Raw genomic sequence first — 48,605 nt, 5'->3', positions numbered from 1 at the left:
GCACGCCGCCAGCGTTCGTCCTGAGCCAGGATCAAACTCTCCATTAAAGACCAACCGAAGTCGGTTTATAGAAAGAGCGATTAGCTCATGTTGAAACTGACGAGATAAAATATCTCATTTTCGTTTCCATTTCATACAGCCAGATGGCATGTACCAAAATTTCAACGTTGGATTTTGTAAACAAAATCCGTACTCACTCGTTGTTCAGTTTTCAAAGATCAAATCAACAGCCGTCTAACTGGCTGGATATATAATTTATCACGTGTATACCCAACAAACAAGTTGTAATATTTACCAGTAAATGAGTTGTGTTTCTACACGGTGTAATTTTTTACTGAACCACGCCTACACATAGTGCTTTGTCTATAACAACCGAAGATATAAACGTTATAAATTATAAAAGCAGTAGCTCTTTATTGATGGAGCTGCTGCTTTCGCTTTTTTATATGAAATCCTGAAATGAACGCTTAGCTTAAAGCTGTAGCTAGATCTTCTATTAAAAGTTCAGCAGGTTCATGCCCCACAGCCAAGCGAATTAGCGATTCGGGCATGTGTTGTTTTTTTAGACTCTGCTTATTGAAACCGTAGTTCGGTGAGATCACCTGGCTCTCCATAGAACCCCACGATACACCGATCCGAATCAGTCGCAGTTTATTGATCACTCTGCATATATCCTCATAACCCGAGTCTTTTAGTTCAAAACTGAATAGTCCGGCATACCCTTTAAGCTGTCTACATGCCAGCTCATGCTGTGGGTGAGAAGGAAGTCCAGGATGATTTACTTTAGAAATGGCCGGATGATCTGATAGAAAACGGGCAACCAACAGAGCATTCCTTTGATGGGCTTCCATACGAAGCGGGAGTGTTCTTAGACCCCTAATGAGTAGCCAGGCTTCAAAAGGGGCTAACGAACCGCCAATTAACTCATATTCTTCAGCATACATACGATTTATTATCTCTTTAGAAGCGATTACTGCCCCTGCAATTAAATCATTATGCCCCCCCAAGTACTTGGATGCGGAGTGAACGACGATATCAACGCCCCATTCTAATGGTTTTTGGAAAAGGGGTGTAGCCCATGAATTATCTATAATTGTGCGGATACCCTTAGCTTTGGAAAGCGCAGCTACTTCCTGAATATTTACCATATCGAATGTAAACGAGGTAGGAGACTCCATAAGAATAGCACGGGTCTGCGGTTGGATGGCATTAGCAACTGCTTCCGTAGAAGTCGAATGTACAATGGTATAGTTTATATCGAACTTCGTTAAGTATTTGGCTAGGCTGACGGAAGTTTCATATATGTGTCCGACCAGAATCAGATGATCCCCTGCGGATAAGCTACACATTAGAGCGGCACTGATAGCAGCCATTCCGGAGGCAAAGCACTTGCAGTCCTCCCCACCTTCCAGCGCAGCAATCATTTGTTCTGCAATCCGAACGGTAGGATTGGTTCCTCTCGAATAGACATAATGCTCCTTTTCATGATTAGCTGCTTCAGCATAATCTTCGTAGGTATCAAAGAAAAATGGAGCAGTCTCATAAATAGGAGGAACAGCAGCCTTAGCAAAATACCCTAGTTTGTCCTCAAACCCAAAACAGATGAGCTGATCATCTGAGAAACTCAAACCTGATCACCACTTTCTGAAAAATTCCAAACCCATGAAGGTAGTCTCCTCAATCAAGGACTCAAATATTCTATAAGTCAAATTGCTTTGGACCTGTGCTGTTTAATTTTCGAAACTGATCAGGCTTCCACATGTCTTTCACTAAGTATCCAATTCATAAAAATAGCGTATATTTTTGGATTACAAGGAAAAGATATGCTTTATCAAAAAAGAGGGGGTTCACTTGTGTTAACACGTTGGATTAGAAGTGTTCTGAAGCCTGGAAAAAGGTACTCACAGGATATCGAAAAATCCAAACAGCAAACCGCTACCGAGACAATCCATTCATCATTATCCCATACTCTGTCTTTACTTAAATTAAAACTCGGGCAAGGTCCCGATTTTGTCATTCGTGATTTTTCCGAAAGTCCTGTACATGCTGGCCATCTCGCCGTTTGTTATATTGAAGGACTGATTGACCAAAACTTGCTTTCCGATTTAATGGAGAGCTTGATTACAGAGATGGGCTCCGCAGATACTTTTATGTTTAAGGAAAATACTGCAGCTTCTTTGTTAAAAAACACAATTCCGTCTGGAAATATTCAAATGATACATTCGCAAAATGAAGTATATCAAGCCATCCTCTCCGGGAATGCTGTCATTGTCATCGACGGAAACAACTATGCATTGGTAGTTTCCATCGCAGGCGGAGTAAGACGGGCTATTCAGGAACCCAGTACTCAGACCGTAGTACGGGGTCCTAAAGAAGGATTTACGGAGGATATCTCAACCAACATTACACTGATCAGAAGAAAATTGCGGACACCTGACCTTAAATTTGAAAGTCACGTTATTGGGCGATATACACAAACCAAAGTCATGTTAGCTTACATTGAAAATGTCGCTAATCCAGAAGTCATACAGGAAATTACAAAACGGCTTCAATCCATTGATACAGACAGCATACTTGAAAGTGGCTACATCGAAGAATTTATACAGGATGAACCACTTAGTCTCTTTCCCACCATGCTAAACTCAGAGCGTCCGGATACAATCGCAGGTAGCCTTTTAGACGGACAAGTAGCTGTCCTGGTTGATGGGACGCCATTCGCTCTGATTGCACCTGTAACCTTCTTTAATTTCTTTCAAACGGCGGAAGACTACTACCAGAGATATGACATTTCAACTTTTTTAAGGGCTCTTCGTGTAGTATCTTTTCTAGTCTCATTGTTGCTTCCCTCTCTATTTATAGCCCTGACGACCTTCCAACAGGAAATGATTCCCACCACGCTGTTAATTACGCTGATGGCTCAACGGGAAGGAACTCCTTTTCCTGCATTATTGGAAGCTTTAATGATGGAATTAATGTTTGAAGTGATTCGTGAAGCAGGTGTGCGAATGCCACGGGTCATCGGACCAGCCGTTTCCATTGTAGGAGCTCTGGTTATCGGACAGGCGGCGGTGCAAGCCGGACTGGTCTCAGGTGCAATGGTGATCGTTGTTGCCTTCACAGCTATATCGAACTTTGTCATCCCGTATTTTGCTATGGCTTCAGCGGTCAGGTTATTGCGTTTTGCACTTATGCTACTGGCGGGGGCTCTAGGCTTATTTGGTATTCTGATAGGAATTATCCCCCTTCTAGTTCACCTTGTATCTCTCAAGTCATTCGGAGTTGATTATTTTGTGCCCTATAGCCCCACCTTTAAAACTAATATGAAGGACCTTATCATCAGAGTTCCGTGGTGGGCTATGAAAACCAGACCTAGCGAAAAATCAGGCCATAACCAGACAAGACAGGCAGCTCACCAATACCCTGCTAGTTCGGATGATACTGAAGGTGGTCATAAGCCTGATACCCAAAAATAGGAGAGATCAATGGTGCGGCAATTAAGAGTTAGTTATGTTCTGTTTATTGCAGGGTTATTACTTACAGGGTGCGTAGATCGAACAGAATTGAACGAATTAGCCATCACAACAGCAACTGGAATTGATGGACATAAGGGCGACTGGATCAATACTTATCAAATCATCATTCCATCAGCCATGACGACTGGCTCAGGTGGTACTTCCTCGGGGGCATCGCAAAGCGCTGTACATACCTTTTCTACACATGGAAAAACATTGAGAGAGACCGTTACGAAGAGTAGCCTGGAATACCCACGCAAACTATATTTTGCCCAAAATAATATACTCGTTATTGGAAAAAAAGCAGCAGAACAAGGCATTGAAGAGATTATTGATATTTACCTCCGCAACCTTGATTCACGAGAAACTGTAAAAGTATTCATTGCCAACGGAGAGGCTCGTAATTTTTTAAAAAAGCTTGTACCACCAGAGAAAATTCCTGGTCAAGCTTTAGAAAAGATTATAGAAAGAGATAGCAAATTAGGATCAATTTACCCTGCAATATCCATGTATGAATTTATTTCGAAAATTAGCTCCGATAGTGCAGCCGGAGTTCCAGAAATATCTCTTGAGGGTTCCGAGCCGGAGAAACTAGAATCTGTTGATGTTTTCAAGGAAACCTCCGCCAAAAATAAACTCAAGTTATCGGGCTTAAGCATTTTTCAGAAAGACAAGAGAGTCGGCTTCCTAAATGAAAAGGAAAGTATAGGGGTTTCATGGTTAAACAACCAGATTAAAAACACTACTATAAACTATGTGGATGGGAATGTTACGTCCGCTTTCCTCATCCGGAAAGCTAAGGTTAAGGTTACGCCAATCAAGAATTTAAATCATTATTACCTCAACGTTGACGTTAAAGCTACCGGGGATCTTCTGTCAGCCTCTTCGCAAAGAGAAATGAAAGATATGCAAAGTATAGGTCAATTGCAGATGCAAGCAGCAGAAATGATCAAACTGCAAATTCAGGAAGGCTGGAAAGCCTTACAGCAAAAGAATATCGACCTTATTGGTGTTGGAAATAAAATTCATCACAAGTACCCAAAAGACTGGAAAAAAATAAAAGAGACATGGCCTGAAGAGTTCGCAAACATGGATATAAAAATAGGTGTAAAAATGAAGCTTGCACGTCCAGGGTTATTCGAAAAATCTTTTAACGAACTGTTGAAATGAAATAAACAGGGAGAGGTGAAATGAAGCAATGCGTCAAAATACAATCCGAGTATCCGAGCTGATCATTTGTATGTCTTTATTTGAAGTTGGAAGTACAACTTTGTTTTTAATGGGGGCTGAAGCAAAGCAAGATGCTTGGCTAGTCATGTTGATAGGAGCATTAGCAGGACTTCTTCTGCTAATGCTCCATCTTGCTATTCACCATCAAGATCCTGAATTAGATTTGTTCATGTTGTTTCGCCGTTACACAGGGAAATATGTGGGTACACTCATCAATTTACTTTTTGTGATGTATTTTACATATGAAGCTTCTCGGAACATACGCGATTTAGGCGAGGTGACCGTAATGACTCTGCTCCGCCAAACCCCTTTGTGGATCATCATCTTGATCACAATCGTGGTTGTATCCAACACGGTTCGTTACGGCTACAAAGCATTGTTCTTATTTTGCTTGTTCCTTTTCCCTTTTTTTGTACTTGGATACGCCATAATTAGTATATTAATTCCGGCAACTGGTCTCTTTCACTTGGAAAATTCCCTTCCGGTTTTAGAGGAAGGATGGAAACCGATATTTAAAGCCGCTATTCCTGAGCTTATCTCCTTTCCATTCGGACAAACTTTGTTATTTCTTGTATTTTATCCGCTTGTACATAAAGGCCGGAATCTCACAAAACCCGTTTCCTTTGCCTATATAATGACCGCACTTGCTCTAACATTTGTTAATCAATTGGATATTTTTGTTCTCGGACCCAAGATCGCTGCAAATAGCACACTTCCTCTTTTGGAAGCCGTTCAGTTGATTGAATTAGCAGATCTGTTCGAACGAATGGATGCCCTTTTCACCTTGCTTCTTTTTCTTGGCTTGATCATCAAAATGTCTTTATTTTTTAATGGTGCTGTGATAGGACTTGAAAAAATAACCGGAGTCGGATTTAAAAAATGGATTCTTCCCCTTGCAGCACTTATTTATGGACTTTCTTTTTTGTCGCCCAACTATATTCATCACATGGTAATCGGTCGAAAATTTGTTCTTAATTCCTGGTTTCCTATTTTTCAAATTTTTCTACCTTTGTTACTATTTGTATTTATTGTTATTAAAAAAAGAAAAAAGACAAATAAACAGTCCTCTTCATGAGGAGATGATCATTCATTTAAATAGATCCACCACTTTTTTGATTTTTATTCTCTTTCATCGGCACTATATGGAGCGTTCCATCCTCGCTAAGCTCTGCATAGGCAATCTCATTGATGCTGTCATATCCCTGCTCTCGCGCCTTCGCTTTTATCAGCTCTACATCAATTGTTTTCCCGCGCATAGATTCATTTAGCAACCTTCCCTTATCAATGACAGTAACAGAAAAAAGATCAGGCTGTGCATCTATTCCCATATCCTGAGCAGCGGGTGGCTCATATTCGGGTTTGCGCATGACTGACAATGAGCCGTTCGTCTCTAACGTAGCGTACAAGACCTCACGCAGAGAAAAAATATTTTGCTGGCGTAGCATGGAGAGTAACTGTGTAAATTCTATATCATATTTCTCCAGCAATTCTTGATTAACCTGCCCTTTATCCACGAGCAGCACTGTTCGACCTTCTGCCATGTATCCAAATTTCACAAAATGGGTCGTCGCTTTTTCGAAAAAGTAGGCCAGCGCGCACCATAGTGCCAAAGCAAATAAAAGATGCCAAATGGTCACCTTATCGTCATATAACGTATTCCCCACAATTTCGCTCAATACCAATGATGTCAGAAAATCGAGCGGTGTTAACTGACTGAGTGTTTTCCGACCTGTAATAAAAGTAATAAGCCATAGGCCAAAAAAGCTGATGATCAATTTGACACCAATCGTGACAAATACCTCCATACCTATGCCCTCCGAAAGAAGTTATTTTTCTTATGGGTTATTTACACTCCTATACTTCTGTATAAACAGAGGCTTATTCCATTCCTAAAGTTGTCCGAAAAAAAGCCCGCTACCAACTAGGGCAGCGAACCTTTTTAATTCGGCTATTATTTAATCTTAGTCTTTCGTGTATTCACTATAAATTATCTACTTTTCACCAGCAACTGAATTGCCTCTTTAACCAGCTTATCCGTATCTCCTCCAGCTTCTTGCTCTTCCAATATGCAGCGTTGCAGATTTTCTGCTACAATCTGGGCGATTGCTTTATCTGATGCATTGCGTACAGCTGATAGCTGGCTGACTACATCCTTGCACGACTTGCCCTCATCCATTAAACGAAGTACTCCACGTACCTGGCCCTCAATCCTTCTCAAGCGCGTTTTCAGTTCATCACTGTAATTGTAATCCATAAGCAATGCACTCCTTTTTTGACTTACCATATACATGTATAGGTATATTATAAACCAAAAAAGTAAATAGGATACCCTAAATAAATAGATTCACCTGTCCTTGCGATGCATCTCCCAAGTAGGCAGCTACTCCAGCATATTCCACACCATCTATTAGCTCTTCTTGTTGAAGTCCTAACAAATCCATGGTCATGGTGCAAGCGACGAGCTTGATCTTCTGCTCTTGTGCTAACTCTATAAGCTCTGGAAGAGAGAGCGCATTATGCTTTTTCATGACATGCTTGATCATCTGTGGTCCCAGTCCGACGAAATTCATTTTGGAGAGTGCTAACTTTCTCGGTCCACGAGGCATGATCCAGCCAAAGGCTTTTTCGAGCATTCCCTTATGGGTGCGCATGAGTTCATCCTTACGCAGTATATTTAGTCCCCAAAATGTAAAGAAAATAGTTACTTCATGATCATATGCTGCCGCTCCATTCGCAATAATGAATGCAGCAAGCGCTTTATCCAGCTCACCGCTGAATAAAATAATCGTTGTTTTGGGCTGAGCCTGCTTTTGATTCTCTGCATAAGTTCTTGCTGCTGTACTCATATAGAATCGTACCCCATCATTTCTCCTGCCCAGCCGGACATGCCTGAAAGCACAGATTTGACGTTTTTAGCGCCTTTGTCTGCCAATAACCGGCAAGCCCTTTCACTGCGTGCTCCAGCTTGGCAGATCACTGCGATTTCATCTTCCAGATTTAGCTCAGCGAGTCTGTTCTCCAGTTCTCCGAGGGGGATGTGCTTAGATCCTGGGATGTGTTGAAGAGCAAATTCGGCGGGTTCACGAACATCCAGCAAAATGAAGTTCTCCTTTGCAGACCATTTTGCTTGCAGCTCTTTATGACTTATCGTGGAAGGAAATGCTTGCTCCTCTTTCACATCAGTCGGATTTGCTTTGCGTAGATAATGTCGCATGACAACTCCTTCTTGAAAAGTACCCAAATACTGATGTCCGGTGCCTTGGGCCCAGCTCTGAAAATCTGCTAACGAACCTTTGTCAGTCACTTGAACCTCCATAATCTGCCCGGCAAGAAGCTCATCCATAGCTTTTTTTGTTTTTACAATTGGCATAGGACAAGCAAGCCCTTTGCAATCAAGAATCTGATCTGCTTCGATATGACTAGTTGATGACATAGTGGTACCTCCGCCTTTTTTTTGTGGGGTTTAGTTTAGTTTTAATTTCTTAATACATATACCCCTATAGGTATAAGAATAGCGAGGCCCACTTCTCTTGTCAACTTAGTTAGTCATTTTCATTCAAACTAATAATTCATGTCTTGTACAATTAAAAGCAAACAAAAAAGCCGCGTAAAAGCGCGGCTCTACTGCATACATACCAATTAATCGTCTGTTTTCATCAGTTCTGGCAGATCCAGCGACATCGAAATATTACATAGCATTCCTCTGGCGAGAAAAAGCATTGTTCTTTCCAAGGCTTGTTCAATACCAGCCTGACGGAAAGCGTCATAAACTGTCGTATGGATCTCACATAATCCCTGCTGCATCACGGTTACAACCACATCCTCACGGATTGTCTGTGCCTGCATTTGCAAAAGTATTTCATTTCGATATTCCGTCATAATCTGCGAATAGGCTGCAATCAGTTCTTGCTCTAACTGTTCCGACGAAGCCGATTGAATGACCCGGTGAAAAGAGTCTATGATACGTGCAAATGATACCTTTAAGGCTTCAATAAGCAAGGCTTCTTTAGTAGCGAAAAAGCGAAAAACATAGGGCTGAGAAATATTAGCCCGTTCCGCAACTTTGGCCGTCGTAGCTCGATAGTAGCCCATCTCCGCAAAGACTTCAATAGCAGCAGATATGATTTCCTTTTGGCGATTTATTGATGTTGATGTTGCTTTAGCCATATTTTCTCATCCTTTTGTTTATTACAAATTTCCTGATTAGTGATTAATCAATCACTTAACATTATAAATGTCATCCTCTAAAAATGCAATGAACCGAAAAAGTCGCCTCCATCATTGTGATGGAAACGACTCTCTTTTTTATACATCTAATTATGGCGTCATCGAGTTAAAATATAATCGAACATAACTGACCTTTTGCGTTTTGGTTTGATAGGAAAATACTAAATAATAACTAAGACCTGATGTGTTGTTGATTTTATAATTAGCTTCTGCTGTGCCGGATATGTCTCTAGAGGTGTCAACTGTTTCTGTGGGCTGGCCCAGTTCGTCAATAACTTGTTTGATAAGCAACTTCTTATATTTTGAATCGGAAGAAGTAATTTCTGTAACTTTATCATTTCCATCCAGTACGAGATCTGTATGATATTTAGCGTAACTTCTCATTGGGCCTGTAGAACCAGAATCGGATTTCCCCCAAAGCTCAAACAAAAGATCGCTGCTAGTTCCCAAACCAAGACCTTTAGGCAGATTGGGTAACGTCCCCTGCTTGGCTGCACTCAATATAGCAGTTGCAGAGCTGTGTTTACTGTCAGGTGAGGCTGTACTACTAGCGGGTTCCTGGTGTATTGAGGTTGAGCCTTGACCAGACTCTTTTCCAGGCTTCTCGGAATTTCCTCCATCCGTACTAGGCTTACTGCTATCTGTACTCGTCTTGTTATTGTGGGTATCTTGCTCATTTGTATTGATGTCTGTGTTCTGATCTGTTGAATTACTGGCAGATGGTGTGGCTGATTTTGTTGTAGAGGGAGCAGTTGAGTTTGCTTCTCCGCTATTGCCGCATCCTGTCATTACAGCAAAACCTATAGCCAATAAAGCGCTGGTGGTGACCAGCTTGCAAGCTAACTTTTTACGATTACGAGATTGATGTGTAGGTTTCATTATAAGATCACTCTTTCCTTGTTCTTGGGTACAAACCAAGTGTAACCGAACCTCGTTTCGAGAATACCTCTACTTGTATCCAACTTGTAAACAAGCACATTTGTGATTTTCTAACATACCCTACCTGCGATCATAAATTCCTAGCTGTTGTTTAGAAAAGGCGTAAGGGGAGTCACTCTTCTTCAACCATATATTCCCTTTGATAATGAAGATGTATACAGCAAAAACAAAGTAGATTGTGCCTGCAATCCAGTCTATTGCCGTTGGGATATCTCTCTTTACGATTTCATGAATATACCAGATTCCTATAGGGACATGCAGGAGAAGTGCCGTACACAAACCAGGGTTATATACCGTTTTTGCTTTGAGATTGACAACAATACCGTGCCAGACGACCTGGAAGAATCCCATCAAAACTGGTGCGAGTCCGAGCCAGATTACGTGGGGGAACCATACGGGGAGCAGATAAAATACATAGGCAATTGCCACATTAATGATCATCGCTGAATTAGGGTTCAAGGGGTAATGATCTGGGGCTTCACTTTTAAACAAAATATTGTTAAATAAACCCGCAAAATATCCAGGCCAGCGGTATTCCTCAAATTGGTGAAACAATATATTCACAAAGCTCAACCATAATATTCCTGATATATCAGAAAACATGGCGGGATTCAAAAACAAAACAATACATACAGCCACTCCAATGATGGCTCCTGCATCTTGCCAATATTTTCTCAAAAATTCCATGGTATTCACCCCTGAGATTTATTTTTGATCGAAATATCTTTCAAATAGCAGGTTTAATTGTTCCTCTATTGTGGGCATTTCCACAACTGCTCCAGACTCAAGAATCGGACTCATCAGTGCAGGCAGAAAAATAGCTCCGAATATTTGCAGCATCATTGCTAACAACCGCTCCGGCTGTTGCTCGCCTGTCAGCTCCTTGATCGTGTTCTGGACCTTTGGAAACCCCATCATGTTTAAAAATCTTCCATATTCGTGTTGAGATGTAAAGGGTGTGCTGCCCATCACAATAATTCGTGACAGAAGTTCTGGATATTGGCGAATGACCTGTAAATAGTTAAGTAAGAATTGTTTCAGTCTATCTCGCGGGGGCATCGCTGTATTGTCCAAAACAGAAAATGTGTGCTGAAAGCTGTTTAGGATCACTTCAATAGCTTCACTGAGCAAATTTTCCTTAGAGCCAAAATAATAATTAACTAGAGAAATATTAGTACCAGACAGGTCAGCAATTTTTCTGATTGTAACCGCCTCGAAGCCTTCCCTTTGAATAAATTCCAGCGTAGACTGTAGAATTTTTTCTTTGGTCTGTTGTTTTTTGTCTGGGTGACTCATCTTTTTCCTCCTCCTGTTTAGTTTAATCCTAACGGACAAATGAAACGGACTACTTTAAGCAAAATAACAATCCAAACAAAAACTTAAACAAAGTTTAAAACATTGTTTAAATTGTTATTTGAACAAAGTTTAGCACTTTACATTTCACAAAACAAGTAAAGATATGAGAATTAGGCTATAAAAAACCCGCAAAACGAATCAGCTCGTTTGCGGGTTGATTGAATAGAGATTAAGAAAAGGCTAAACTAAATAGCCCAATTTCCTTTGCGGAACACAGCCTCTTTGCTTCCGTCTTGCAGTTCACCGTCAATATCCAGCTCAGCTGAGCCGATCATGAAGTCAACATGAGTCAGGCTGACATTGGCACCGTTCTGGAGTAGTTCCTCCCGGTTCATTTGTGTCCCATTTTCTATGTTAAATGGATACGCACTGCCTAAAGCCAGGTGGCAGGAAGCATTTTCGTCGATACCTGTATTATAAAAGATGCGATTGAGATTGGAAATCGGCGAATCGTGCGGTACCAGGGCAACTTCTCCCAGATAGCAGGCCCCTTCATCCGTAGCGAGCAAATGAGTCAGATGCTGCTCGCCGGATTCTGCTGTATATTCGGTAACTTTACCGTCCTTAAAGGTAAACGTAATGCGATCTACCAGTTGCCCATTTAAATTAAGCGGCATGGTACTTGTGATGTGACCATTGACACCTGTACGCTTAGGCATCGTGAATACTTCTTCTGTCGGCATATTCGCAACAAAATAATCACCGCGCTCGTTTTCACCACCACCGCTGCGCCAAATATGTCCGTCGGCCAACTCAATTTTCAAATCTGTTCCGGGCGCGCGGTAGTGCAAGCTTTTATATTTTTTTTGATTCAGCTTGTCTTGTACCTGTTCAAGGTTTTTCAAATGATTGTGCCAATTCTGAATTGGGTCAGAGCCGTCTACACGATTCATTTGAAAGATCGTATCCCACATGACACGAACCCGATCTTCTTCTACTACATCAGCAAATACTTTATCAGCCCAAGCCTTCGTCGGCGCTTTAATCAGGCACCAGCTAATCTTAGCATTCCGCGTATAGTGAGCATAGCCTTCTCTCGCCGTAGCCGCCGCCTTTGTTGCGCGTGAAACGTGTTCCGGGTCAATACCTTGATATAAATCCGGGTTCGGCACTTTAATCGTTAGCGTAGCTCCACCCTCTTCGGCGAATTTCTCCATCATCTCTGCTTTCCAAGCAGGGTAGTAATCAAAGCTGGCTTCGTCACCATGTTCAAAACGACTGCGTGTAATGGAATCGTCCTCAAACTCTACCTGTACATATTTAGCGCCTGCTTCATAGGCTTTGCTGACAATCAGGCGTGTAAACTCAACAGTTTCCAGTGGTGCAGTTACCAACAACGCCTGTCCTGGCTGAATGTTGACCCCTACTCTTACGACCAGTTCTGCGTATTGCTCCAACAATGATTCAAATGTACTCATTTTTCCACGCTCCTGTTTCGTTTTAATAATATTGAATGGCTTCATCACTACAGTGCAGATTGCTCCTCCAAATCACGCAGCTCCACTCTCCGTATTTTTCCTGAGCTGGTTTTAGGGAGTTCCTGAATAAATTCTATTTTTCGTGGATATTTGTAAGGTGCCGTCCATGTTTTCACATGATGTTGCAGTTCCTTTACTAACTCCGGTGATCCTTCCACCCCGGCTTTGAGCACGATGAAAGCTTTCACAACATGTCCACGGATTTCATCCGGGCTGGCTACCGCTGCACATTCCTGCACAGAATCATGCTTCATCAGCGCTTCTTCTACTTCAAAAGGACCGATGGTATAGCCAGAACTGATAATGATATCATCGCCGCGTCCTTCAAACCAAAAATATCCATCCTCGTCCTTTCGAGCCCGGTCTCCTGTAACAAAATAATCTCCATGCACACTAGCTAATTTGCGTTCTGGATCATGATAATACGTATGAAACAATGCCGGCAGATCAGCACGCACTGCAATATCGCCCACTTGCCCTGGAGCCAGCGGAATACCATCCTCGTCTACGACCTCAACAAGTCCCGGTGCAATGGATTTGCCCATCGAGCCTGTGCGCAGAGGTGTGTCTCTTAGATTTCCAATAATTAACGTACTCTCGGTTTGGCCGTAGCCATCACGAATCGTAATGTTGAACTGCTCCTGAAACTTGTTGATAACCTCCTGATTGAGCGGCTCCCCCGCAGAAACTGCGCTGCGCAATTGGGATAGATCGTATTGATCCAAACCATCCATTTTTGCCATAATTCGATATTCAGTTGGCGTACAACATAACACTTGGACTCCGTATTGCTGCAGCAACTGCAAATAACGACCCGGACGGAACGAACCATTATATACGAATCCAGTCGCCCCATTTCCCAGTACCGATAAAAACGGACTCCAAATCCATTTTTGCCAGCCAGGTGCGGCTGTGGCCCATACTATGTCTGAAGCTTGAATGTCCAACCATGGTGATGTTATCCGCAGATGGGCATATCCCCAGCCATGGCTATGTACAACAGCTTTAGGATTTCCTGTGGTACCCGAAGTATAGGCCAGAATGGCCATGTCGTCACGGTGTGTCTTCACAGCTTCAAAAATATCTTCTTGTCCTTCCATCAGCTCATCCAGCACAAGCCAACCAGGTGCATTTGCTGTGTGGTCCCCGGGGACTACAATGCGGTGAGCCAACGCAGGCAAATCATCACTTATTTTATCTACTTCACCTGTTACTCCGGTCCAGGCAATGACTGCACGCGCTTCCGAATGGCGAAGGCGATATGCAATATCCTTGGCCCGCAGCATTTCTGAAGATGGGATGACAGCAAGCCCTAGCTTCAAGCATGCCAGATAAATGACATATGCAATAATACGCCGTGGTACTACGACCAGAACTCTATCTCCTTTGTTAAATCCCAGACTTGCAAGTCCACCAGCCAGCCGATTTGCCTTTTTCAACAGCTCTCCGTAGGTGATTTCTTCGTATTCCCCTGTCTCACTTAACCACTTGAGTGCGGTCTTACCAGCCTCATGGTGTTCCATCTCCGAAGTCATATTGTAATATTCAGGCGCAAGCCATTGTTGCTGATCAGTCAAGTTATACCTTCCCCTTTATACATAAGATAAGAGCAACTTCCTTTATGTAGTATAACACGTCTTAGTACCAGGTTCTAATACCAGAATTAATTTATTTGGAAAAAAATAAAATTTGTAAAACAAACGACAAAAAGAAAGAGCCTGAATACAGACTCTTTTCTTTACTATTATTGTAATCTACAACTCAATGTCTACCACTGTAGAAGCCGCTTCCTGCCCGTTTACGAGCAGCACAATTCGGTGCGCTCCCGCATAATGACGACGAGTTGTCAGGTCTGCGAACCGGTGTGTTCGTGTACCCGTTAGACGGGTTCCTCCAGGGACCGTTTTGTCAGAAAGCAAAAATAGTTTGCGTGAAACTTGTCCTCTCGCCTTTACAAAGTCGATGCCATATTCGATGCGAACTCGTACAGGTTCACCTTCTCGAAGCTGAAGCACATAGCTCAGTTCACTGTGATCCCCGATCTTTAATACGGCAGGGTCTGTGGTGAAAGAGGCTGCTGTGACCAGCGGCACCCCATCCGTATCATCCGCATAGCCGAACATGGCCATCACTTCAGGGATGGATTTGCGAATCAGGGATCGACAGCCATGACGCACAATCCAGTCGGTATCAGGATGTGCGCCCTTCCACCGTTGAGCCGTTGCGATGACAATATCGGGATGATCCTTGGCAATATCGTTCAGGTTGTTGGCTACACTTTTACGTACATACAATGATGGATCGGCCTTCAGCAGTTCTAATACAGCCAATACCGGAGCAGGATCACGTTTGAAGACAGGCAGCACCTGTCCCCAAGGCAGCCGTGGACGACAACCTTCGCTGGCAAGACGGCGGACGTGTTCACTGGGGTGTCCCGCCCAGGTCATCATCTGCCGCATCATCCGTTCTGGTTCACGCAGGAGGAAGGGTCTCACAGCGAACTCCGCAGAGGATTTTGATGTAAATCGCTCCAGTGCATTCATGGACAGGTCCCAATGCTCTTCTCCCTGCCCATATACCTCTACGAAATCAGGGAAAAACAAGTACGGAAATCCGCTACAGTACTCATCAATGGCAAATAATATAGAAAGAGCTTCTTCATAACTACTGGGCAAAAACGCCCCTAATGTTAACGAAATACGCCGTATTCGTTCTTTTAGCTCCAGCTCTCCCCATTTTTTATCCATAATTTGATGGATAAATCCGTCAATGTCGAACGGACTGTATGCAGCCTGTACTCTTTCACCGAATAGACGAAGGAATTCCTCCGTGTACATATTTTTTAAGGGTTCAGCCATTGTATATCTCCTTTTAAATATGAATGTAAGCAAGAAGCGATGAACGAACAATATCTTCGTATATGATAACCGTAAATCGTGACCCAGCACCAGCACTAAATGGGGTTAAGAGAATGGATATAAGACACATTAAAAAATGCCAAGTCCTAAGATTAGGACCTGACATTTTTCCATAATCACTACAAATCGAATGAGACTTATATTTTGTGTTGGACAAACCAGTCGGTAATACGTTGCAGTCGTTCCACGCGAAGCTGTGGGTGCCCTTTACGTGAAAGCTCGTGACTCGAAGCTGGGAAACGGACAAATTGGGTGGGCTTTCCCAAACGACGCAATGCTGTAAACAGCTGCTCTCCCTGCTCAATAGGGCAACGTAGATCCTGCTCTCCATGTAATATGAGCAGCGGTGTATTGATTTGCTGTACATAAGCCAACGGGGACTGCCTCCACAAAAGCTCGAAATCATCCCATGGATTCCCGCCAACTTCATCTTCCGTAAACGAGTACCCTATGTCACTAACCCCATACATTGACAGCCAGTTAGATATGGAACGCTGGGTCACAGCTGCGCGGAAACGATCCGTATGCCCGACAATCCAGTTTGTCATAAAGCCACCATAGCTGCCTCCCGTGACACCCAGTCTTTCTGGATCGATGAATGGGAATTGGCGTATAGCCTCGTCCACGGCGCTCAGTAGATCGGTGTAATCACGTCCGCCGTAATCTCCAAGGACAACATTGGTAAAAGACTGTCCATACCCTCGACTTCCTCCCGGGTTCGTATAGATGACTGCATACCCCTGAGCCGCCAGCAACTGAAACTCATGAAAAAAGGAATTGGAATACATGGCATGGGGACCGCCGTGAATTTCCAAAATAGCAGGATAAGCCTCCCCCTCCTTAAAACCAGCAGGCTTCATCACCCATCCCTGCACGCGTCGACCATCCTCGACCTCCGTCCAGAATCTCTCAGGCGCACTGATCTCAATCTCATCAAGCAGAGCGTCATTCACTCGTGTTAGCCGTTCCTCGGTCCCTGAATGGATCGCAATCCGAAACAAATCGCCTGGTAAAGCGACATTGGTGGAAGCAGCAATGATATGCTGCTCATCCGAAGTAAGCTCGAATTGGTAAATTTCCCGTTCTCCTTGGGTTAAAATTTTAAAAGTTCCATCAAGCGCAAACTGATATACGTGCACATTTCCTTCAATGGTTACCAGCGTATACAGGGATTGACTGTCCGCACTGAAGCGTGGTGGTCCTACATGAAGATGTGAACGCATGTCGCTCATACCCGCATTACCGAGGTGAGCATCAAGTGTCTCACTAACACATACTGCCGTCCCGCCACTGGAGGGAACCGTATACAATCGAGTCTGAGTAGCGCCTTTGGCATGACGATCATGACCGTAAAAGGCAATCAATGTACCATCGGGAGAGAATGCAGCGCTCTCGATTTGAAGCTCGGAATGAGTCAGCTTAAACGGTACTGCCGCATTGCTATTAGAAGTCGCAGGAGCTACCGTAAACAAATCATTTTGCTTGCGTAAATCCGTATCCTCTTTGGAATGCTCCGCTATCCTAGCGACAAATAAAATCTGTTGGCCATTCGGTGACCAGACAGGCTCCGCGACATCATAAGCGCCGGATGTCAGTTGAACCGTGTGCGCTGAAGTCACATCAGTTACATACAAGTGATCACGAGTATCATCACACAGCCCATAGCCGTCGGATTTAGCTTTTGTTCGATTAACTACTCGTCCCTCAAGCTGTGTCTCCTGCTTTCCTGCGTCGCATGTAGGAGTTGACTGGTTCTCAGCAGTTTTAGCTACAAACGATATGTAGGCTCCATCCGGCGACCAGGATAATGAACGAACATTGTTCTCTACGTGCGTAAGTTGTCGGGCTTCTCCCCCGCGTGCTGGAATAATCCATACCTGGCGCTTGCCGTCTGTCGAACGGAGAAAAGCAAGTTGTGATCCGTCCGGTGACCAGACAGGCGTTTCATCTTTCGGCCCGTATGTAAAGGGTATCGGAGCTTCACCTTCAAACGGCAACAGCCAAATTGCCGAGTTATAGTCTGTCCGTTCTTTATTAATACACTGCTCTACGTAAGCGATTTCGCCACTCGTGGGATGAACAGCCGGATCACTAACCCAGTGAAATCGATATAAATCCTCAGCTATTATACGGCGTTTGGTCGTGCCAGATTGCGAGTTGCTCAAATAAATTCCTCCTTAATATGGTCAGACTTCTACAACTTCAGATTCGATTAATCCGATTAATTTTATATGAATTAAATAAATATACAATTACGTTACTCTTTTTATGTATCTCTGTCAATTTGTCCAAAGCTCAAAGAACCCTCTCTCAGTCGCAATGACTCGAAAACACCGCCGCTTCGGTTGCTTTCTTGAGAGAAGGTCTGGTCTCTTATCGTTCTTCTATACCATACGCATTAAAAGCAAGCTCCTCTGCAAGCACAGCCTGCCTGACGACATTTTGGAATTTCTGCTGCGAACTCTAGGCTCCCCCAGTGATCGGGTCTACTTTCGGTTAGCAGTCTCGGCTTCATTCTTTTCATGGATGTAGGCGGAGAATAATTCAGGATTCACTACTTTACGCAGTAAATGCATCGTCCCGTCCCCTGTTCCATGGTCAAAAGCATGAATACGTTCATATCCCCAACGCTCATACATGGACAATAAATAAGGATGTTTTTCCGCAGTCGCTAATGTCACTGCAGGAGCTCCGACCTTATCACGAATAACCGTTTGTTCTACCCAGTTCAGCAGTTTTTTACCATATCCTTTGCCCTGGGCAGCCGGATCTACGGCAAACCACATCACAAACGGAAGATCAGTTATAAAATTAAGGGCTCTATTTTTTAGATGACTAACGGTAGCCTGGATGACACCATCGACTTCCAGCACATAGCAATCATTATTTTTAATGTTCTCTTGAATGAGAGCAACGTCTGCCTGAGCGGCAGGCCATTTAAGCTCTAACTGCCGAATTGTTTCATATGCCTCATACGTTACATACTGCAATCTTTCTGCGTCCTCTTGTCGTGCCAGACGATAGATCTCGCTCATAGTCCCCCGCCTCCCCGTAGTGCTGTAATAATGTACGCAAACGAATTTACAACTAATCCTATATTTTTAATCAGATATAAAAGTTAACATAACTGTAGCATGCTAACCATTCAGCGACAAATTAAATTTTTCTATAACTTCATTTAAAATAACAATATCCCTTGAGGGTTGGAAAGTCCGTAATTAAAATGAAAGCAAAAAAGCCCGAAAGCCGGGCTCCATTACTTTGTAGACCCAAAGAATGCTGTCTCCTGTCTCTGGGAATTTCATGCGCAACCTGTATGCTGTGTTATTCCGCAGGGGCAACAAAGCTACGTTTTGCAAATTCGCTGTCCAGCATATAAAAGGCATTGCTGTCTCTTTCAATGCGCTTAAGCTTTTGGATAACACTATCGAACAGAGCTTCTTCCTCGACTTGCTCATCAATAAACCATTTCAGGAAATGGATCGTTGCATGCTCACGCGCATCGAGGGCCAAGTCAGCCAAATGATAAAATTTTTGTGTGTTTTGCTGCTCATGCTTGTAGCCATGCTCAAATACATCCAGCATGGAATCATAGCTATTTTTGGGCTCCGGTAATGCTGCCAATGTGGCGCGTCCTCGACGGTCATTAATGTATCTATACAGTTTCATGGCATGAAACCGTTCCTCCTCCGCTTGTACCAGGAAGAAGTTTGCAAACCCATCCAGACTTTCACTGGAGCAATAAGCAGCCATCGCCAGATATACGTGAGCGGAGTAAAATTCAAAGTTCATTTGCTCATTCAGAGCCTGTGCCAAATTGTCATTCATGTCTCAGGTCACCTCGGTCAGATATGTAATAATGTAACGATCATAGTGTACCACGAATCCGATCACAAAAAAACGGACGGAAGTGAATTCAAGCATACTCACGTTCCGCCCACCGTGCTCAACATTTAGTTCACAATCAAGGCTCCAGACCCCAGACACGTTTATCGTTTATATACAGAGGTGCTTTCTCCCAATCTGTATAAGAGGTCTTGGTTGCATCATAGGAAAAATCATCGCTTTCGTTATAGTTGCTCCAATCTGACTTGTTCATACGAATCTGGATATCTCCCGTATTTTCTCCAGCTGCCAGGCTTCCCGCACCAGCTCCAAAGGAAATTTCCAGATAGTAGTCTGCCCCATTAACGGCCTTATCCAGTTTCACAAAACGTCCCTGAATGTTGCTACTGCCTAATTGCGCATAATCACAGTGGAACTCCTGCGCCTTATCGCCATCTACGGTATAGTAGTATCTCAGCTTGACGTTTTTCAGATCCAGAGCCTCTTTCCCCTTATTTACGACACGGAAGAGTGGTCGAATCTGGTTATCTCCCGGGTTGGTGTCGCCCACACGGTATTGGGCAATTACATCTCCCTTTGCCGGAATCGGCGCTGCTGTTGGCTTGGCGCTGACCTCAGCAGAATCCGGGCTGGTTCCTAAGGAGTTTGTTGCAGTTGTTACATAATAATAAGTGGTTTCATTCACCACCCCTGTATCCTTGTAAGTGGCGTCAGTTACCGTTGCTACCGTGGTATACGGACCACCACTGGTTGTGGAGCGCTTAACCGTGTAGCTATCAGCACCTGTCGCTTTGCTCCAAGTTAGTGTAACTTGTGCATCCCCTGCACTTGCCTTCACATTTGAAGGAGCTTTAGGAGCTGTAGGTTCGGCTGGTCCACTCCCATTAATGAGACGGTCATACTCTGCATAAGCAGTTGCCATATCTACTTGGGACCAGAAACGGTGATACGTAAATTCTGGTGCACCTTTATCCCATTTTTGGGTCTGTTTGTTCCATGAAGTCGTGTATTTGTCTTTAAGATAGGACCATTGCGGATCTTTGGTGATATTAGGACGGATGTCGCTATAGCTGGAATACGTACCATTGCCACCCTTGGCCGGATCAGACGGTGTAGCGTCTGTGCCTGGGATCGTGTTTCCTTGCCCAGTCTTGCCACTCCATCCGCTCGGGATATATACTTCTTTAGTAAAATAACGATAATAATCCTCACGTGCTTCCTTCGTTGTAATTCCTATGCCGTCGTTATAGCCCCATGCTGCATCAAGCAAGGCTTTGGACAGATCTTTGGCTTTCTTGCCTAACTCGGTGTAGTCTCCTTTTTCAGCTTTTGTTCCGGCAGCAAAGAAGGTCAGCGCTTTCACATAACTGCCCAACACTCCTGCATCCTGTCCTGGATTTTTTGTTACTACATGAAGATTGGCATTCCCTTTATGATTGGCAAATCCGCTCCAAGTCTCGGGCTTGCCACTCCATTCCAGATTGCTCGGCAGCCAGAACTCACCTTTAGCTGCTGTAGTGGCTACCTTCGGATTTTTGCCACCCAGAATACGCTTGCCTTGTGCATCCAAATAGTATCCCTGCGCGTCAGTTACAGGCCGTTCGTCGGCAAATACATAGCTCTTGGACCATTCGATCCAGTTTTCCGTCACTTGTTTAGCCATTTTAAACTGCTCAGACGAAGTGTCACCTTTCTTGGCTAAAATATAGTACAGCTCCGCAATCCGCTCGACAGGCCAAGCCTGCATTCCAAACCAGTTGTTGGACGGTGGATCTTGGTATACAGGAGCCCCTGTATAAGCCATGCCATAAAAAGTGCTCGTACCAGAGGGATACGCCTTGTAGGCGCCATCCCAGCTATTCGTTGCTCCACCTGCAATGGCCCCCTCATCAGATTGCAGCCAAGTATAAAATTCCAATTGGCGCTTGAGCGAGGTCGCCCAGTCCTGTCCTGCCGTAGGTGAATTTGGTATCAATCCGCTATCCTTATCGGATAACGCATATGCAGCAACGACATTCTGGTAGCCCTGATGCGCATGGCTGGCACCAATCCGCCAAGCCCAGTTGCCGCTTTGGCCCAGCCCGCCGCCCCAAGCCGTATACCATGCCATTAGATAAAGACTGGCATCCTTGCCCGTGCCAGCAATCGGACTTCCATTGGAAGCGCTTCCTACTTTCTGGAAGTATTTATCGTACATGCCGTAACGCAAGAAGTCTCCCATCTTTTTCGCTTTGTCCAAATATACCTGGTTGTCGTAACCCAGTTCTTTCGCCCAGTACATGGCTTGAACCGCCCGTGCGTCCGCATCCGTGGCATTCGTGTAGCGCCATTGCTGTGCAGGAGCATTATTTTCCTTGGTGAACAGGCTCATGAAACCTTCATTAGGCTTGCCAAACTTGTGATTATCCTGCGATGGATGCGGTATGGCCTCCCAGACCGATTCCTGTTCCCCACGCTGGAAGGTGTTCACATAGGTCGCCGTATGCGACGGATTCAGCAGATTGCCAAAACCGTACCAATTGTCTACGTCCAGCAGCCAATGCATCAGGTAGGTCTGATTGTTGCCATAGGTTGCCTTCAGCTCAGAGTCCAGCGGGTCCTTGCCAGCACCATACTGACCACTCAGACGGCTTGGGTACTGATCCGGCTGCGGATATTCTGCGGCATAAGTGGCAGGGCTGTTCGGGTTATAGTTACTCATTGTAGGCTGCTCTTCCTTACCGTCACCCTCATTAACAGGAATGATATATTTCTCCATGTTGTCCCATGCTGATTCCAAATGACCCCAATCCCCGGTATAATGACCATAGAGAACTTCCAGCCACATCCAGTAGCTGTATGCTTCCGAGGTCGTTAAGTGTCCATAGTCAGGAGCCTCGCTCATGAGTGTTTCAACGGAATGATAAGGGATACCTTCTTTTGAAAAATAACCGCTAGCCGGGTCCTTTAGCTGTTTATACATTTGCAGAAAGCGTGTCGATTCAGGGGTTGCAGCTGATGCACGGTCGGGTTCGGCCTGAAATAAGCCCAAACTTAACGGAAATACCAAAATGGCTGACATGACCATAGAGACAGATTTTCTGAACACAGATTTTCTACTAATCACTTTTGCATTCATCCTCTCCATTATCAATTTTGGCTTTACTCAAAATTTGCTTCCGAAAAACGACAGCACAAAAAGACAGCGCCATCACCTCACTTTCCCGTTATAAAGGTGGAGGACACGCTGTCCATGGCTCCAAATGCTTCACATTGGCCCTGGCAAGAATATACCACACTAGTCGCCAAATGAGAGTCGAAAAATTCTATATGTTTAGAGTTGCACAAGGAAAATTGACGAAATCGATAGGAATCGGTACTATTTCACAAGGAGGCGTTAAATCATGAAAGTGTTGCTATTGCTTGGTTGTATTGTGATGTTTTTAGCTGTAGCTCTGGGAGCATTCGGGGCGCATGCGTTGAAAAAAAGACTTTCTGCAGACATGATGAGCATATTCCAGACAGGAATTCAATATCAAATTGCTCACGGTTTGGGTTTGTTGCTGCTGGGAGTTCTTGCAGGCAACCTGGTCCATTCTTCTCTTATTGTAACCGCTGGTTGGGTTATGCTGGTGGGCATTCTCCTGTTTTCCGGCAGTCTGTATGTTCTTAGTGTGTCTGGTGTGAAAAAGCTTGGAGCCATCACCCCGATTGGCGGGCTGGCTTTTTTGGCAAGCTGGGTGATGGTGATGGTGGCGGTAATGCAAGGCTAAACAAATGAACAGAGACTTGGAAAAGTAGGCGCTTCCAAGTCTCCTGAATCATGACCGAATTATTGATGAATATGAAAGTGTCTATGATTTCGTTTGCACTTGCTGTGCTTTCTGAGCCGCAATCCGATGACCTTCGATATAGCGTTTGGATTGAGCCATCTCATGCTCCTGAGCAGCTTCCATAATAATATGGACCCCTGGCTTGTACTGCTCCAGCAGTTCCATATATAGACCATAGTTCATGTCACCAAAACCCGGCGGTACGGTCTCGATCTCACCTGATGATGACAGACGCCGGTCTTTGGCATGCGCTGCGATAATCCGAGGTCCCAGCAGCTGAAAAGCTTCGCGGATGATCTCATCCTGTCGGGCCAGATTTTCCGTTTTTAGCAAATTACCCGGATCAATCACAACGCCAATGTGTGAAGAGGGCACTTCTTCCAAGAAGGAAGCAAGCTCTGCTGCTGTTCCGACCAAGTGATCGTTAGCAGCTTCCAATCCTACGAATACCCCCCATTTTTCCGCCTCATCTGCTAATTCTCGTACAACTTCTTTTACAACTCTCCAGTCCCGTTCCGAATAAGGGGTCCCGTCCTCATTGCGTCCGACTTCAGCTGCGACCATTGGTGCTCCTAACAGACCCGCATATCGGATCAGCTCTTTGAAACGCTCTACATTCTCACGTAACAATTCCTCATCCTGTACAAAAAAATGCAAATAACAACCGAGCACTGATATAGATACCCCATGCTTACGAAATTCCTCTGCGATAGACGATGCTAATCCTGGACTGAACTTGCCAGGTTTATTAAAATCGACATCGCTGATCGCTCTCCATGGAGCAAGCTGAACATGAGTAAAGCCCGCTTCACCTACCTTTGCAGCCAACTCACGATAAGGCAACTTGCCAAACAAATGTGCCAATACACCTACTGTCACTAAAAATCACCTCTTTTTTTAATTTTGTATTCTACTAGTCACTGTACTCAGCTCCAAAGACTCATTGATAATGTTTGTAATTCGTTCTACTTCATCATGAATAAAAAAGTGTCCTCCTTCAAAGGTAAACACACGAAATTGCTGATCCGTATGCTGTGCCCACGCCTCCGCATCTTGTAGGGTCACCGTGTTGTCGGTCAGTCCTGTCAGGGCGGTGATAGGGCAATGTAAAGGCGTATCTTTATCTATATACTTATACATCTCGACAGCTTTGAAATCTGCTCTTAATACTGGCATAAAATAGTCATACAATTCCTGATTGTCAAAAATGGCTTCCGAAAGCTGACCGTACCGTCGCAAATGTGTTCTAAATTGATCTGCGGGCAGATCATGTAACCACGGGACATTTCTCGGGACATGCGGTGCTCGTCCACCCGAAACAAATAGATGAGCCGGCTTCCCATATCCTCCGGCCACCAGCTTATAATACAGCTCGAACGCAATCATTGTTCCCATGCTGTGACCGTATATGGCATAAGGATCGCCAGGAACTAACTCTTGGCTGATTTGGTGCAGCAGATCCTCGCTCATCTCCTCAATGCTATCCTTTAGCGGTTCACCAGAACGAATACCTCTGCCCGCCAATTCCAAAGGGACAAGTTTAATCTGTGGGATCAGCAGCTTTTTCCACTTGAAGCTGACTGATGCCGATCCACCTGCATACGGGATGAAAAATAATGTGATAGGTGCCATTCTTGCAACCTCCTGTCTTGCTAAATCCTAACTTTTTTAGTTTAGCACAAAAAGGTATATTTACCCATTTCAAATATTTTGCAAATTCGAAAAAGAAGGTTGACGAATTCAAGCACATTTGGTTTAAGGCAGGAAATGTCTTCTTTCAGGAAGAACTGCTGAATGTTTGAATATAATCATGTGTTGGGTCTTTTATTTTCCAATTCGAGAGGAGTCCTGCGCCATGAAGTATGGTTTCTTCGATGATGCCAACCAAGAATATGTTATCCACACCCCTCAAACCCCATATCCCTGGATAAATTATTTAGGTAATGAACGATTTTTTGGACTGATCTCCAATACAGGCGGCGGCTATGCATTTTACCGGGACGCTCGCTTACGTCGTTTAACACGTTATCGGTACAACAATATTCCTGTCGATAATGGCGGTCGCTATTTTTATATTTATGATGATGGAGATTATTGGACTCCGGGCTGGATGCCGGTTAAAAGAGAGTTGGAGCAGTATGAATGCCGTCATGGGCTTGGCTATACCTCAATTATGGGTGAACGAAGAGGTATTCGGGCTACGCAACTAGCTTTTGTGCCCCTTTCCTTTGACGGCGAGGTCCACCAGGTCAAGATTCAGAACACATCGTTACAAACTAAAAAGATCAAACTCTTTTCATTCGTTGAATTTTGCCTGTGGAACGCCTATGACGATATGACCAATTTTCAGCGTAACTTGAACACAGGCGAAGTTGAAATACAGGATTCTGTCATTTATCACAAGACGGAATACCGCGAACGCCGCAATCACTATGCTTTTTTCTCTGCGAATCGTCCGCTGGCGGGCTATGATACAGACCGTGAAGCTTTTTTGGGTCTCTACAATGGACTGGATCAGCCCCAAACCATCACCGCAGGGCAAGCGTCTAACTCGATAGCCAGCGGCTGGTCCCCTATCGGATCGCATTGCATTGAGATCACACTGGAGCCTGGCGAAGAAACAAGCTGTAACTTTGTACTCGGTTATGTGGAAAACCCAGAGGAAGAGAAATGGGAGTCTCCGGGTATTATTAACAAAAAACGGGCTCATGCCATGATCGCGCAATTTGCAGATGAAACCGATGTGGAACGAGCATTGAGTGAGCTACGAAGTTATTGGAACGATCTGTTGTCCAAGTATACCCTTCAAAGTCATGACGACAAACTGAACCGAATGGTGAACATATGGAACCCATATCAATGTATGGTTACATTCAATATGTCACGTTCGGCCTCGTATTTTGAATCCGGTATTGGACGTGGTATGGGTTTTCGGGATTCAAATCAAGACTTGCTCGGCTTCGTCCACCAAATACCGGAGCGGGCAAGGGAGCGGATTATCGACATTGCTTCTACTCAGTTTGAAAACGGCGGGGCATATCATCAGTACCAACCGTTGACCAAAAAAGGAAATCACGAGGTTGGCGGTGGCTTTAACGATGATCCGCTGTGGCTTATCGTCGGTACCTCAGCGTATATTAAAGAAACCGGGGACTTTGACATTCTGGATGAACAAGTTCCCTTTGACGGGAATGTAGATCGTGCCGCTTCGTTGTTTGAACACTTGAAGCGTTCTTTTTACCATGTTGTAGACAATCTAGGTCCCCATGGTCTTCCGCTCATTGGCCGGGCTGACTGGAACGACTGTCTAAATCTCAACTGTTTTTCCGCTACACCAGATGAGTCCTATCAGACGACACAGAATTTGGAGGGCCGAATAGCCGAATCTGTGTTTATCGCCGGACTATTCGTATATACTGGACCGGATTTTATTGAGCTTTGCAAGCGCAGAGGTTTGAATGAAGAAGCAGCCACAGCTCAAGCACATGTGGATCGTATGCGAACAGCCACATTGGAGCATGGGTTTGACGGGGAATGGTTCTTACGTGCGTACGACCATTATGGTAACAAAATAGGGAGCAAGGATTGTGAAGAAGGGCAAATTTTCATAGAACCTCAGGGCTTCTGTGTAATGGCAGGAATTGGCGTTAAAGAAGGTCTCGCTCATAAAGCTCTCGACTCTACACGTGATCGACTGGAAACTCCCTACGGCATTGTACTGCAACATCCGCCTTATTCCCGCTACTATATGAATCTAGGTGAAATCTCTTCTTACCCTCCTGGCTATAAGGAAAATGCAGGTATTTTCTGTCACAATAACCCCTGGATTATGATGGCAGAAGCTGTCATAGGACGCGGGGATCGCGCTTTCGAGCTGTATAGCAAAATTGCTCCCGCTTATCTAGAGGACATCAGCGACATTCATCGTACCGAGCCGTATGTGTATGCTCAAATGATCGCGGGTAAGGATGCAGTTCGTGAAGGTGAAGCCAAAAACTCCTGGCTGACAGGTACTGCGGCATGGAATTTTATAGCTATTACTCAATCCATCCTCGGTATTCAGCCGGAATGGGACGGTCTGCGTATTGATCCGTGCATCCCCAAATCTTGGGGAGAATTCACAGTCACCCGCGTCTTCCGTGGCGACACCTATGTGATTCATATCACGAATCCGCAACACGTCTCCAAAGGTGTAGCTACAGTTACCGTAGATGGCACTGTTCTAACGAATAATATTCTGCCGGTTGCAGGAGATGGAACTATTCACCAGGTAAAAGTGTTGCTGGGCTAAACGAGTTCATGCCCTTCAAAAAAATTAGCTTCAACTTCACCACATAGTATCTTATAATACGAGAATGGCTATAGATACATTAAGTGTGGTGACATCATGAACAAGACAAAACGGCTTACTCAAACCATGGATTACAGAACAAAGCAAGCCCGCTGGGTGCGCAAAATGTTATTACTTTACTGGATGATTATAACCGTACATTTTTTCGTCCAGCTGGGCAGCTACTTATTCCTTGATTATCCCGCTTCGCCTTATGAATTTTACGTTGGGGTCCTTATTGTTCCCACACTAATCATGAGTGGATCCAACTTACTTGCAGAGCTGGCACATTTTAAATTTAGTAGGTATTCTTTCGCGATTCTATTTATGGCAAGCACCGTCATTTGTTGGATGATTATTCGCCTAAACTATGATATCCGGATTATTCCAGCGTTGTGCTTGTTGCCCATTTTTTCTTCGATTCTGTTTTTCAATCGTCGCTTAATATGGCTTTCTTTTGCACTGCAAGTGATCGTCTTTTTTCTATTGCTAGCAATAGATGGATCATTCCGCAGCTATTTGTCAGACTTTGATATCGTGGCGATTCCAACATTTTTAATTATGTCTACTTTTCTTGCCCTTATTATTCAGGCCAGCGGCCGCGATTTGTTAGTGGATTTATACAAGACAAAGCGCGCCCAGCAGGAATTAATGATCAGCAACGCGATTATCAGCAAAATGTCTATGACCGATGGTTTGACGAAGCTTTATAATCATTTGTCTTTTCAAAACTTTTATGAAAAAGCACTCGAATATGCCGAACAAGGAGCGATCATCCATCTGGCGTTAGTGGATATTGATAATTTCAAGAAGATCAATGACACTTACGGACATCAGTTTGGAGATAAAATTTTGGAAGGCATCTCGCAAATCATCACAGAGCAAATTACAGCAAATGACATTCCGGCCCGCTATGGCGGCGAGGAGTTTGCTATTTTAATGTTCGAGCATACTTTTGAGGAAGCTTATCAGATTGTGGAGAACATTCGGCGTGAAGTGGAGAAAATGACCTTTCAGGAGAAAATGCAAATCGTTTCTGTAACCGTAAGCATTGGATTAAAAAGCTATACCGAGGATATGAACAAAGACAAAGATGTATTTTTTCAGGAGACAGACGACTATCTGTATCAAGCCAAGCGCTCCGGTAAAAATAAAATTGTTGCTCTTGACCATATCGCTTAATGTAAAAAATGCATTTAATGCAACTCCGGCATAGATTGTCGGAGTTTTTTGTATGTAGAACTCAAAATTGAGAAGAGTTGACAATTTTGTGGGTTGAATCTAAAATCGTTACATGCGTAATGGTTATTTACTTACGAAAAATAAGCTTTGAGGAGATGGTTTTACATGTCAACACTCGTTATTGTTGTTCATCCTGATCTTGCGGAATCTCGTATTAACAAAAGATGGATGCAAGAACTCAAGAAGCAATCCAGTGTGACCGTTCACAACCTATATGAAGTATATCCGGATGAGCAAATCAACGTTGCCCATGAGCAGAAACTGCTAGAGCAGCATGATCGTATCGTTCTGCAATTCCCCTTTTACTGGTATAGCAGTCCTCCCCTGCTGAAAAAATGGCTGGATAAGGTTTTAACTTACGGGTGGGCTTATGGAAGCGAAGGTGGCAAGCTACAGGGCAAAGAGTTGTTGATCGCCTTGTCCGCTGCCAGCGTGGAGGAAAACTATCAACATGGCGGACGAAACAGATACACGATCGAAGAACTGTTGAGACCTTTTGAAGCTACAGGCCATATGATTGGTGTTAAATTGCTCCCTTATTTCGTGCAGTATGGTGCCGCAACTTTGACAGATGAGCAGTTGGAGCAATCTGCACTAAAATACGCGCAGGCGGTTATTTCTTAATTTTCACAAAAAACCCCTTGGAAGGTGGCACACACCTGCTTACCTTACAGCAGACGGCTGCTCCAACCAAGGGGTTTTGCTAATGGAATTACATTTACAGCGTAACCAAGTTACTGGTTATCTGTGCCATGCTTTCTTTAATAATGTTGCAACCCTTGCTCAAGTTCTCCATACTTATCGTTAATGCAGGCATAATTTTGAGCACCGTATCGTTACGCCCAGCTCGCTCAATAATAAGTCCCTTACTAAAGCAGAGAGTTGCTACCTCCTTGGCGAAGGCTTCTCCCAGATGGGTCACATCAATTCCCCAGATCAGTCCCAAGCCGCGAATTTCAATGAGTGGATCAATCTTTTGGATATGTTCACGCAAGAACTGCTGAACAAAAGCCTCTTTTTCCTTCACTTGTGCTTCTAGCCCTACCGTGTCTCTGAACTCCAGCGCTGCCTTGGCTCCGACAAACGCTAGCTGATTCCCACGGAAAGTGCCGTTATGTTCACCTGGACTCCAAATGTCCAGTTCTGGCTTAAGCAGCAACAAAGACATTGGCAGACCGTATCCACTGATCGACTTGGACAAGACAACCATATCAGGAACAATTCCTGCTCGCTCAAACGAGAAGAACGAACCAACTCGGCCGCAACCGACCTGAATATCATCAACAATGAGCAAAATATCGTGATCATCGCACAGCTGTCGCAACTCACGCAGCCATTCGTTATCTGCGATATTAATACCACCCTCAGCCTGTACCGTTTCCAAAATAATCGCAGCAGGCTTTTCCACACCAGAATGAGTGTCTGTTAAAAGCTGTTCCATGTACAAAATCGTATCCATTCCGTTAAACGTGCTGTTATAAGGTATAAAGGTAACATTATTCAGTGGGACTCCTGCGCTCTCTCGCATGGAATTGTTGCTGGTAATAGATAAACTACCCAGCGACATACCGTGGAAACCGCCCATAAAAGCAAAAACGCCATTTCTTTTTTTCACCTTACGCGCAAGTTTCAGTGCTGCTTCTACCGCATTGGTTCCCGTTGGTCCGCAAAATTGAAGCTTATAATTCAAGACCTTAGGCTGGAGAATACGCTCGGAAAAAGACTCCATAAACTCTTGCTTGGCCGTGGTGTACATATCCAGACCATGCATGATCCGATCGGAGGTTAAATAATCTAGTAACCGGTTTTTCATAAAGTCATTATTATGCCCGTAATTTAGAGCCCCTGCCCCGGCAAAAAAGTCAATATATCCCTCTCCTGCCTCCGTGTACAAAACATCATTTTTCGCTTTGTTGAAAACAACTGGAAAACTTCTGCAATAGGATCTTACATTGGACTCCAGTGTTTCGAATGTGTTCATAATAATTCGTCCTCCCGCTGACCTGATTTTTGAAAAACACAAGCATGGAAAGCAAAAAAATGCAAAAGAGTGTAAATATGTAATCTAAAATGAGTAGACAGTCTGAACTCACAATGGGATATCCACACCACAAAATCATGAGTACGATCACAAGAACATATAGAGTACAAAAGAAAACAGAGATGCACATTGAGAGCAGATGAATGGAAGATTAATATAGTGGGTTTTTCTAAGGGGTCTGTCAGAGGATGTCAACTCCTATGTAATAAAATACCATAATTTTCTTTAAAGTCAATGCATGTTTCTGAGATCTTTTGTTAATTTTTTGTAATTTAAGGTTATGTTCTTGCAGTATATTGTTAAATAGATATGAAAAATGTCGTATTATAGTGATAAATCTCAAAAAAAAGTACATTTTCATATCAAATAGATATATATCAAAACTGTCTGGCTACTGGGTTTCCAGAGTAAAACTGAGTTTTTGACAGACTGTCCAAAGGAGTTTACTCTATCAAAAGAACTTGCTAAATTTAAAAATAGATAAGGAAACATATCATGTCTAATGTTTTGATTATTGAAGATGATAATATGCTGGGTGATACTCTTTCCTTATATTTAACAGGGGAAGGCTACAACGTTACTCGAGTGGAACTAGCAGCTGAGGGAATTGCCCTACTCGATAAAGAACAGCCCGATATTATTCTGCTAGATCTGTTGCTTCCAGATTTGGATGGCGTGAATCCCTGCCCGCTGATACGCAAGCATACGGACGTGCCAATCATCGTGATTTCTACAGAAAACAACATTTCAGAGCGCATTCGTACACTTACGTTGGGAGCAGATGATTATATTTGCAAGCCTTTTAGTATGCAGGAGCTCAAAGCAAGGATCGAGGCTCTTTTCCGTCGGATTAAAATCACACGCTTGCAAGGAAGAAACATTTCACCTGAAGCTGAACCTGAAAACGGCATTTCTTTGGATCTGGCGAGAAGAATGGTTATCGTTAATGGCCAGATGGTAGAGATGACCTATTCGGAATTTGAGCTGATGAAGCTTTTTTATTCGAACCGAGGAATTGTATTTAGTAGATATGCCTTGATTCAGGCTCTCCGTGGCACAGACTCCTTTATTAATGAGAGGGCAGTGGACGTACATATTAACCATTTACGCAGAAAGATCGAAAAAGACCCCAAGAAACCACAATTGATTAAGACCATCTGGGGAATCGGCTACAAATTTATGCAATAACACAGTTAGATCCAGGGAATGGATGATTTAATTTGATTAATCTCCTTTTGAACTATACTCAGTTGCTCTCTCCAGTCTGGATACAGTTCTCCCCCTGAGGTTTCATTGCTGCGCTTCAATGCTCTCTCCAACTTTATCACCTTTGCCAGCAGCTCAGTCGCACACAGATTCCCCGTCCCTCCCTTCAGCGAGTGAATTAATCGAAGAGCAGAGGATAACTGACCATTATCCATTTTTCTCACAACTCTCTTATCAAGATACTGGTATTCCTGTATCCATTTATGTAGGGCAAATTGAAAAATATACACCTTGCCATCCATACCGGCTATCGCCTTCTCCGCGTGAATGCCATGTAATTCTTGCAGCCACGCTAAATGGATCCAGTTATTTAATATTCTTGTTGCGGTCAATTCATGTACAGGCTTGAGCAGCACGTCATTAATGCCTGCACGAAGACAAATTTCCTGTTGAGTCTGCACAGCATCCGCGGTAAAAGCGATAACGGGGAGTCTGTTAAAAGCCCTGTTTCTTCGAATATGTCTGGCCGTCTCAAAACCATCCATTTCCGGCATATGTAGATCAAGCAGCACCATATCCCAGGAACATCGCTCCAGTAACTCTATTACTTCTCTTCCATTTGTGACTATCGTTACCTCAAAACCGCGCTCTGCCAAAAACTCGGTTATCACTACTTGGCTAATCTCGTTATCCTCCGCTATGAGGATTTGATACTTTTGTGTTGAGACCCCTACTTCATATTGCAAATTCATGGTTGCAACAGCTTCCAGACTATGATGATCTACCGATACTGACTTTTCCTGCTCGTGGCTAAAGCGGAGCACCTCCAGAAGAGCGTTCCGAGTTACTGGCTTAGACAAAAAGGCATCCACCCCATGTTCTGTAGCTTCAGCGGCTACTTCTTCCAACTGGAACACGGTTGTAAGCCCAATGACCTGAGTCATTTGCTTATCCAGTATATGAAACCAATGCCTCCATGATTCAAGTTCTCTAAAGCCTTCCATCCCCATATCAATCATAACAAAATCAAAATGTTCACCCTTTTGAAAAGCATCTGCATATTCCTGAAAGGATGAAACGGTGAGTGTTTGTAGTCCCAAATTTTGCAGTAATTCGTTTAGGCTGTGGCTCACCAGTTTATGCTGTGCAATGATTAAGGCTTTGCCGTTGATTGGTTTTTCTAACTGCGTATTTCTTGCATTTAAATCCCCGATATCCAACTCCACATTAAAGTAAAATTGACTATACTCTCCTAAACAGCTCTTTACTTCTACGCTACCGCCCATAGCTTCAGCCAATTGCTTGCTAATAGCCAAACCCAGCCCGGAACCCCCATATCTGTAGGTTGATGTACTCACTTGGGTAAAAGGGACAAATAGCTTGTCCATTCCCGTCTTGGAAATGCCTATGCCCGTATCTTCTACCATAAAAGTGACACTCACTCGTCCGTCCTGCTGGCCTACCATTTTTACCTGTAACAAAACATGCCCTTGATCCGTGAATTTAATGGCGTTGGTCATAAGATTTAAAAGTACTTGCTCCATTCGAAGCGGGTCTCCCTTGAAGCTTTTCGGCAATTCCGGGTCTGTTATAAAAACGACCTCTATTTCTTTATGTTCCAGCAAAGTCCCAATAGTATCTGCGAGATGCCGAAGCATGTTTTCCAACTCAAATTCGACCCTTTCCAGTTCCAGCTTACAAGCCTCTATCTTGGAAAAATCCAATACATTATTGAGCATGTCTAAAAGAGTACGCGAGGAGGCGAGCAGCTTGTGGAGGTAATCTTTTTGAACGTCAGTCAGTTGAGTCTTACTCAACAGCTTTGAGAGCTCGATGATGCCATTCAGCGGCGTTCGAATTTCGTGGCTCATATGAGTTAGAAAAATGCTTTTTGCATGGTTAGATTCACTCATCTCCTTTCTTTTCTGCTCGGAAGCTTTATACTCCGTAATATCCAATACATGACCGATGACATATCTGGTGAACCCGTCGTCCCTGACAGGATGCAAGGTAATTAAAGCTGAATATTCCCAAAACTCCAATTCAAATACGGTCCGATCCCCGAACCAAGCCTGTTTGTAGTATTCGGTAAGCTGCTCCAGTGTTTCAGAGGAAAGCTCCAAAATATCCCCAATACGTTTCACATGCTCCCATTTATTGAAATTGACTTGCAGATTCAGACCCATACGCTCCAGCAATTCACCATCAAGCAGCATATAATAAAATTCATCACCCCTTTTCTCCAGCCTGAAGGTAAAGCCAGGTTGAACTCGAAGTAAAGTTAGCAGATCATGATTTTTGTCCAACAATCGCTGTCCATATGTATAATTGGTGGGGGTTAGGGCCTGCCCAAACAGAGTCATGAACAATAGACCAATCCCTATTTCCAACACACAGGTCAGCAGTGTTCTATCACTTATGCCAAAATATAAGAATAGAATTCCTGCCAGTCCATAAAATACGCCTGTGATCACCTGACGAATGAGCTGATGCTGAAAAATCAAAACAAACAATAATATCACGATCGTATATAGCAATAAATCTCGAACCAAGTGTTCGCCCTCCTTGTAATCTCTCATATGTTGCCAGAAGATTTACCAGAAATATAAAAAAAACTCAGGACAGATTCCTTATGCCATAAGGCTTAAAGAACTGTCCCGAGCATTCATTGTACTATAGATTCCATAAGGTTCAAGCTCGTATTTAATATTTGAAACGACTGACCATCACCTTCAAATCAGCAGCCATATTGGAAAGCAACTGAGCAGAAGCCGAAATTTCCTCCATAGAAGCCAATTGCTCTTGTGAGGAGGCGGCAACTTCTTCAGATGTGGCGGCATTACCGGTTGCAATCGTCGCTAGCTCACTGGCTGTTGCTGCAATCTCTTGTACACTAGCTGATATTTGCTGGGCAATCGAGGCAACATCATCTATCTGAGGCGTAGTCTCCCGAATGCCTTCCATCGCATGATTCAGCTTCACAATGGTCTCTTTGGAAATCTGTAGTCCGTCCTTCACCTCAGTCGTGACCCTATCCATCGTTTCCACCGTAGTTTCGGTTTCATGCTGAATTTCGCCAATCAAGTTGGCAATCTGGGTGGCAGAACTCTGAGACTGTTCTGCCAGCTTGCGCACCTCATCCGCAACGATGGCAAAGCCTTTACCATGATCACCTGCTCTGGCAGCCTCAATAGCTGCATTCAAGGCCAACAGATTCGTCTGATTGGAGATATCGCCAATGACCTTCGTAATTTCTCCAATTTCATGAGAGCGGGCTTGCAAGGTCTGAATCATCCGGTTAGAGCGCTCTACTGACTGGTGAATGGAATTCATCTGCTCGCCTGTCTGTTCCACAGATTTTCGTCCTTCCTCAGCTTGTAAGGCAGAACGTCTGGCCAAATCCGCTACTGAAGTCGAGCGTTCAGCAATTCGGGTGATTCCTTGTGCTATTTCATCCAGTGCAATCGAATTATTTTCCAGCCCCGTAGTCTGCTTCTCCGCACCGCTAGCAATTTCTTGCACAGCCTGGGATACCTGCTCACTTGCAGCGCTGGTTTGTTCCGCACTTATCGTCAGCTCATTCGAAGAAAGAGCGACGTGATCCGCACTGTTTCCTACGTTCTGAATAACGGATCGCAAGTTGTGCTGCATATTCTGAAAAGCTGCTCCTAATTCTCCAATCTCATCCTTGCTCATGACTTGAATGTCCTGTGTCAGATCTCCTGCGCTCACATTTACCGCCTGTTCTTTAAGCTTTAAAATCGGTTTGATGATGGAACGGATTAGGAAATAAACAATGATAACACCAATCACAAGACAACCGACAATAGTAAGCAAAGTGCTGAACAAAATCGGCTGAGCTGCTTCATCAACTTCAGATAAATATAGCGTTCCGCCTATCTTCCAGCCTGTCAGCTTATTGGTCGCATAGTTCATATACTTGGGCTGACCTTCATATTCATATTCGTATTCGCCTGTGTCGCTCTGAAACATGCGTGATTCAATATCTGTAATTTTGGCGCCTGCTGCCTTCGTTGGATGAACAATGTAAGTATGGTTGCTATCCAGCAATATGGCATAACCTTCATGACCTACTTTAATATTGTTCAATGTCTCTTTAATACCACTAATTTTCAGGTCAATACCAATAACACCGGATCCATCTGTCGTTGCTCTCGACACCGTAACCGTCATCTGCTTTGAGTCTGCCGAAAGATAAGGTGAACTAATCACTGTCTTTGTATTTCCCTTTATCGCTTCATCATACCAAGGTCTAATACGTGGATCATAATTATCTGGTAATTGCTTTGGTGGATAGGTTGTAAGTTTAGCGTCTTTCGTACCATAATAGATGGATTCTGCTTCTGGGTGAAGTGCAGCATATTGCTTAAACAACTCTTCCAGTTTAGCCGCTTGTTCCTCGGTCTCTACCCGATTGCCTTTTAGTCTTTCTGCAAAATATTCTGCATCGTGTAGCTTGGGTTCAATAGTACTGTCAATAATAAAATTAGTACGAATTATAGCCTGCTCGGCACTTTCCTCGATCTGGTTTCGAATCTGCTGACTAGCGCTCTCAAACGAAAGAGCCCCCACAATCATGGATGGTATGATCAGAAAGGCAATAAAGGCCACCATTAGCTTTGTTTTAAAATTTTTGCTGAGTACCCTTGTTATCTTCCATTTTTCCCCTGAAAACTTCTTCATTACTTAGCATCTCCATTTCATCGCCTGAATTTCGTAACCTATGGTGAGCCGCTTCGTCTTGTCTAGGATGGCAGTCTCCCGACAGATTCCCTTTCACGTTTTTTCACATCTCCTGCTGAAATGCTTGGATATAAAAAGATATAAACACGCTAAACGAATAGGTATATGTACTTATTTTCGAACACCACAAGGCTAAACGGAACCGGTTCTTTGATATAATATACCTAAAAATTATTAAAAAAAATGCAATGTAGATGTTAAGAAAATGTTAGTTTCACTATACTATACCTACCTCTTTACATAAAATAATCCCCTTGAAGGTGGCACACATAAGGTCATTGATCGAAAATCACCATATGCTCCACCCACAAGGGGATTAAATTCGCTTTATTCTATTCTATTCTATCCAGCATAGCCTTAAGGTCGTCGATATGGGTGACAGGTGCCTGACAGGCAAAATGTTCACACACATATACGGCTGGTTTGCCATCCACAAGATCGTAATCATGGATATAAGGAGCTATTTCTGCAATCTCCGGCTGTCCTTTATCCTTAAAAATAACAACCATATTTGGCCTAAAACCAGCTTGAACCTCCTGAACGAACTGGGCAGTCTGCGGATCATTCCTTTGACCTACAATGACAATCTCACTCGTCTTTCCCGTCGCATACAACAACGCGCTGAGCAGCGCTGAGTGGCCTGAGGGGTAATGAGCAACCATCCCGCCAAAAGCCTTAAACTGCTTGGCAGCATAGTCTTCCAATCGAGTTTCCCCCGTTAGCCGCGCAAGTCGCACAAAATTATGGGCCGCAATGCTGTTACCCGACGGAATCGCACCATCATAAATTTCTTTGGGTCTGGATATCAATTGTTCGCTATCTGATCCGGTAAAGAATAACCCGTCCCGTTCTTCATCCCAAAACAGATCAATCATATTCTGATTAAGCGTCAGTGCCCGCTGCAGATATTGTACATCGAAGGTCGCCTGGTACAACTCAATCAAACCCCACACATAAAAAGCATAATCATCTACGTAGCCGAGGTAAGCTGCCTGACCATCCCGATACCGTGCCAATAGGCGTCCGTCTTCCCGTCTCAAATGGTTCCACAAGTACGTCTCTGCCTTTCGAGCTTGCTCTGTATATCTGGTATCTCCAAAAGCTTGCCCCGCCTTGGCCAAAGCAGCAATCATCAACCCGTTCCACGAGGTCAAAATCTTGTCATCCTTCTGAGGATGAACCCGCTGCTCCCTGGCAGTAAACAGCTTGGCCTTTAGCTCACTGACCCGCTGCTCCAGTTCTGGCTCGGTCAAGTCATGCTTGTTCCCGTAGGCTTCTAAATTGATATCAATCAGGTTTGGAATGTTGTGACCTTCAAAATTACCGTAAGGTGTGATTCCGTACAAGTCGTTGAAAAAAGAGGCATCCTCATCGCCCAGTACAGCCTTTATCTCAGAGTCGCTCCAGACGTAAAATCTACCCTCTTCTCCTTCAGAATCCGCGTCCTCTGCCGAATAAAAGGCACCTCCTGCATTTGTCATGTCTCTTGCGATATATGTAAAAATTTGTTCAGTGATCTGTCGGTACAGTCTTTTGCCTGTCACCTGCCAAGCTTCTGTATACGTGATGGCCAACAAAGCGTTATCATACAGCATTTTTTCAAAATGCGGCACCAACCATTTCTCATCCACTGAGTACCTTGAGAATCCCATGCCTACATGGTCGTAGATTCCGCCCCGTGACATCGCATCCAGCGTCTTCTCTACCATTTCCAGTGCCTGCTGGTTCCCCGTATGTTGTGCATATCGCAGCAGAAAAGACAAGTTATGTGGAGAAGGAAACTTCGGTGCTTCTCCGAAGCCACCATATTCATGATCGAAGGTGTGACTGTATTCATGAAAAGCTTTATTCAAGCACTGATCATCCAGTTCTCCGCGATAACCAGCAAGCAAGTCCTGTCGTTCATGCTCGGTAAGTACCTGCTCACTCAGCTCCATCAGCTCATCCGGCTGTTCTTTCCATCGGATTCCCACCTTACCCAGCAACTCCAAAAGTCCGACACGCCCAAACTTCTGCTCCTTGGGCAAATACGTACCCGCAAAAAAAGGCTTCTGATCCGGCGTCATCATAATCGTCAGCGGCCAGCCCCCATGCCCAGTCATCGTCTCACAGATGGACATATAAATATGATCCACATCCGGACGTTCCTCTCGATCCACTTTAATGGATACGTAATCCTGGTTTAATACCTCAGCTACCTCTTGATCCTCAAAAGATTCTCTCTCCATCACATGACACCAATGACAAGTCGAATAGCCAATCGACAAGAAAATTGGCTTGTTATCACGTTTAGCAATTTCAAAAGCCTCATCTGACCAAGGGAACCAGTTTACCGGATTGTAAGCATGTTGTAATAGGTACGGTGATTTTTCCTTGGCTAATCTATTCGGTTTGCTGCTCGTTGACATGGGGCATCACCACTTCCATAGTTGGATTTTATGCTTGGTATTATTTTACCCTAAATGGGTGGTAAAAGTCGGAAGAGTAGAAAAAATATAATGACTCTCAACCGAATCTATCAATTAATTATTTGTTCAGGTCATAAGTAGGTATGAAAAAGCACTGATGGATATTCTCCAACAGTGCTTTGTTTACTGCAATCGTACCTTATTAGCGTTTAGTATTATACTCATTAGAATTTATATCAAATATCTTCAGAGCTTTCAGTAAGGCGTATTCACTTGTTCTAGCCCCTTCTTTTGAAAAATGCGCATTTGGAAAAGCGGGAGACATATGATGGTACCCCGGATAGACATGTAATTCCACTAAGACACCATCAAATACCAGTTGTTTAGCAAAAAATAAGGCTTCGTCAATGAATAAATCAATGGTACCTATATTTATATAAGTCGGTGGCAACCCGGCCAAAGACTTGGCACGGGCCGGCACATAATATTCACTTACCTCCTCGGAACCCGGTTCAACCCCCAATACAGATTTCCAGCCAAAATAATTGCTTTGTTTTGTCCAAATAAACTCTCCTGCGTATGGATGCTCCGATGCGATACTTGTGCGGTCATCTAGCATTGGCCTCATTAATCTTAGATGATGGATTTCGAATTCCTTCTGATCACGAATGTACAAAGCTAAGCCAGCCGCCAAACCGCCACCAGCGCTACTGCCCCCGACGGCAACTTTCTCAGTATCTATCCCTAACTCTTCCGCATGTTCAATACACCATTTTAGGCCTGAATAACAATCCTGTAACTGACTTGGCTGTACATGCTCTGGCGCTAGGCGATAGTACACAGATACACAACAGAAACCATGTTCTGCAGCAAGAGCTGCATTAGCAGGACGATCCACGACTGGACTTCCTAAGACCATCCCGCCTCCATGTATCGAATAATATAGAGGCATCTTATTATGCTTTGATTGTTTGGGCATAATGATTTCTATTTGAATATCTGGACCATTAAAATAACTTGGCACAACCCTTTTTTCCAATGTAACAGGGAACATCTGCGTTACATCTAATTGTTGCATCATTTGAGATTGGTTTTTACGTGATTCCATTAGTGTAGATTTGGTAAGGTCGATTGTTGGTATTAAATCAACTGCACTGATAATTTCTGGATCAATCAGATGTCTGCTTCTACTTTTTTGCTCCCCCATAAATCTTCCCCACTTTCTTGCTTCAACGATAATGAATCAACACATGTTTCCCTTCATTTATTCAGAATCGGCACCGTTCCAAATCCGTTGTTGCTGTCGTTTATATTCATATTTTAAAGATTAAAATAAGCTCTATAAATGAAAACAACGAGTTAGAATCATTTTTGACATAAAAATAATAAATGTAAAAATGAAGTACAGTCTTTGAAATAGAAATTGAAATGCAAAAAAGTATTTGGGAATCTAGATGAGGCCAAAATTAAATTCATTGACGCGAGTATAGTACCACGCCACTTTGTAAATTAGGTATTTATTTATGTTCACTTAATTGAATATCGATCGAATTCACCAGTGCATCCCCTACTTTTTATGTGAATACACAATTTTCTTAATGGTTTCGGTAGAAAGGAAAAACTCCTTAGCTAATTGCTCGATACTGCTGCGATTTTGAAAAGCATTTCTGATTTCGGTATTTCGCTGTTCAAGCAACCTTCTCCCGCCACTCAAACTGCCCCAATTCATATACTCCGTTTTTGGTTTAGGAATATACAGAGTCTCTCCTTGAACATATTTTTGAATTTCCGTAATTAGTTTTTGAGGTAAAACTTTTGTAGCATTCGTATATCTCAATTTTGCTCGCTCCTTATTTTGATTCTTTAAAATAAGGTGCAAAGCCAAAAATATTAAAAAAGCTTATTTAGCGTTAAAAAATTGTTTCGCCCCATACAAAGTAACGCTTTCCTAATAATTGGCTTTGCATGAGTGTAAGAAGTCACAGACAATCCCAATAGATTCTCCATCAGTAGGCACCCCCTTTTACTTCGCAAGTATAGCATAACTCTGCTCACCTGATCTTCATTCGTTTACGAGGTGTTGCCGGGACGTTTGTTTGCTCACTCTTGTTATTCGCAAGCTAATGTTTTATATTGACATAAGAGTAGGTCAAAAATAAAAGAGGTGAACGGACAAGATGTCTCCACGAACAAAGGAACAAAACGAAGAGATCCGGCTGCGGCGTCTGGCGCAAATCCGGAAAGCCGCTGCCGATGTGTTTTTGAATAAAGGGCCTTTACTGGAAATCCGCGATGTCGCCGTGCAGGCGGGACTCGGCTATGGCACGGTATACCATTATTACAGCAATAAGGGCGATTTGCTCCACGATCTGCTTTGGGACGCATTGGAGCGGGCCGGGGGATGGCTGGAGACCCCGCTTGAGGCTCAACCGAAAGCCCCGCCCGCTTCGGCTTCGGAGAAGACGCCGGCAAGCGGGCATTTCGGCTTGGCTGCGGCGGCGGACACCGGGAACTCGGCTGTCGCGGATTCCCAAAGCGGAAGCCGCGAAACGGCCGCTGCCACAGAGCTTGGCCCCGTCGCCGCCGCTGGCGTCCGGCTGCTGCAGCTTTGGGCGGAGGACCACGCCCTGTACCTGCTGCATAAGTTGGCCGGTGAGGGCTTTGCCGCGCTGCCTGAAGGGCGCTCGGCCCCTCTCTCGGCCGCCTTTCGCCGGGAAGTGCTCACGCCGCTTGCCGCGCTGCTGGAAACCGATCGTACGGCGGACGGGACTGCCGCTTCCGGCGGAAACGCGGCGGAGCCGCCGTATCGGCTACAGCGCACGGAAATGCTACTGGCCGCCTTGGTCGGCTGCGCCTCGCTTTCGCTTCGCCGCGGAAAGCTGCACGAGGAGGCCAGAGATATCGTCCGTTTTTTAAAATTATAGAATTAATAAGGAGCGAATAGACAAAGATGATCATTTTAAAATCACCCAGGGAAATCGAAGAGATGAAGCCGGCGAGCCAAATCGTTGCGGACTGCTATCGCGAGGTGGTCAAACTGATCGAGCCTGGGATCACCACCCTGGAAATCAATGACTTTGTTGCCAGACACATCACCAAGCTGGGCGGCAAGCAGTTTACAAAAGGGTACAACGGTTTCCCCGCCGAAACCTGCATTTCGGTCAACGATGTGGTGGCCCACGGCATTCCTTCGAACCGGGTGCTTATGGACGGCGACTTGCTGAAGCTCGACATCGTTGTGGAATACGGCGGATGGTTCGGCGATTCGTGCTGGTGCTATGCGGTGGGCAATATCCGGCCGGAGGCGCAAAAATTAATGAGGGTGACAAAGGAATGCTTGGATCTGGGGATCGCCCGAGCACTCCCCGGAGGACGGCTCGGCGACATAACGTCGGCGATTCAACAGCATGCGGAAGCAAACGGTTTTTCGGTCGTACGCGATCTGCTCGCGCACGGGATCGGGCGGAGCCTGCACGAGGAGCCGAGCTACGAGCATATCGGCGTAGCTGGCAAAGGCACTCGGTTAAAGGAAGGCATGGTGTTTACGATTGAACCGATGATCAACGAAGGTACGTTCCGTATCACGATCGACGACGATCAGTGGACGGCGAGAACGGCCGACGGCAAGTTGTCGGCGCAATATGAGCATACGATTGCAGTTACGCAGGACGGCCCACTGATTTTAACGGCCCAGTAAGAATAAAGACGAACAGTCGGCAATGCGTCATTTTAGGAAATAAGTCGCCGACCCGGCCTGCTTGGACCGGCGAAAGTTCATAATGCGAAACGCGAAAAAGCGCTGGTTCCAGGCTGGAACCAGCGCCTTTTTACATGGTTTGTATCTTTACCGATTTACGAAAAACCATATTGTTATGCGGTTTTTTATTATGACTTTGGTATCATGTTACGGATTTACACTCTCTCTTGGCTAGCCTATCTTGCATGTATGTTTTTCATTGCATATCTTGCTATTGGCTGAGCAATCAATAACTCAATCCAAAATGCTACACAAAAATTTCTAAACCAACTATGAAAGAAGTTCTGGAAAGGTTCTAGGCTTATTTGTTTCGTACCAATCCAAGTTCCTATAATTGTGGTAGGCTACAAGAGTCGTGCTAATAATAGTAAAGTATAATCAAGCAAAAAACTCACAAAGGAGCAATTGAACCAGATGAGCAATTTTCTGAGTGAATTTGAGGAAAGATTTAGAGCAGGATTTTTGGAAGATCTCAAAAACATACTGGAAGAAGTGAAGGATGAGAAAGTTTACGCTTGCGCGTTTGGCACAGACAGCGATTTTGTCACCTTGTTTCTAGCTGTTAATACGGAGGAATCACTTGTTAGACATATCACAAACATGAAAGCCCAAGACCTGTGCAACAGCAAGGAAGATGAAATTTATTACAGATGGGGATTAAGCGAATATCAATATGGCGGTACAACACACCTCAATCATATTAGCAAATTTCTGTATGCAACCGACAATGTGTTGGACTATAAAGATGAAATGATAAAAATTATGGCCAAGGTAGTTAAAGAAACCGACGATGTACTTTTTACTCAATTCGGTCAATCCAAAGAAGATATTATTTTTTTCGTGTCCATGACAGATGATGATATGGCCGAGGAACTGGAAGATCAGTCTGTAATTCAGATGACAAATGCCAAATTAGTTGATGGCTTCTTGCATCGTTATCAATAATACTAAATCATTCTCTTTCACATGGTTCAACTTTTTTTCAATCTCAAACACTCACTTACCAGCTACTTATTTGTAACCTTTTGAAGATAAATACGGCGCTGGAAGATACGTTAAATGGGAAGCAGTGAAATCAACTCCTTGCTTCCCATGATGCTTATTTTGCGGTTACATGTTCTTTCAACCACTGTCTATAAAACTGTAGTTGCTCTTTGGTGTGAAAATAATGCTTTCCACGTTCCATCACTTTTAGCTGGCAATGAAATCGGCTTGCAAACGTAGATATGACGTCATATTCACACAAGTCATCTTCAGAGCCATAAAGTATGGCAGTTGGCTTATTCCATGTATCAATTGGATGCGATTTAACATAGCAGTAATAATCCCAATAAAGTGTTTGCCCAATGGGTGTAGATATTTCTTTTTCAACTTTTAATCTATCCTCACTTACACTGAACCATGTCATCATATTTTTGATTATTCTCTCCATATCTAGCACTGGAGAAAGAAACAGGCATTGTCTAAGTGGGAAATGATTATAAGCAAGCAAACTAAAATACGCACCCATGCTACAAGCGAAAGTACTAATGTCATCCCATTGCTTTTGTGTGTAACGCATGATGATGTCAAGATCATGAACACAATTTTGAACTTTATAGATGCACGCTTCTTCTTTGCGGTCACCATGTTCTGGTAAATCAAAACTAATGACTTGATACCCTTGTGCCGTTGCTTCTTCTGCAAATATAACGATCACATCATCTGCCTTGTTTGACATATTACCGTGGATAGCTATAAATATCTTATCTGATTCACCACCCCACAAAATTGCCGGGATGCCCGTGATTTTCAATTTTTGCTTTATCATTACTTTATCCTCGCTTAAAACAGCTTGTTGTTGTCTTCCTTATCAAAATATTCTTTGTGATTCTATCCTATGATACTACGATGGAAAGAAAAACTACGCTGCCATCATACTTATAGTATCGAAATTCGCTTGTTTTGCTGAGACGTGACTCCAGAGCAACTTATTATTGACGATACTGATCATAACTTCTGGTTCTATTACATCCTGGTACGAAAGCATAACCAAAGTTGCAATATCTCCCATCTGATATGCAGCCGTTAATGCCCTTAGAAAAGTTTTCGATTTTTCACTTTCTGGTAAGGATAATTCGCCTTTTAAGAGTTCCTCCTGAACTGCTCCTAGCGATTTTCGTGCCCGATGAAGTGCAACTTTTACCGCTCCCTCCGTTGTTTCAAGCATGTCGGATGTTTCACGAATCGAATATCCAAACACATCTCGCAGCAAAAAAACAGTTCTCTGAAGCGGAGATAAATGATTCATTAAGGATTGCAACGCGATCTCGATTTCAAAAGATCCATGATCCGGTACTGTTACTTTCGCTTGTTCCCTATTCAATATCCGAGTGTAGACTGCTTTTCTCCGTATATCATCAATCCAGGTATTTTTAGCAATCCGCATCAACAGTGCTTTGGGATTTGTATGCTCGAATTTATTTAACTTTCCTAATGCTTTTACCCAAGTATCCTGCGCCAATTCTTCCGCATCCCAATTTGATTTCGTAAGCGACAGACAGTAACTTTTCAGGACCGCCTGTAATTCATCAAAGTTCTGGATGTCTAGTGTATTGTCTGTCATCTGTACAGTATCTTCTATGTTCATAGGCCTTCTCCTCTACGGTCATATTCTGCCCTCTGCTAAAGCAAAGCCATTTGCTACCTTCATTGTAAACGAACAAGGGGTTATAGAAGTTACACCATATATGCAAATCATTTTTCCCATTAAAACTCCGTATCTTTTTACGGTCTCGGTTCGTTTACAAGAAGAAATCAACTGAACCAAGAAAATGGGGGTATGAAAAATGAGTGTTTATGTTCCTTATGTTGTGGAGCAAACTGCTCAAGGTGAAAGATCGTACGATATCTATTCCAGATTGTTAAAGGATCGTGTTGTGTTTGTAGGGGCAGCCATCGACGATCAATTGGCTAACAGTATTATTGCTCAATTGTTGTTCCTGGCGGCAGAAGATCCGGAAAAAGATATTTATATGTATATCAACAGCCCGGGCGGCTCTACTTCCGCAGGATTTGCCATTTATGATACGATGCAGTATATCAAACCCGAGGTGCATACGATATGTACGGGATTTGCTGCTTCGTTTGGCGCGATCCTCTTGCTGGCTGGTGCCAAAGGAAAACGTTCTGCACTGCCGAACAGTGAAATTATGATCCATCAGCCGCACGGCGGCGCACAAGGCCAGGCCAGCGATATTGCGATCAGCGCAAAACGAATTTTATGGACTCGTGAAAAGGCAACCCGTATCACAGCTGAACGGACCGGGCAATCTTTTGAAAAAGTCGAAAAAGATATGGACCGGGATTTTTACATGTCCGCACAGGAGGCACTCGAATATGGTGTTATTGATCAAGTGATAACTTCTTTGTAGAGTATGTTCAAGATTTCAATGATCTGGCAAGAAACTTCAAGAAAACAAACGAGGTGATATCATGTTAGCAAGCTTACAAGGTAAGGAAGTAACTATTCATTTTATAGATGGGACAAATGTATGCGACGGAATATTGGATCAGATTGACGACAAGTTCGTTAAATACCTTACGCAATATCAGACATTTGTTATTCCTATTACGTCTATTCGCACCGTATCTATTGACATTAAGGAACGGCAACGCCACAGAGTTGGATTCGCCCCTTGAACCTATTTTCATGGGTGGTAATTTCGTTTTACGGAGGCCCGATATTATGGAAATTTCACAGGGAGTAGAAATGCTTCATCTAGATTTTCATGGGCATAGGATTCACCCCATTCTTTTATGGGATCAAGAAATGGCTGTTTTAATAGATACAGGATTCCCTGGACAAATGGAAGATTTACGCGTGGCTATGGAAAAGGTAGGCGTATCGTTCGACAAACTAAAAGCTGTGATTTTGACACATCAGGATGTGGATCATATAGGTTGTCTTCCTGAGATTTTGCAGGAGTGTGGCAACAATATTAAAGTATATGCACATGAGCTGGATAAGCCATATATTCAGGGGGAGATCCCTCTTTTCAAAGATAGTCACCTTGAGAATCCTCCAAAGGGCCAAGTGGATGCTACCTTAATAGACGGTCAGGAGCTGCCGTTTTGCGGAACAATTCGAGTCATCCATACTCCTGGACATACCCCTGGTCATATCAGCCTTTATTTAAAGCAAAATAAGATTCTCATTGCCGGGGATTCGATGTACAGTGAAAACGGGATTCTCAGAGGAATTCATGCTCCGACCACACCGGATATGAATGCAGCTTGTCTCTCATTGAAAAAGTACTTAGATCTCGACATTGCATCGGTGGTTTGTTATCACGGGGGATTAAGTAATGTAGATATACATGATCAGATATTAGGACTTACCCAAGAATTATAAAGTTAAAGTTCAGCAAGCTAACTTTTGGTGAAACGATGTTGCAAACAAGAAGGATTATTAAAAATAACACTTTGTTAATTCGTGATTGACTTTAACAGTATTTACTAAAGAAACGGAGGGTGAGCAGCACTGCCAAGCAGGCCACAGGGAGTTAGCATTTAATGAAACGAAGAAGTTCCTATAACAAAGATGGATAAACACTAAAAGTATTTCACATAAAAAAATTCAGATGTATGTTAATGCTGATATTGCATAAATATTTAAATCAATTATGTATAATGTATGGTTTCCCCAAAAGGGGAAACCGCCTTTTTACGAAAGTATTGACCAAAACATGCATAGTGTTAATTTCTCTATTAATCTTCCAAACTATAAATACTTGCCCCCACTTGAACAAGATCAGGAGATACTAACTTACCAATACATATGCCAATATTTTTCCTTTCAGCCATTGAAGTTGAAATTTGAATAGAGCTAACGTTTAATACCGTCTCATTTTGATCTGTATTTTTAATAAGAATTTTATCTCCTATGATTTTTTTATCTCTGGGTAGGTTAAATGATCCAATTCTTTGTTTGTTCCTACTATGATTGTTCCTTCATCTTTTGACTCAAAAGCCAAACTAACATCCATTATTTTTTTCATTTTAAACGTTGCAACAACAACCACCTACTCTTTTAGATAATGTGTTTTTTGTATTTATGCTGAATCCATCTCTCACATTATCCTCCTAACAATATGTATTTAACAAGAACTTTATGGTAATAGTGATGAAGGGCGTAGTTATACTAGTTACCCAAATGATTTGAGTTGTTATTAGCATACTAAACATCTACATTAAATAGATTTCATAGCTAAATATTACTATTACGCCCTCCAATCTTTATCAAATAAAAGTTTATCCTTTGAAAGTTGGATTACAGAATGTGTAAACAAATTTTTTTGTGTAGTACTTGATTATTTATTTAATTCATCAATTGAAATGAATGTTTGTTTACGTTGCTCATCATATAATTCAATAATATTGTCAACCACACTATTTTCAACATTTTTGAATAATACTGAATCATGTATCAAAATAGGTAGTGGTGTTAAGTCAAATATACATATATCTAAAATAAATAAATTTGTATATGCTTTCCCAG

The 48,605-nt window shown here is 43.4% G+C and carries 40 protein-coding genes and 1 pseudogene; 14 read left to right on the top strand and 27 right to left on the bottom strand.

Annotated elements, in window-relative coordinates; translation table 11 throughout:
• Positions 1-467 precede the first annotated feature (467 nt).
• Positions 468-1,628 carry an aminotransferase class I/II-fold pyridoxal phosphate-dependent enzyme gene (locus tag OIU26_RS23535; protein ID WP_264218212.1) on the bottom strand — a complete coding sequence of 387 codons (1,161 nt, stop codon included), beginning with the start codon at positions 1,626-1,628 and terminating at the stop codon, positions 468-470.
• A 225-nt stretch (positions 1,629-1,853) separates the two neighbouring features.
• On the opposite strand from OIU26_RS23535, the gene OIU26_RS23530 reads away from it, so the two are divergent.
• The 3 genes from OIU26_RS23530 to OIU26_RS23520 are packed head-to-tail and all read left to right on the top strand — an operon-like array spanning position 1,854 to position 5,817.
• Positions 1,854-3,473, top strand: a complete 1,620-nt coding sequence (locus OIU26_RS23530; protein ID WP_264218211.1) for a spore germination protein — start codon at positions 1,854-1,856, stop codon at positions 3,471-3,473.
• 9 nt (positions 3,474-3,482) lie between these two features.
• Positions 3,483-4,682: a Ger(x)C family spore germination protein gene (locus OIU26_RS23525; RefSeq protein ID WP_264218210.1), complete on the top strand. Its 1,200-nt coding sequence runs from the start codon at positions 3,483-3,485 to the stop codon at positions 4,680-4,682.
• Between the two features lie 28 nt (positions 4,683-4,710).
• Complete coding sequence (locus tag OIU26_RS23520) at positions 4,711-5,817, top strand: spore germination protein (RefSeq protein ID WP_264218209.1); 1,107 nt, start codon at positions 4,711-4,713, stop codon at positions 5,815-5,817.
• 16 nt (positions 5,818-5,833) lie between these two features.
• On the opposite strand, the gene OIU26_RS23515 is transcribed toward OIU26_RS23520, so the two are convergent.
• From OIU26_RS23515 to OIU26_RS23445, 15 genes are all read right to left on the bottom strand, one after another.
• Positions 5,834-6,547: a DUF421 domain-containing protein gene (locus tag OIU26_RS23515; protein ID WP_264218208.1), complete on the bottom strand. Its 714-nt coding sequence runs from the start codon at positions 6,545-6,547 to the stop codon at positions 5,834-5,836.
• A 182-nt stretch (positions 6,548-6,729) separates the two neighbouring features.
• Positions 6,730-6,996: a metal-sensitive transcriptional regulator gene (locus OIU26_RS23510; protein ID WP_013310304.1), complete on the bottom strand. Its 267-nt coding sequence runs from the start codon at positions 6,994-6,996 to the stop codon at positions 6,730-6,732.
• A 76-nt stretch (positions 6,997-7,072) separates the two neighbouring features.
• Positions 7,073-7,588, bottom strand: coding sequence for a DsrE/DsrF/DrsH-like family protein (locus OIU26_RS23505; protein ID WP_264218207.1), 516 nt, complete (start codon positions 7,586-7,588; stop codon positions 7,073-7,075).
• Entirely contained in the window at positions 7,585-8,175 is a 591-nt protein-coding gene (locus OIU26_RS23500; protein ID WP_058831294.1) for a sulfurtransferase TusA family protein, read from the bottom strand. Before OIU26_RS23500 ends, OIU26_RS23505 begins: the two co-directional genes overlap by 4 nt.
• 206 nt (positions 8,176-8,381) lie before the next feature.
• On the bottom strand, positions 8,382-8,909 hold the full coding sequence (locus tag OIU26_RS23495; protein ID WP_264218206.1) for a TetR/AcrR family transcriptional regulator: 528 nt from the start codon (positions 8,907-8,909) through the stop codon (positions 8,382-8,384).
• A 150-nt stretch (positions 8,910-9,059) separates the two neighbouring features.
• Positions 9,060-9,848: a YjgB family protein gene (locus OIU26_RS23490; protein ID WP_264218205.1), complete on the bottom strand. Its 789-nt coding sequence runs from the start codon at positions 9,846-9,848 to the stop codon at positions 9,060-9,062.
• 120 nt (positions 9,849-9,968) lie between these two features.
• Positions 9,969-10,595, bottom strand: coding sequence for an HXXEE domain-containing protein (locus tag OIU26_RS23485; RefSeq protein WP_013371115.1), 627 nt, complete (start codon positions 10,593-10,595; stop codon positions 9,969-9,971).
• Positions 10,596-10,613: 18 nt separating this feature from the next.
• The gene (locus OIU26_RS23480; protein ID WP_264218204.1) at positions 10,614-11,204 is read right to left on the bottom strand and encodes a TetR/AcrR family transcriptional regulator; all 591 of its coding nucleotides are present in this window, start codon (positions 11,202-11,204) and stop codon (positions 10,614-10,616) included.
• A 245-nt stretch (positions 11,205-11,449) separates the two neighbouring features.
• Positions 11,450-12,682, bottom strand: a complete 1,233-nt coding sequence (locus OIU26_RS23475; RefSeq protein WP_264218203.1) for an aminopeptidase — start codon at positions 12,680-12,682, stop codon at positions 11,450-11,452.
• Between the two features lie 47 nt (positions 12,683-12,729).
• Positions 12,730-14,319, bottom strand: coding sequence for an acyl--CoA ligase (locus OIU26_RS23470; protein ID WP_264218202.1), 1,590 nt, complete (start codon positions 14,317-14,319; stop codon positions 12,730-12,732).
• 177 nt (positions 14,320-14,496) lie between these two features.
• Entirely contained in the window at positions 14,497-15,600 is a 1,104-nt protein-coding gene (locus OIU26_RS23465; RefSeq protein ID WP_264218201.1) for a hypothetical protein, read from the bottom strand.
• 197 nt (positions 15,601-15,797) lie between these two features.
• Positions 15,798-17,825 (bottom strand): alpha/beta hydrolase family protein, encoded by a 2,028-nt coding sequence (locus OIU26_RS23460; RefSeq protein ID WP_264218200.1) that lies wholly within the window; start codon positions 17,823-17,825, stop codon positions 15,798-15,800.
• Positions 17,826-18,146: 321 nt separating this feature from the next.
• Complete coding sequence (locus OIU26_RS23455; RefSeq protein WP_264218199.1) at positions 18,147-18,695, bottom strand: GNAT family N-acetyltransferase; 549 nt, start codon at positions 18,693-18,695, stop codon at positions 18,147-18,149.
• 289 nt (positions 18,696-18,984) lie between these two features.
• Positions 18,985-19,488 (bottom strand): ferritin, encoded by a 504-nt coding sequence (locus OIU26_RS23450; protein ID WP_013371107.1) that lies wholly within the window; start codon positions 19,486-19,488, stop codon positions 18,985-18,987.
• A 136-nt stretch (positions 19,489-19,624) separates the two neighbouring features.
• The gene (locus OIU26_RS23445) at positions 19,625-22,573 is read right to left on the bottom strand and encodes a glycoside hydrolase family 48 protein (protein ID WP_264218215.1); all 2,949 of its coding nucleotides are present in this window, start codon (positions 22,571-22,573) and stop codon (positions 19,625-19,627) included.
• 316 nt (positions 22,574-22,889) lie between these two features.
• Here OIU26_RS23445 and OIU26_RS23440 point away from each other — a divergent pair, with 316 nt between their 5' ends.
• Positions 22,890-23,258 (top strand): DUF423 domain-containing protein, encoded by a 369-nt coding sequence (locus OIU26_RS23440; protein WP_264218198.1) that lies wholly within the window; start codon positions 22,890-22,892, stop codon positions 23,256-23,258.
• Between the two features lie 81 nt (positions 23,259-23,339).
• Here OIU26_RS23440 and OIU26_RS23435 read toward each other — a convergent pair whose 3' ends face one another.
• Together OIU26_RS23435 and OIU26_RS23430 are read right to left on the bottom strand one after the other, a co-directional pair.
• Complete coding sequence (locus tag OIU26_RS23435; RefSeq protein ID WP_264218197.1) at positions 23,340-24,197, bottom strand: sugar phosphate isomerase/epimerase family protein; 858 nt, start codon at positions 24,195-24,197, stop codon at positions 23,340-23,342.
• Between the two features lie 18 nt (positions 24,198-24,215).
• Positions 24,216-24,950, bottom strand: coding sequence for an alpha/beta fold hydrolase (locus OIU26_RS23430; protein WP_264218196.1), 735 nt, complete (start codon positions 24,948-24,950; stop codon positions 24,216-24,218).
• A gap of 223 nt (positions 24,951-25,173) precedes the next feature.
• Between OIU26_RS23430 and OIU26_RS23425 the strand changes: the two genes are divergently transcribed.
• The 3 genes from OIU26_RS23425 (at position 25,174) to OIU26_RS23415 (ending at position 29,514) form a co-directional block, all read left to right on the top strand.
• A complete protein-coding gene (locus OIU26_RS23425; protein ID WP_264218195.1) occupies positions 25,174-27,609 on the top strand; it encodes a GH36-type glycosyl hydrolase domain-containing protein in 2,436 nt (811 codons plus the stop codon).
• Positions 27,610-27,705: 96 nt separating this feature from the next.
• Positions 27,706-28,830 (top strand): GGDEF domain-containing protein, encoded by a 1,125-nt coding sequence (locus OIU26_RS23420; protein ID WP_264218194.1) that lies wholly within the window; start codon positions 27,706-27,708, stop codon positions 28,828-28,830.
• A 165-nt stretch (positions 28,831-28,995) separates the two neighbouring features.
• Entirely contained in the window at positions 28,996-29,514 is a 519-nt protein-coding gene (locus OIU26_RS23415) for an NAD(P)H-dependent oxidoreductase (RefSeq protein WP_013371098.1), read from the top strand.
• A gap of 94 nt (positions 29,515-29,608) precedes the next feature.
• On the opposite strand, the gene ectB is transcribed toward OIU26_RS23415, so the two are convergent.
• Positions 29,609-30,871: a diaminobutyrate--2-oxoglutarate transaminase gene (ectB, locus tag OIU26_RS23410; RefSeq protein ID WP_264218193.1), complete on the bottom strand. Its 1,263-nt coding sequence runs from the start codon at positions 30,869-30,871 to the stop codon at positions 29,609-29,611.
• Between the two features lie 555 nt (positions 30,872-31,426).
• On the opposite strand from ectB, the gene OIU26_RS23405 reads away from it, so the two are divergent.
• Positions 31,427-32,119 (top strand): response regulator transcription factor, encoded by a 693-nt coding sequence (locus OIU26_RS23405; RefSeq protein WP_264218192.1) that lies wholly within the window; start codon positions 31,427-31,429, stop codon positions 32,117-32,119.
• 5 nt (positions 32,120-32,124) lie between these two features.
• On the opposite strand, the gene OIU26_RS23400 is transcribed toward OIU26_RS23405, so the two are convergent.
• From OIU26_RS23400 to OIU26_RS23380, 5 genes are all read right to left on the bottom strand, one after another.
• Positions 32,125-34,689, bottom strand: coding sequence for a hybrid sensor histidine kinase/response regulator (locus OIU26_RS23400; RefSeq protein WP_264218191.1), 2,565 nt, complete (start codon positions 34,687-34,689; stop codon positions 32,125-32,127).
• Between the two features lie 151 nt (positions 34,690-34,840).
• Positions 34,841-36,841: a methyl-accepting chemotaxis protein gene (locus OIU26_RS23395; RefSeq protein WP_264218190.1), complete on the bottom strand. Its 2,001-nt coding sequence runs from the start codon at positions 36,839-36,841 to the stop codon at positions 34,841-34,843.
• A 392-nt stretch (positions 36,842-37,233) separates the two neighbouring features.
• Positions 37,234-39,309 carry a thioredoxin domain-containing protein gene (locus OIU26_RS23390; protein WP_264218189.1) on the bottom strand — a complete coding sequence of 692 codons (2,076 nt, stop codon included), beginning with the start codon at positions 39,307-39,309 and terminating at the stop codon, positions 37,234-37,236.
• 202 nt (positions 39,310-39,511) lie between these two features.
• Positions 39,512-40,516 carry an alpha/beta hydrolase gene (locus tag OIU26_RS23385; protein ID WP_264218188.1) on the bottom strand — a complete coding sequence of 335 codons (1,005 nt, stop codon included), beginning with the start codon at positions 40,514-40,516 and terminating at the stop codon, positions 39,512-39,514.
• A 360-nt stretch (positions 40,517-40,876) separates the two neighbouring features.
• The gene (locus OIU26_RS23380; RefSeq protein ID WP_013371091.1) at positions 40,877-41,146 is read right to left on the bottom strand and encodes a CD3324 family protein; all 270 of its coding nucleotides are present in this window, start codon (positions 41,144-41,146) and stop codon (positions 40,877-40,879) included.
• Positions 41,147-41,486: 340 nt separating this feature from the next.
• Here OIU26_RS23380 and OIU26_RS23375 point away from each other — a divergent pair, with 340 nt between their 5' ends.
• The 3 genes from OIU26_RS23375 (at position 41,487) to OIU26_RS23365 (ending at position 44,011) form a co-directional block, all read left to right on the top strand.
• Complete coding sequence (locus OIU26_RS23375) at positions 41,487-42,233, top strand: TetR family transcriptional regulator (protein WP_264218187.1); 747 nt, start codon at positions 41,487-41,489, stop codon at positions 42,231-42,233.
• 26 nt (positions 42,234-42,259) lie between these two features.
• On the top strand, positions 42,260-43,006 hold the full coding sequence (gene map, locus OIU26_RS23370; RefSeq protein WP_264218186.1) for a type I methionyl aminopeptidase: 747 nt from the start codon (positions 42,260-42,262) through the stop codon (positions 43,004-43,006).
• Between the two features lie 474 nt (positions 43,007-43,480).
• Entirely contained in the window at positions 43,481-44,011 is a 531-nt protein-coding gene (locus OIU26_RS23365; protein WP_264218185.1) for a DUF4303 domain-containing protein, read from the top strand.
• Between the two features lie 154 nt (positions 44,012-44,165).
• On the opposite strand, the gene OIU26_RS23360 is transcribed toward OIU26_RS23365, so the two are convergent.
• Positions 44,166-44,876: an alpha/beta hydrolase gene (locus OIU26_RS23360; RefSeq protein ID WP_264218184.1), complete on the bottom strand. Its 711-nt coding sequence runs from the start codon at positions 44,874-44,876 to the stop codon at positions 44,166-44,168.
• A 93-nt stretch (positions 44,877-44,969) separates the two neighbouring features.
• Complete coding sequence (locus tag OIU26_RS23355) at positions 44,970-45,695, bottom strand: RNA polymerase sigma factor (RefSeq protein WP_264218183.1); 726 nt, start codon at positions 45,693-45,695, stop codon at positions 44,970-44,972.
• A 199-nt stretch (positions 45,696-45,894) separates the two neighbouring features.
• Between OIU26_RS23355 and clpP the strand changes: the two genes are divergently transcribed.
• The 3 genes from clpP (at position 45,895) to OIU26_RS23340 (ending at position 47,459) form a co-directional block, all read left to right on the top strand.
• Positions 45,895-46,479, top strand: a complete 585-nt coding sequence (clpP, locus tag OIU26_RS23350) for an ATP-dependent Clp endopeptidase proteolytic subunit ClpP (protein WP_264218182.1) — start codon at positions 45,895-45,897, stop codon at positions 46,477-46,479.
• A 61-nt stretch (positions 46,480-46,540) separates the two neighbouring features.
• A complete protein-coding gene (locus OIU26_RS23345) occupies positions 46,541-46,747 on the top strand; it encodes a hypothetical protein (RefSeq protein WP_043885946.1) in 207 nt (68 codons plus the stop codon).
• A gap of 46 nt (positions 46,748-46,793) precedes the next feature.
• Positions 46,794-47,459, top strand: a complete 666-nt coding sequence (locus OIU26_RS23340) for an MBL fold metallo-hydrolase (protein ID WP_264218181.1) — start codon at positions 46,794-46,796, stop codon at positions 47,457-47,459.
• Between the two features lie 958 nt (positions 47,460-48,417).
• On the opposite strand, the pseudogene OIU26_RS23335 reads toward OIU26_RS23340, so the two are convergent.
• A pseudogene (locus OIU26_RS23335) lies at positions 48,418-48,594 on the bottom strand (DUF2326 domain-containing protein); the annotation flags it as partial.
• Positions 48,595-48,605: the final 11 nt, after the last annotated feature.

It is taken from the genome of Paenibacillus sp. BT-177 (assembly GCF_025846815.2).
GTDB lineage: Bacteria > Bacillota > Bacilli > Paenibacillales > Paenibacillaceae > Paenibacillus > Paenibacillus polymyxa_C.
This window is presented reverse-complemented; position numbering and strand designations above follow the sequence as displayed.

Bases quoted from the DNA above. Each gene is read 5' to 3' on its own strand.
- OIU26_RS23345 (WP_043885946.1), top strand. From the start codon at position 46,541: ATGTTAGCAAGCTTACAAGGTAAGGAAGTAACTATTCATTTTATAGAT.
- OIU26_RS23365 (WP_264218185.1), top strand. From the start codon at position 43,481: ATGAGCAATTTTCTGAGTGAATTTGAGGAAAGATTTAGAGCAGGATTT.
- OIU26_RS23390 (WP_264218189.1), bottom strand. From the start codon at position 39,309: ATGTCAACGAGCAGCAAACCGAATAGATTAGCCAAGGAAAAATCACCG.
- OIU26_RS23505 (WP_264218207.1), bottom strand. From the start codon at position 7,588: ATGAGTACAGCAGCAAGAACTTATGCAGAGAATCAAAAGCAGGCTCAG.
- OIU26_RS23425 (WP_264218195.1), top strand. From the start codon at position 25,174: ATGAAGTATGGTTTCTTCGATGATGCCAACCAAGAATATGTTATCCAC.
- OIU26_RS23490 (WP_264218205.1), bottom strand. From the start codon at position 9,848: ATGAAACCTACACATCAATCTCGTAATCGTAAAAAGTTAGCTTGCAAG.
- OIU26_RS23445 (WP_264218215.1), bottom strand. From the start codon at position 22,573: ATGGTCATGTCAGCCATTTTGGTATTTCCGTTAAGTTTGGGCTTATTT.
- OIU26_RS23475 (WP_264218203.1), bottom strand. From the start codon at position 12,682: ATGAGTACATTTGAATCATTGTTGGAGCAATACGCAGAACTGGTCGTA.
- OIU26_RS23515 (WP_264218208.1), bottom strand. From the start codon at position 6,547: ATGGAGGTATTTGTCACGATTGGTGTCAAATTGATCATCAGCTTTTTT.
- OIU26_RS23480 (WP_264218204.1), bottom strand. From the start codon at position 11,204: ATGAGTCACCCAGACAAAAAACAACAGACCAAAGAAAAAATTCTACAG.
- OIU26_RS23420 (WP_264218194.1), top strand. From the start codon at position 27,706: ATGAACAAGACAAAACGGCTTACTCAAACCATGGATTACAGAACAAAG.
- map (WP_264218186.1), top strand. From the start codon at position 42,260: ATGATCATTTTAAAATCACCCAGGGAAATCGAAGAGATGAAGCCGGCG.
- OIU26_RS23375 (WP_264218187.1), top strand. From the start codon at position 41,487: ATGTCTCCACGAACAAAGGAACAAAACGAAGAGATCCGGCTGCGGCGT.
- OIU26_RS23525 (WP_264218210.1), top strand. From the start codon at position 3,483: ATGGTGCGGCAATTAAGAGTTAGTTATGTTCTGTTTATTGCAGGGTTA.
- OIU26_RS23510 (WP_013310304.1), bottom strand. From the start codon at position 6,996: ATGGATTACAATTACAGTGATGAACTGAAAACGCGCTTGAGAAGGATT.
- OIU26_RS23455 (WP_264218199.1), bottom strand. From the start codon at position 18,695: ATGAGCGAGATCTATCGTCTGGCACGACAAGAGGACGCAGAAAGATTG.
- OIU26_RS23360 (WP_264218184.1), bottom strand. From the start codon at position 44,876: ATGATAAAGCAAAAATTGAAAATCACGGGCATCCCGGCAATTTTGTGG.
- clpP (WP_264218182.1), top strand. From the start codon at position 45,895: ATGAGTGTTTATGTTCCTTATGTTGTGGAGCAAACTGCTCAAGGTGAA.
- OIU26_RS23385 (WP_264218188.1), bottom strand. From the start codon at position 40,516: ATGGGGGAGCAAAAAAGTAGAAGCAGACATCTGATTGATCCAGAAATT.
- OIU26_RS23495 (WP_264218206.1), bottom strand. From the start codon at position 8,909: ATGGCTAAAGCAACATCAACATCAATAAATCGCCAAAAGGAAATCATA.
- OIU26_RS23430 (WP_264218196.1), bottom strand. From the start codon at position 24,950: ATGGCACCTATCACATTATTTTTCATCCCGTATGCAGGTGGATCGGCA.
- OIU26_RS23395 (WP_264218190.1), bottom strand. From the start codon at position 36,841: ATGAAGAAGTTTTCAGGGGAAAAATGGAAGATAACAAGGGTACTCAGC.
- OIU26_RS23405 (WP_264218192.1), top strand. From the start codon at position 31,427: ATGTCTAATGTTTTGATTATTGAAGATGATAATATGCTGGGTGATACT.
- OIU26_RS23520 (WP_264218209.1), top strand. From the start codon at position 4,711: ATGCGTCAAAATACAATCCGAGTATCCGAGCTGATCATTTGTATGTCT.
- OIU26_RS23355 (WP_264218183.1), bottom strand. From the start codon at position 45,695: ATGAACATAGAAGATACTGTACAGATGACAGACAATACACTAGACATC.
- OIU26_RS23500 (WP_058831294.1), bottom strand. From the start codon at position 8,175: ATGTCATCAACTAGTCATATCGAAGCAGATCAGATTCTTGATTGCAAA.
- OIU26_RS23415 (WP_013371098.1), top strand. From the start codon at position 28,996: ATGTCAACACTCGTTATTGTTGTTCATCCTGATCTTGCGGAATCTCGT.
- OIU26_RS23440 (WP_264218198.1), top strand. From the start codon at position 22,890: ATGAAAGTGTTGCTATTGCTTGGTTGTATTGTGATGTTTTTAGCTGTA.
- OIU26_RS23485 (WP_013371115.1), bottom strand. From the start codon at position 10,595: ATGGAATTTTTGAGAAAATATTGGCAAGATGCAGGAGCCATCATTGGA.
- OIU26_RS23465 (WP_264218201.1), bottom strand. From the start codon at position 15,600: ATGGCTGAACCCTTAAAAAATATGTACACGGAGGAATTCCTTCGTCTA.
- OIU26_RS23450 (WP_013371107.1), bottom strand. From the start codon at position 19,488: ATGAATGACAATTTGGCACAGGCTCTGAATGAGCAAATGAACTTTGAA.
- OIU26_RS23340 (WP_264218181.1), top strand. From the start codon at position 46,794: ATGGAAATTTCACAGGGAGTAGAAATGCTTCATCTAGATTTTCATGGG.
- ectB (WP_264218193.1), bottom strand. From the start codon at position 30,871: ATGAACACATTCGAAACACTGGAGTCCAATGTAAGATCCTATTGCAGA.